Source organism: Geodermatophilus sp. SYSU D00525 (assembly GCF_054050475.1).
The window spans coordinates 1-56,698 of the sequence record NZ_JBJGZK010000028.1 but is presented as its reverse complement, the minus strand read 5'-3'; the positions used below and the strand labels follow the sequence as shown (position 1 = coordinate 56,698).

The window sequence follows — 56,698 nt, the reverse complement described above, 5'->3', positions numbered from 1 at the left end:
CGGGCGCTGGTCCGCGAGCGCGACCGGACGTCGGCCGCGCTGGCCCGCATCCAGGAGCTGGCCTACACCGACCCGCTGACCGGGCTGCCCAACCGGCGCCGCCTGGAGGAGCAGGTGGAGGCCGCCATCTGGGAGGCCCGCGCCCGCGGCGACGCGCTCGGCCTGCTGTTCGTCGACCTCGACGGGTTCAAGGCGGTCAACGACCGGCTCGGCCACGCCGCCGGCGACGAGCTGCTGCAGGTGGTCGCCCGCCGCCTGCGCGAGCGGGTCCGCCGCCGCGACCTGCTGGCCCGGCTGGGCGGCGACGAGTTCCTCGTCGCGCTGCCGGACCTGCGGCCGGAGACGGCGCGGGAGGAGGCGCGGCGGGTCGCCGACGAGCTCGCCGCCTCGATCCGCCGCCCGGTGCCGCTGCGCGGCACGGAGGTGCACGTGGGCGCGAGCATCGGGGTCAGCGTCTGCCCCGCGGACGGCGTCGTGTTCGCCGACCTGCTGCACCGCGCCGACCTGAGCATGTACGACCGCAAGGCGGTCACCCGCGACGCCGCCGCCCGGGCCGCCACCGCGCGGGTCGCCGCGGGGGCCGCGCCGGTGCCGCCGCGGGAGCCGGTCCTGCCGTAGGGGTGCGCCCCGGCGCGGGGCGGGTAGGGGCGGGCGACGGCGCACCGGCGTCGTCCCCCGCCCGTGCCCCGGAGGTCCGCCCGTGCCCGACTCCCGCCGCCGGCCGCCCACCCCCCTGGGCCTGGCGACGCTCGTGACGCTGCCCGGCGCGTGGCTCGGGGCCGCCGCCTACCTGGGCCTGCCCGCTCCCGACCTGTCCGCGCCGCTGCAGGCACTGCTGTTCGGGACGGCGATCGTCGGCGCGGCGTTCCTGCTGTCGTGGGCCGCCGAGGCCGCCCAGGTGGACATCTCGGCCGGCCTCGCGCTGGCGCTGCTCGCGCTGCTGGCGGTGCTGCCCGAGTACGCCGTCGACTTCGTCTTCACCTGGACCGCCGGCACCACCTACGGCGACACCGGCTCCTGCACGCCCCCGGACGGCGGCGAGGACGCCTGCTCGCTGGCGCTGGCCAACATGACCGGCGCCAACCGGGTGCTGGTCGGCGTCGGCTGGCCGCTGGTCGTGGTGGTGGCGGCGCTGGCGGTCGCGCGCCGCCGCCGCGCCGGGGACGACGCCGCGCAGCGGGCGCCCCGCCGGGAGGTGCGGCTGGCGGCCACGATGTCGCCGGAGGTCGTCTTCCTCGGCGTCGCCACCCTCTACTCGCTGCACCTGCCGCTGCGCTCGAGCCTCACCCTGGTCGACGCCGTCGTGCTCGTGACCGTGTTCGTGCTCTACGCCCGCCGGCTGGCCCAGGCGCCGGCCGAGGACCCCGACCTCATCGGCACCTCGCGCTGGCTCGGCGAGCAGCCGCGGCGCCGCCGGCGCACCTGGGTGGCCGCGGTGTTCGCCGTCGCCGCGCTGGTCATCCTGGCCTGCGCCGAGCACTTCGCCGAGTCGCTGGTGGAGACCGGCGCGGCGCTCGGCGTCGACGAGTTCCTGCTCGTGCAGTGGGTGGCGCCGCTGGCCAGCGAGTCGCCGGAGCTGATCGTCGCCTGCCTGTACGCCTGGCGGCTGCGCGCCTCGGACTCCCTGGGCACGCTGCTGTCGAGCAAGGTCAACCAGTGGACGCTGCTGGTCGGCACGATCCCGCTGGCGTTCGCCCTGTCCTCGACGGGCCTGCACGGCCTGCCGCTGGACACCCAGCAGCGCACCGAGCTGCTGCTCACCGCCGCGCAGTCGCTGTTCGCCGTCTCGCTGCTGGTCGGCCTGCGGCTGACGACGACGGGGGCGGCCACCCTGTTCGTGCTGTTCGCGGTGCAGTTCGCCGGCAGCATCGTGCTGCCCGCCGACGCCGACCGGGTGCTGGTGCTCGTGCTCTCCGGCGTCTACGTCGCGCTGGCGCTGGCCCGGCTGGCGACGCGCGCCCGGCGGGCCCGCGACCTCGCCCGCGACGGCACGCTGACGCCCTTCGACCGGCTCGAGGAGCGCGAGACCGCGGCCGCCTGAGCGTGGGGCCCAGGGGAACTCAGGCCGGGGGCAGCAGGCCGACCAGTCCCCCGGCGGCCAGCGCGGTCAGCTGCTCGACCAGCTCGGCGGCGGGCACCTCGCGGGTGCCCGACCACCAGTGCGCGGCCAGCTGCACCATGCCGACGACGCCGTAGGCCCACGTCGTCGCGGCACCGGTCGGCCGGCCCGCGGCGGCCAGCCGCTCGCCGAGCAGCGCCGCGAGCGCGCTGGCGACCTCCCGCTCGGTGGCGGCCACCAGGTCCGGGCGCCCGGTGCGGCCGGCCGAGGCGTAGGCGAAGCGGTAGAGCTCCGGCTCGTCCTCGACCAGCCGCACGAACGCGGCGATGACGGCGCGCAGCCGCTCGACGTCGTCGCGCCGCCCGGTGGCCAGCTCGCCGAGCAGCCGCGGCAGCAGGATCGCCGAGGAGATGCGCTCGAGGACGGCGTCGACCAGCTCGTCCTTGTCGGCGAAGTAGCGGTAGATGACCGTCTTCGACACCCCGGCGGCGCGGGCGACGTCGTCCACGGCGAAGCCCGGGCCGGCCGCGCGGACCGCCTCGACGGCGGCACCGGTCAGCTCCGCCCGGCGGGCGCGCCGGTGCTCGGTCCAGCGGGCGCGCCGTCCGTCCGCGGCCGGCCGCGGGTCGTCGTCGAGGCCCTGCGCGGATCTCGCGATGGCAGCTGCCCTCCGTCCCGGGGACGTCGGCCGCCCCGGGGGGCGGCTCGAGACCTGCACCCTGCCGTTCCCGATCCGCGGCGGGAAGGCGTCGGCGGCGCGCCGTCCTCACCGGAACGCGGCCGCGGCCTCCTCCACCCGTGCGACGTAGGCGGCGCGGTCGGCGTCGCCGTCGCGGGTGAGGTTGTCGTTGTCCCGCCGCAGGCCGGCCGCGCCGTCGAGGCCCTCGCGCAGCACGTCGGCGTGCCCGGCGTGCCGGGCCACCTCGGCGAGCACGTGCACCAGCAGCGTGTGCAGCGTGGGGTGCCGCCGGTCCTCGGGCCACCACGGCACCTCGCCGGTCGCGTCGAGCGGCAGTGCGGCCACGGCGGCGTCGGCGTGCGCGGTGGCCCGGGCGTACAGCGCCAGGACGTCCGCGCGCGACTCGTCCGCGCGCACCCAGAGGTCGTCGTCGTCCCCGGCGTCCGGGTCGTCCCACACCATCGGCTCGGGGAACGGCCGGCCCACGACGTTGCCGAGGTAGCCGGCCTCCACGCAGGCCAGGTGCTTGACCAGGCCGAGCAGGTTGGTGCCGGTGGCCGTCAGCGGCCGGCGGACGTCGTACTCGGACAGCCCCTCGAGCTTCCACAGCAGCGCCTCGCGGGCGGTGGTCAGGTAGCGCAGCAGGGTGGTCTTGGCGGCGTCGTCCACCCGCGCAGCCTCTCAGCCCTGGGCGAGCTGGGTGGCGTAGAGGCAGATGGCCGCGGCGGCGGCCAGGTTGAGGCTCTCGGCGCGGCCGCGCATCGGGATCCGCACCCGGGCGTCGGAGGCCGCGGCCAGCTCCGGCGGGACGCCGCGCGCCTCGTTGCCGAACAGCCACAGGACCGGCCCGGCGAGGGTGTCCTCCAGCTCGTCGAGGGCGGCCTCGCCCCCGCCGTCGGCGGCCAGCACGGTGACCCCGCGGGCCCGCAGGCCGGCGACCAGCGGTTCCAGCGGCGCGCCCCGGACGACGTCGACGTGGAACAGGCTGCCCGCGCTGGACCGGACCGCCTTGCCGCCGTACGGGTCGGCGGACCCGGCGCCGAACACCACCGCGCCGGCACCGCAGGCGTCGGCGGTGCGCAGCACGGTGCCGGCGTTGCCGGGGTCGGCCAGGCCGGCCAGGCCGACGGCGAGCGCGGGCGGGTCGGCGGCCAGCCGCTCGGCGGGCAGGTCGCGCAGGGCGCACACGGCGACCAGGCCCTGTGGCGTGACGGTCTCGGACAGGCCCGCCGCCGCCTTCTCGGTGACCAGCCGGACGGGGACGGTCGTGCCGGCGAGCAGGTCGCGGTGCGCGGCGGCCGCGGCCTCGGTGGCGAACACCTCGCGGACGTCGTCCGGTGCGGTGGCCAGCGCCTCGGACACCGCCTGGCGGCCCTCGGCGAGGAAGGCGCCCGCGGCGTCGCGGCCGGCGCGGCGGGTCAGCTTGCGCGCGGCGGCGACCCGCCCCGACCGCTCGGTCAGCAGCTCGCTCACGTCGTCCTCCCGTCTCGGTCGAGATCGCGCGATCTCGGCGTTACCGGCGCCGCCCCGCGGCGAGATCGCGCGATCTCGGCGTTCCCCGCGCGTCCCGGCGGCGAGATCGCGTGATCTCGACCAGGAACACCCGCCCCCACACGCACCGACGCCGCCGGCGCCGGCCCTGGGGCCGGGCACCGACGGCGCCGGGAGGGGTGGTTCTAGGCGGCCTGCTCGCCGCCGGCCGGGGTCGCGGCGACGGCGGCCCGGGCGGTCTCCACCAGGGCGGCGAAGGCGGCCGGCTCGTTGACCGCGAGCTCGGCGAGCACGCGGCGGTCGAGCTCGATGCCGGCCAGCTTCAGGCCCTGCATGAACCGGTTGTAGGTCATGTCGTTCTGCCGCGCGGCGGCGTTGATGCGGGTGATCCACAGCTTGCGGAAGTCACCCTTGCGCACCTTGCGGTCGCGGTAGTTGTAGGTGGCCGAGTGGAGGATCTGCTCCTTGGCCTTGCGGTACAGGCGCGAACGCTGACCGCGGTACCCGCTGGCGGCCTCGAGGGTCGTCCGGCGCTTCTTCTGGGCGTTGACCGCCCGCTTCACGCGTGCCACGTGAGAACTCCTTGCTGGTTACGGGAGGCGGGGGCTCAGATGCCCAGCAGCTTCTTGATGGTCTTCGTGTCGGCCGGGGACATGACCTGGTCCTTCTCCAGCCGGCGCTTGCGCCGCGAGCTCTTGTGCTCGAACTTGTGCTGGTTGTTGGCCTGCTCGCGCATGATCTTGCCGGTGCCCGTGACGCGCACCCGCTTCGCGGTGCCCTTGTGGGTCTTCTGCTTCGGCATGTCCTCGTCGTCCTGTTCGTGGGTGTCGGCGCCGCCCGGCAGCACGGGGCTGCCGAGACGACGCCGGCCGTCTCGGTGGTGCGGTCCTGCTGTGCGACCGGGTCAGGCCGTCGGGGTCTGCCCCTCGGCGGCCCGGTCGGCCTTGGCCTGACGGCGCGCGCCGTCGGTCGCGGCCTGGTTCCGGTGCGGGGCGATCACCATGACCATGTTCCGGCCGTCCTGCTTGGGGTTGGACTCGACCACGCCGAGCTCGGCGACGTCGGCGGCCAGCCGCTGCAGCAGGCGGTAGCCCATCTCGGGCCGCGACTGCTCGCGACCGCGGAACATGACGGTGATCTTGACCTTGTCGCCGCTCCTGAGGAAGCGCTCGACGTGGCCCTTCTTGGTCTCGTAGTCGTGCGGGTCGATCTTCAGGCGCAGCCGCATCTCCTTGATCACGGTGAGCGCCTGGTTCCGCCGGGCCTCGCGGGCCTTCTGCGCGGACTCGTACTTGAACTTCCCGTAGTCCATCAGCTTGACGACCGGCGGCCGGGCCATCGGCGCGACCTCGACGAGGTCGAGCTCGGAGTCCTGCGCCAGGCGCAGCGCCTCGCCGATCGGCACGATGCCGACCTGCTCGCCCTCCGGGCCCACCAGGCGGACCTCGGGGACGCGGATACGGTCGTTGATACGGGGCTCGGTGATGGCCTCTCCTCTGCTCTGTCACACGGGAGGAGGTCGCGCCCACCCGGGCACCGGAGACGGCGAGGGCCCCGTGAGCGGTGCTCACAGGGCCCGTCTCGCCGGTGCGGCACCGGCCCGTCGCCGGGCCGGGCACGTCGCGGGGTCCCGGCCGGGGCAGGCCGGACTCCCGCGAACCGGGGACCTGGGCGCCTCGACGGCGCCAGGTGGGAGCGGGCTCCTCTTGGTCAGCGGCCCGGGGCGGGGCCGCTGGGGTGGTTCACGCGCCTCGTGTAGCGGGGAGGCACGCCCATGCTACAGCGTCGCGGTCGGGCCGGGTATTCCGGTGGCCGGGACGGCGCTCACTCGTGCAGCAGCGGGCCGTGCGCCGGCGCGGGGCGGGCGGCGACGTCGGCGGCCAGCAGCGCCCGCAGCCCCTCGACGGCGGTGACCGCGCGCTCGCCGTCGACCGCCTGCAGCGCCGTGATCGCCATCGCGTCGCCGTTGGTGAGCTCCAGGGTGGCCACCCACGCCCGGCGGTCGAACCGGACGCCGCGCACCGCCGCCCAGGGCAGCGTCCGCTGCCCCAGCAGGTTGCGCACCCGGATGCCCGAGGCGTCGGCGTCGACCCGGGGCCGGCCCAGCAGCAGGATCCCCGCGCCGACGAACAGGCCGATCCCGGCGATGGCCACGCGGTCGGCGGCGTCGAACGGGTTGAGCTCGTCCGAGGGCCGGGTGACGAGCGCGGTGACGACCATGACGACGACGACCGTGACGGCGAGCAGCGTGCAGACCACCCGCATGAGGAGGGGGACGGCGGAGATCCGGGTGGGGGTGGCGGGCGGCGTCGGCACGCCCCCATGGTCCCAGCCCGGCGCGCCCGGCCGGGGCTGGCAGAGTGCCGGGGCGTGGACGCAGGCGGCGTGGAGGTGACCGGCGAGGCGCAGCGCGCCGCGTGGCGCGAGCGGTCGGTGCCCGCCGTCGAGCGGGTGCGGCCGGGCCTGTGGTCGGTGCCGGTACCGATGGGCGGCCCGCTGCGCTGGGTGAACGCGTACGTGCTCGAGCTGGCCGGCGGCGGGCTGGGCCTGGTCGACACCGGCTGGGACGCCGACGACAGCTGGGCGGCGCTGTGCGCCGGGCTGGCCGGGATCGGCGCCGGCGTCACCGAGGTCCGCGGGGTGCTGGTCACCCACATGCACATGGACCACGTGGGCCTGGCCGGCCGGGTGCGGGAGGCGTCGGGCGCGTGGGTGGCGATGCACCCGGCCGACGCCCGCGACCTGACCACCTTCACCGCCCGCTCCCCCGAGGAGTCCACCGAGGTGGAGGTCGCCTTCCTCGTCGGGCTCGGCGCTCCCGAGGCGGACGCCCGCGCGGACGCCGGGACGCCGGAGGAGCGCGCGCGGTGGCGGCGGCTGGCGCTGCCCGACCGGCTGCTCGAGGACGGCGACCGCGCGGACCTGCCCGGCTGGGCGCTGCGCGCCGTCCACACGCCCGGGCACACCGCCGGGCACCTGTGCTTCGCCGACGAGGCCACCGGCCTGTTCTTCGCCGGCGACCACGTCCTCCCCCGCATCAGCCCGAACGTCTCGACGCACGCCGGCGGCGCCGCCGACCCGCTGCGCGACTACCTGACCTCGCTGGAGCGGGTCGCCGGGGAGGAGGCCGACGAGGTGCTGCCCGGCCACGAGTGGCGCTTCCGCGGCCTCACCGGGCGGGTCCGCGAGCTGCGCGCGCACCACGAGCGCCGGCTGGCCGAGCTGCTGGCCGCGGTCCGGGCGCACCCCGGGAGCACCCCGTGGGACCTGGCCGCGCACCTGACGTGGTCGCGGCCGTGGTCGCAGTACGAGCGGCGGATGCGGATCTTCGCCGTCACCGAGACCGACGCGCACCTGCGGCTGCTGGTCAGCCGCGGGCTGGTCGTCCGCGACGGCGCGCGGGTGCCGCGCCACACGGCGGCACCACTGCGCTGATCCGGCACTAACCTGGGTGCCTGCAGGCCGCGGCACCTCGAACACCCGGGTGGCCACGGCCGGTCCCCGCGAGGTGCCCGTGTCCCAGGACGCCACTCGTTCGCTCCCCCTGGCCGACGAGCTGTCGGTCGTCTCCGCCCGCGTGGCGGGGCTCCTGCTGTCCGAGGAGACCGTCTCCACCGCACTGGGCCTCGTCAGCGCCCTGGTGCTGCAGACCGTCCCGGCGGCGGCCGGCGCGGGCGTCTCGATCGTCGACCGCAGCGGCCGGCGGTCGTCGGGCTCGACCGACCCGCTGGTCGAGCGCGCCGACGCGCTGCAGTACGAGCTCGACGAGGGGCCGTGCCTGGCCGCGGCCTCCGAGCGGACGCTGGTGCGCGCCGACGACCTGTGCACCGACCCCCGCTGGCCGCGCTGGGCCGCGGCGGCCACCGACCTGGGCCTGCTGTCCACGATCAGCGCCCCGCTGGTGGCCGGGGACCGCACCGTCGGCGCGCTGAAGGTCTACGGCACCGACCCCGGCGCCTTCACCGACCACGACGCGCAGGTGCTCACCCTGTCCGCGGCGCAGGCGGCGCTGCTGGTCGTGCACGTCACCGCGCGGGACCAGGCGCGCCGGGCCAGCGAGGACCTGCGGCTGGCGGTGACCACCCGCGACGTCGTCAGCACCGCGAAGGGCGTGCTCATGGCCCGGCACGGCGTCGGGGAGGAGACCGCGCTGGCCATGCTCCTGTCCCGCTCCGGGGGCGACGCCGGGACGCTGCGCCAGGCGGCCCGGGCCATCGTCGACTCCGCCGTCCGCCGGCTGCGCTGATGCTCCCGACCGACGGCCCCGCCGAGGACCCGCGGACGCCGCTGCGGGCCGCGCTGCACCACGCCGACCTCACCCTCGAGCAGCTGTGGCTGCGGTACTTCGAGCTCGGCGGCAACGCGGACATGTTCGACGTCGAGGCGTACCTGGACGGGCTGGCGTGCCTGTCCGACATCGACGGCGACCTGCTGGCGGTCGCGGTCAACGAGCGCCTCGACGAGCTGTCCGCGGCCCGCCGGGTGCCCTACTCCCGGGCGCTGCGGCCGCCGCGGCCGACCACCGGCCCGCTGGCGGCGCTGCTGCAGCTGCTCGAGGCCGCCCGCACCGCCCCGCCGGACCGGCTGCCGCAGCTCGCCGCGCAGGCCGGCCGGGTGCTCGGCGTCGACGTCGCCGTGCACGTCGTCGACCACGAGCAGCGCCGGCTGGTGCAGCTGTCCGGCGGCGGCCGGCCGGTGGGCGAGCCGATCGCCGTCGACGGCACGCTGGCCGGGCGGGTGTTCCAGCACGGGCAGCCGCTGCCGTCGGAGGCCGGCGGCGTGCCGCGCCTGTGGGTGCCGCTGCTCGACGGCGCGGACCGGGTCGGCGTCCTGGAGGTGCGGGTGGAGGCGGCCCGGGACCTCGAGGACCCCGGCCTGCGCGAGCAGTGCTGGTGGCTGGCCTCGATGGTCGCCCACCTGGCCACCTCGATGGGCGTCTACGGCGACGTGCTGGAGCGCAGCCGGCGCGGCCGGCCGCGGACGCCGTCGGCCGAGCTGGTGTGGCAGCAGCTGCCGCCGCTGACCGCCGCCACCGACGCCTTCGTCCTGGCCGGCCTGCTCGAGCCGAGCGACGACGTCGGCGGCGACGCCTTCGACTACGCCCTCGCCGAGGACGAGGTGTGGATGACCGTCCTCGACGCCATGGGTCACGGCCTCGGCGCGGGGCTGATGAGCGCCGCCACGCTGGCCACCGCCCGCAGCGTGCGGCGGGACGGGCGCGGCCTGCACGACCAGGTCCGCGCGGTCGACGAGGTGGTCGCGACGACCTTCACCGGCAGCGCCTTCGTCACGGGGGTGCTCGCCCAGCTCGACGTCACCACAGGGCGGCTGCGCTACGTCCGCGCGGGGCACCCGCCGCCGCTGCTGCTGCGGCGCGGGCGGGTGGTCAAGGAGCTCACCGCGGGCGGGCGGGTGCCCTTCGGCCTCGGGACGGCGGCGTTCGAGGTGGCCGAGGAGGTGCTCGAGCCCGGGGACTGGCTGGTGCTCTACACCGACGGCGTCACCGAGGCGCGCGACGCCGCGGGGCGGTGGTTCGGCGAGCAGCGGCTGGTCGAGTTCCTGACCCGCGCGGCCGCGGCCGGGCAGCCGCCGCCGGAGACGGTCCGCCGGCTGGTGCGCGCGGTCCTCGACCACCAGGGCGGGGTGCTGCAGGACGACGCCAGCATCCTGATCGCGTCCTGGGCCGTGCGCTGACCGGTCGCACCACCGCGGCCGGCCGGCGGTGCAGGGGCCGTCACACGACCGCAACGCCCACGGGCCACCATGGACCGGTGACCTCCTCCCCCGACGCCCCGGCGCTCGCGACCGGCCCGGAGCAGCCCGGCCCGGAGCAGGCCGGCCCGGAGCAGGCCGCCGGCCCCGCGCCGCTGGCCGGGTACACCGTGGCGGTCACTGCCGCGCGGCGGCGGGAGGAGCTCGGCGCGCTGCTGGACCGCCGCGGCGCCCGGGTGGTCTACGCCCCGGCGATCCGGATCGTGCCGCTGGCTGACGACGCCGAGCTGGTCGCCGCCACCGAGGCGGTGCTCGCCGCGCCGGTGGACCTGGTGGTCGCGACGACGGGCGTGGGGTTCCGCGGCTGGCTGGAGGCCGCCGAGGCGTGGGACCTGCCGCTCGTCGGGCACCTGCGCGGCGCCCGGGTGCTCGCCCGCGGCCCCAAGGCGCGCGGCGCCATCCGCGGCGGCGGGCTGGTCGACGCGTGGTCGCCGGCGTCGGAGTCCTCGGCCGAGGTGCTCGAGCACCTGCTGTCCGGCGCCGAGGGCCCGCTGGCCGGGCGCCGGGTCGCCGTCCAGCTGCACGGGGACCCGCTGCCGGAGTTCGTCGACGCGCTGCGGGCCACCGGCGCCGAGGTGCTGACCGTGCCGGTGTACCGGTGGGTGCTGCCCGAGGACGTCGCGCCGCTGCGCCGGCTGGTCGGGATGGTCGCGGCCCGCGCGGTCGACGCGGTGACGTTCACGAGCGCGCCGGCCGCGGCCAGCCTGCTGTCGGTGGCCACGGAGCTCGGCCGGCGGGAGGAGCTGGTGGCCGCGCTGACCGGCGGGGTGCTGCCGGTCGCCGTCGGCCCGGTCACCGCCGGCCCGCTGACCGCCGCCGGGGTGCCGACGCTGCAGCCCGAGCGCTCCCGGCTGGGCGCCCTGGCCCGCGAGGTCGTCGCCCGGCTGCCCGAGCGCGACCCGGTGCTGCGGGTCGGGGACGCCGCGCTGCAGGTCCGCGGGCACGCCGCCGTGCTCGACGGCCGCCTGGTGGAGCTGCCGCCGGGGCCGATGGCGGTGCTGCGGGCGCTGGCCGCCCGTCCCGGCGCCGTCGTCGCCAAGCCCGACCTGGTGCGCGGGCTGCCCGGCGGCGGGGACGGGCACGCCGTGGAGATGGCGGTGACCCGGCTGCGCGCCGCGCTCGGGCCGGGCGTCGTCGAGACCGTCGTCAAGCGCGGCTACCGCCTGGCGGTCTGAGCGCCTGGCGGTCTGAGCGGGTCCCCCTGTGCACCTCCGCGGACGTGCACAGGGGGACGGGCGCTCAGACGCCCGCCGTGCGGGCGGTCGGCCGCAGGTAGACCGCCCAGGTGACCGCGACGCAGACGGCGTAGAAGGCGATGAACACGAGGTAGGCGGCGTCGCCGCTGCCGGTGGTGAGGAACGACTGGCGGAACGCCAGGTTGACCAGCACGCCGCCGAACGCGCCGACGGCGCCGGCGATGCCGATCAGCGCCCCGGACGTCCGCAGCGCCTGCCGGTCGGCGGCGGCGGGGTCGGCGCCCGCGGCGACCTGCTGCAGCGCCCGGGTGCGGAAGACCGCCGGGATCATCTTGTAGGTCGAGCCGTTGCCGACGCCGCTGAGCACGAACAGCAGCACGAACCCGACGACGAACAGCGGCAGCGACCCCACCTGGCCGGCGGTGAACACGACCGCGGCACCGGCCGCCATCGCGACGAAGGTCCAGAAGGTGATCCGCGCGCCGCCGTAGCGGTCGGCCAGCGAGCCGCCGAGCGGGCGGACCAGGCTGCCCAGCAGCGGGCCCAGCCAGGTCAGCGACGCGGCCGCCAGCGGGGTGGCGAAGTCGGCGCCGAACTGGTTCTGCAGCACCTGCCCGAAGGCGAACCCGAAGCCGATGAACGAGCCGAAGGTGCCGATGTAGAGGAAGGACACGACGTAGGTGTGCGGCTCGCGGGTCGCCTCGCGCATGGCCCGCGGCTGGTTGCGCGCCGTCGTCAGGTTGTCCATGAGCAGCGCCGCGCCGACGGCGGCGACGACGACCAGCGGGACGTAGACGAGCAGCACGATCCGCGGGTGCTCGACGCCGGCCGTGGCGAGCACGAGCAGGCCGACGAGCTGGATCACCGGGACCCCGAGGTTGCCGCCGCCGGCGTTGAGGCCCAGCGCCCAGCCCTTGAGCCGGTCGGGGTAGAAGGCGTTGATGTTGGCCATGGAGCTGGCGAAGTTGCCGCCGCCGACGCCGGCCAGGCAGGAGACGACCAGCAGCGTCGTGTAGGAGACGCCGGGCTCGAGGACGACCGCGGTGGCGACCGTGGGGACCAGCAGCAGGGCGGCGCTGACGATCGTCCAGTTGCGGCCGCCGAACTTCGCGACGGCGAAGGTGTAGGGCAGCCGCACGACGGCGCCGAGCGCGGTCGGCAGCGTGGTGAGCAGGAACTTGCCGGCCGGGTCGATGCCGAACACCGGCTCGGGCAGGAACAGCACGACGACCGACCACAGGCTCCAGACCGAGAAGCCGACGTGCTCGGAGAACACCGAGAAGAACAGGTTGCGGCGGGCGACCCGCCGGCCGGTGGTCTCCCAGAACAGCGGGTCCTCGGGACGCCAGTCGTCGATCCAGCGCCCGCCGCGCGGCGGGCTCGGCGGCGCGGGGGCGGTGGGTGGCGCGGTGCGCGTGGGGGCGGCCATGGCCCGGAAGCGTCGCGGGCCGCGATTTCCCCGCCGTCGCCGTCGGGCTGACCGTGTGTTCCGTTGTGCTCACCGGCCCTGCCCCGCTGTGGTGAGGGTCCGGCCGCCGGGCCGACACGGAGCGGCCGGCTCGGCCATGATCGACGGCGTGGCGGAGTACACGGAGGCGGCACCGGGACGCGCGCTCGTGGAGTCCGGGGAACTGGTCGCCGGGACGATGGCGCGCACGGCCGCGGGGCTGGTGTTCGACGACGGCTCGGCGAAGGTGCGCCTGGACGGCGGGCTGGCCGCGTGGCTCCGGCGCACCGCGACCGCGGCCGACGCCGACCCGCCCGCGCCGGTGTCCTCCCGCGCCCGGTGCCGCGCCGGCGCCGCGCTGGCCTTCGCCGCCGAGCTGTCGGTGACCCGCGCCGCCCAGGGCCGCGCGGTGCGCACCGACGGCTTCCTCGCCTCCGGCCCCGGCGACCGGGCGCCCGCCGACGAGGTGGCCGAGGCCGCCGTGCTCGCCGCCCGCGCGGTCACCGAGGAGTGGCGGGTGCGCCACCTCGGCTACCTGCTCGCCGAGGCCGCCGTCTCCCCCGACCTCGACGCCGCCGTCGTGTTCCGCGGGCTGCGGTTGGCCACGGAGCTCACGGGGCGGCAGTGGGTGCTGCTGGCCGCGGTCGGCCGGCGCGAGCGCACCCCGCTGCCGATGGCGCCGGTCCCGCAGGACCCCCGCGGCTGGACGGCGTGGGGCGCGCTCGAGGACCTCACCGACCTGCAGCGCCGCGGCCTGCTCGACCCGCCGCCCGCGACCCCGCGCCCCGGCGGCGCGGCGCTCCCCCGGCTGCGCCCGGCCGACCTGCGGCTGACCCGCCGCGGCGTGCTCGTGCACCGGCTGCTGGCGCTGGACTTCGTGCGCGACCAGGCGGTCGCCGCCGCCCTCGCCGACCTGGCCTGACCCTCCCTCGCGGATCGTGATCGACCCGTGACCTGCCGCTGTGGGTCTGCCGGGGGCCCCGCCGCGTGTAGAGGGTGACGGCGACCGGCGGGAGGCACGGGGTGGACCAGCGGGGCTTCGAGGACTTCGTGTCCCGCGAGCAGGCGGGGCTGCTGCGCCTGGCCGTGCTGCTGGCCGGGGACCGCGGGCACGCCGAGGACCTGGTCCAGACCGCGCTGCTGAAGACCTACCGGCACTGGGACCGGGTCGCCCGCGGCGGCGACCCGGCCGCCTACGTCCGCCGCGTCGTCGTCACCACCCACACCAGCTGGCGGCGCCGGCTCGCGAGCACCGAGCAGGTGGTCGAGGCGCTGCCCGACCGGGCCGACCCGGCGGTGCCGCGCCAGGACGACGAGGAGCTGCGCGCCGCGCTGCGCTCGCTGCCGCCGCGGATGCGCGCCGCCGTCGTCCTGCGCTACTACGCCGACCTCTCCGAGCAGCAGGCGGCCGAGGCGATGGGCTGCTCGACCAGCGCGGTGAACACCCACACCACCCGGGGGCTGGCCCGCCTGCGCGCGCTGCTGGTGCCGCCGGTCCTCGTGAGCGGGGAGGACTCCTGATGGACGACCTGACCGACCGGCTGACCCGGCTGGCCGAGCGCACCGCTCCCCCGCCGCGGGAGGACCTCGCCCGGGCCGTGGTGACCCGGCACCGCGCGCGGCGCCGGCAGACGCTCGGGCTGACCGCGGTGGCCGCGGCGGTGGCGGCCGTGGTGGTCGCCGTCCCGGTCGCGCTCCGGGACCCCGGCGACGGGGACGTGCCCGCGGTCGGCGTGGCCGCGCCCGGGCCGGCCGCCGCCTCCGCCGACGTCCTCACCGGGCCGACCCGCGGCTCGCTGGCCGGGGACGCCGCCTTCGTCGAGGGCGTGCGGCAGCTGCCGTGGACCGACAGCCCGGGCGACCACGCCCCCGACTCCCCGCCGGAGGCCCGCCGCGTCGTGTACGCCGGGGACGCCGCCGGCCGGCGGTGGGTGCTGGTCGCCGGCGAGGACCCGGCGATGGCCGCGAACCGGCCCGTCGACCCCGCCGACCCCACGGCCGCCGGCACCCTGGCCGCCGTCTGGTTCACCGGCCCGGAGGGCGCGGCCCCGGAGCAGCTGCAGCGGGCCGGGTCGATGTCGGGGCTCGCGGCGGGGCGGCCGGTGGCGCTGTCGGACGCGAGCACCGGCGCCCTGCTCGTGGTCGCCGCGCCGGGGGACGTCGTCGAGGTGTCCCGCCGTCCGGAGGTGGCCGCCGACGGCACGGTGGGCCGCGACTTCGTCCCGGTCGACGCGCCCGACGGCGTCGCGGCACTGGCGCTGGACCCGGCGACCGGGTCCTACGACGAGGCGCTGCGCTACCGCGTGGTCCGCGACGGCGCGACGGTGGTGACCGCGATGCCGATGACCTGGCGACCGGAGGACTCCACCCCGCCGAGCCCGGCGCTCGCGGTGGGCACGGACCCCGTCCTGGACGCGGCGGTCGACCACGTCTTCGTCGTCACGGGCCTGCGGCCGGAGGAGGTCACCCTCGACCTCGTGTGGTCCGGGAGCGTGCCGGGCGGGGACGGTCCGGGGACGCTGCGGCTGCTCGCGGCGACGCTGCCCTCGGGCGCGGCCTACCTGGAGGCGACGCTCACCGGGAGCGCGGGCACCGGCGCCGCGTCCGGCACCTGGTGCGCCACCGACCTCCTGCCGGCCGGCGCACCGGTGACCGCACGGGGGTTCGTGCTGCGGTGCCCGGAGGCCGACGGCGCCGTGCTGATCGGCCCGCCGGGTGCCGTGACCGCCCGGGTGGACGGCACGGACGTGCCGCTGCGGGACCGGGTCGCCGCGGTTCCGGGCGACGGCGCCGAGGTCCTGTTCCTGGCCGCCGACGGCACCGTGCTCGCCCCCGCCGAGGAGCTCGGCTTCGACGGCCTCGAGCGGCTCGCCGCGACCCACGGCTGGGACTGACGTGCCCGCCGAGCCCGCCTCCGTCGTCGCCGCCCGGCAGCCGGCCGAGGAGGCGCGGGACCGCCGGACCGCCCCGCGCCGGCGGCGGCCGGTGCCGCTGCCCGCCGGACGGGTGCTGCTCGCGGCGGGGCTGGCGACCGGCTGCGCGGGCGGGTCCGGCGGCCCGGGCGAGGTCGTCTGCCCGGCGATCGGCTGGGTCAACGCGGTGCGGGTGGAGCTCACCGGCGACTGGACCGGGCAGGCGCCGTCGTCGGTGCGGGTGGTCTGCGAGCCCTCGTGCGGGCAGGCCGTCCGCCTCGACCGGGACCCCGAGCCGGTCACCGAGGTCACCGCGCCGCTGACCGGGGCCACGGCCGGCGTGCCGACGGACATGCAGACACCGGACGCCGCGACCGTCACCGTGCTCGCGGCCGGCGGCGGCGCGCTCACCGAGGTCGGCGTCGACCTGGACTGGGTGCGGGTCGGCGGCAGCGAGGAGTGCGGCGGCCCGATGGCGGCCACCGTCGCCGTCCCGGCACCCTGAGCGGTCAGGCCGAGCGGGCGTAGGCGGCGGGCGTCGTCGCCAGCATCCGGCGGAAGTGCCGGGTGAGGTGCGCCTGGTCGAAGAAGCCGACCGCCGTCGCCACCTCCGCGGCGGGCAGCCCGTCGAGCAGCAGCCGCCGCGCGCGGTCGACCCGCCGGCCGGTGAGGTACCGGTGCGGCGGCAGCCCGTGCCGGCGGGTGAACGCGCGGACCAGGTGGGTCGGGTGCACGCCCCACCCGGCCGCCGTCGCCTCCAGGGACACCCCGTCCGCGAGCCGGGCGTCGAGCAGGTCGCGCAGCCGGTCGGCGAGCGGGTCGTCCCGCACGGGCGGGGCCGCGACGACGGCGCGGTCGAGGTGCCGGCCCAGCCGCTCGAGCACGAACGCCAGCCGGCTCTCCGCCTCCAGCGCCTCGGTGTGCGGCGCGAGCGCGGCGTGCAGCCGGGAGACGCGGTCGCGCAGCACGGGGTCGGCGTACGCGGGGTGGTCGACGGCGGTGCCGATCCGCCGCTCGCCCAGGGTCGCCGGCTCCAGGTACAGCACCCGCTTGCGGAAGCCGCCGGGGAACTGGGACCGCCCGTCGTGCGGCACGCCGGGCGGCAGCAGGGTGACCCCGGCCGGGGACGCGCCGTGGGCGTGCCGGTCGAGGTCGTAGCGGACGGCGCCGTCGTCGACGAGCAGCAGCGTCCAGGCGTCGTGGGTGTGCGGCGGGTGGACGTGGTCGGTGAACCGGGCGTGGAACACCTCGATCAGGCCCGGGACCGGAGGCCGCCAGGCCACCACCTCGGCCGTCACGTCAGGAACGTACGAGAACGGGACCGCCGCCCGGCCCGACGCTGCAGGGCGTGGAGACGCTGCCCCTCGAGGAGACCGTGGACGTCGGCCCGCCGTGGCCCACGAAGATCGCCGTCCTGCTGCGGGAGGGCCTGCTGCCGTGGCAGGAGCTCAACGTGACCGCGTTCCTGGCCGGCGCGGTCGCCGCCGCGGTGCCGGAGCTGGTCGGCCGGCCCTACGAGGACGCCGACGGCACGCGGTACCTCGCGATTTTCCGCCAGCCGGTGCTGGTCCTCACCGGTCCCGGGGAGCTGCTCGCCCGGGCGCGGACGCGGGCGCTCGAGCGGGGGCTGCCGACGTCGCTGTCCACCGCGGACCTGTTCGCCACCGGCGGCGACGCCGAGAACCGGGCCGCCGTGCGCGCGGTCGCCGGCGCCGACTTCGACCTGGTCGGGATCGCCGTGCACGGACCGCGGAACGCCGTCGACAAGGTCACCAGGGGCGCCCGCATGCACCCGTGAGGGCAGGATCGCCGGGATGGAGGAGTCGCCGCACGTCCCCGTCACCCACACCGACTGCGCGGACGTCCCCGGGCCCTCCTTCCACGGGACGCGGGCGACGCTCGCCGTCGGCGACGAGCTGGTCCCCGGCCGCGGCCCCGACGTCCGGGCGGGCCGGGTGATGGACCACGTGTACTCCACGTCGCTGGTCGACACCGCCGCCTGCGGGCGCGGAGCCGGCGACGGCGCCGGCCGGGGACGGGCACCGGGGACACGTCCACGTCGTGGCGCCGCTGGGCCCGTTCGAGGACGACCCGAACGTCACCGACGAGCGGTTCCCCGGCAACCCCACGCGGTCCTACCGGACCCGCTCCCCCGCTGCGCGTCGTCGGCGAGGTGGAGGGCCGGGAGGGGCACGCTCCGGAGGTCGTGGCGGGGATGCTCGCGTCCCTCGCGCGGCTGCGCGAGCAGGGCCTCGACGTCATCGAGGACTGAGCGGTGTGGGCACGCAGCGCGATCCGGAGGACCCCGGGACCGCGCTGCGTGCACACCCTGCGCCTCAGACGTCGACGACGAGCATCCCGTCCACCTCGCGGACCGGGTACACGCGCACCGGGCCGACGTCGCCGGCGGTCGGGGCGCCGTCGGCCCACCGGAACCCGTAGAGGTGCAGCGGGCAGACGAGCACGTCCGGGTCGGTCTGCCCGTCGGCGAGCGGGCCGCCGGCGTGCGGGCAGGCGGCCTGGGTGGCGTGCAGCGACCCGTCGCGCAGCCGGAAGACGGCGACCTGCACGTCCCCGGCGACGAACGCCCGCCCCTCCCCCGGCGGCACGTCCCCGGCCCGGCCGACCGCGTACGCCCGGACGGCGGCGGGACTGGCCGGCCGGGTGTCGACGACGCTCATCGGACCGGCACCTGCGGCAGCGGGACCAGCGGCAGCGCGGGCCGGAACTGCCCCGGCGTGGCCGGCTCGGGGCCGTCCTGCCCCCACGGGTCGGTGTAGGCGTCGATCGAGCGCTGCAGGCCGGCGTCGAGGTCGGCGCAGGTGCCCTCGGCGTCGTCGACCACCACCGACCGGACCCGCTCCAGCCCGACCCGCGGCACGAAGTCGTAGGTCCGCTCCAGCCAGTTGGCGTGCTCCCGGTAGTACTGCACGAACCGGCCGACCAGCGTCGTCACCGCCTCCGGGGAGTCGACGGTGGCCAGCAGGTCGCCCTTGCGGACCGTGGCCCCGGCGGCACCGCCGACGTACACCTCCCACCGGCCGCTGCCGACGGCGACGACGCCGACGTCCTTGACGTAGGCCTCGGCGCAGTTCCGCGGGCAGCCGACGACGGCCATCTTGATCTTCGCGGGGCTCTCGATGCCCTGGAACCGCGTCTCCAGGTCGATGCCGAGCTGCGTGGAGTCGTCGAGGCCGAAGCGGCAGAAGTCGCTGCCCACGCAGGTCTTCACCGTGCGCATGCTCTTGCCGTAGGCGTGGCCCGAGGGCATCCCGAGGTCGGCCCACACCGCGGGCAGGTCCTCCTTGCGGACGCCGAGCAGGTCGATCCGCTGGCCGCCGGTGACCTTCACCATCGGCACCTCGTACGTCTCGGCGACGTCGGCGATGCGGCGCAGCTGGGCCGGCGTCGTCACCCCGCCCTTCATCTGCGGGACGACGGAGAAGGTGCCGTCGCGCTGGATGTTGGCGTGCACGCGGTCGTTGACGAACTCGGCGTCCTTCTCCCGCACGAAGTCGCTGCCCCACACCGTCTTGAGCAGCGAGGTGAGGCCCGTCTTCGAGCGGGCGTCCTCCTTGCCGCCGGGGGCGAGCGCGGCGAAGACGGCCGAGACGCTGCGCAGGTCCTGCTCGCGGATCGCGGCCATGAGCGCCGGCTTGGCCAGCGGGATGCCGGGGACGTACCAGGACGCGGCCGGGTCCTCGGCCACCTCTCCGCCGGCGGCCCACTCCACGATCTGCTCCACCAGGGACGTGCAGGACCCGCAGCCCTTGCCGGCGTGGGTGCGGTCCATGACCGCGCCGACGCTGCCGCAGCCGTCGGCCACGGCCCCGCAGATCGCGCCCTTGGTCACGCCGTTGCAGTTGCAGACCTGCGACTCGGCCGGCATGTCGGCGACACCGACCTCCTCCTTGCCGTCGGACAGGTCGACCAGCAGCCGGATGCGCTCCCCGGGCAGTGCGGTGCCGCGGTCGAAGGCCTGGGTCAGGTAGGCGACCTTGCGGGTGTCGCCGAGCAGCGTCGCGCCGACCAGCCGGTCGTCGCGGATCACCACCGACATGTGCACCCCGCGCCGCGGCTCGGAGATGACGAGGAACTCGTCGGAGTCCCGCTCGGGGGTGCTCACGCCCATCGTGGCGACGTCGACCCCGGCGACCTTGAGCTTGGTCGCCGTCCGGCTGCCGTGGTACTCCGCCGTCGGGTCGGTGCCGGTGAGGACGTCGGCCAGCACCCTCGCGTGCTCCCAGGCCGGCGCGACCAGGCCGTAGACCGAGCCGCGGTGCTGGGCGCACTCCCCGATGGCGTAGACGTCGGGGTCGTCGGTGCGCAGCTGGTCGTCGACGACGACGCCGCGCTCCACCTCCAGCCCCGAGCGGACGGCGACGTCGGTGTGCGGGCGGACCCCGGCGGCGACGACGAGCAGGTCGCAGTCGATCCGCCGCCCGTCCCTCAGCAGCACGCCCTCGACGGCGTCGTCGCCGAGCACCTCGGTGGCCAGCACGTCGAGGTGCACGGTGATGCCGAGCGCCGTGACGCTGCGCTCGAGGACGGCGCCGGCCTCCCGGGAGAGCTGGGCGTTCATCAGCCACGGCATCGCGTGCACGAGGTCGACCTCGAGGCCGTGGCCCTGCAGCGCGCGGGCGGCCTCCAGCCCCAGCAGCCCGCCGCCCATGACCACCGCCTTCCGGCAGCGGCCGGTGGCGGCGAGCATCTCGCGGGTCTCGTCGATGGTGCGGAAGCCGTACACGCCCGGCAGCAGGCTGCCGTCGTCGCGGCGGACGCCGGTCATCGGCGGGACGAAGCTGTAGCTGCCGGTGGCCAGCACCAGGTGGTCGTAGGCGGCGGTGGTCCCGTCGGCGGCGTGGACGACCTTGGCGGCGGTGTCGATCCGCTCCACCCGGACGCCCGCGCGCAGCGTGACGCCGTTGTCGGCGTACCAGTCGTGGCTGTTGAGGACGATGTCGTCCTCGTGCGTCTCCCCGGCCAGCACCGGGCTGAGCAGGATCCGGTTGTAGTTGCCGTGCGGCTCGTCGCCGAACACGGTGGTGCGGAACTGCTCGCCGCCGCCGCGCTCGAGCACCTCCTCGACGAACCGGGCGCCGGCCATGCCGTTGCCGACGACGACCAGCCGCGCGCGGGTGTCGAGGTCGGCGTCCATCGCGATCGTGGTCAGCCCCTCCGGGCGACCGCCCAGGACGGCGGTCATCACACCTCCACCAGGCCCAGGTCGACGACGAGCTCGCCGGTGACGCCCTCGGGCGCGGCGGCGTGCAGCTCGACGACGCAGCCGCCGGGCAGGTCCTCGACCACCCGCAGCGGCACGTGCACGTCGCCCTTCGCGCCGATCGGGAACCAGCGCACCGGCTCCCCGTCGCGCACCAGCAGGACGTAGACCAGCTCCGGGGTGGAGTTGCCGCCGCGGAAGTACAGCGCCTGCGCGGTGGCGCCGGCGGGCACCTGGTAGCGCAGCGCCGGGTCGATGGGCCCGGGCTCGGCCAGGCCCTCCCCGGTGACCGGGAAGACGCCTTGCAGGAATCTCGGGGTGCTCTTCACGGGATGGCTCCTCCTCGGGCTCCGGGCCGGGGGCCGGGGTGCGGGCGGGACGGTGCGGGTGTGCGGCTGCGGCACGGGCTGGGTCGCGGCGTCGGGGGCGGGCGGCCGCTCGGCCGGGCCGCCGACGCGGGTGACGGCGACCGCGCAGGCCTTGAAGGCGGGCATCCGGCTGACCGGGTCGAGCGCGGGGTCGGTGAGCGCGTTGGCGCTGGCCCCGCCGCCCCAGTGGAAGGGCACGAAGACGGTGTCGGGGCGGATGGCGTCGGTGACCGCGGCGTGGAAGCGGGCGCGGCCGCGGCGGGTGGCCAGCTCGACGACGTCGTCGTGCGCGATGCCGAGCCGGCGGGCGAGGTCGGGGTGCAGCTCCGCCCGCGGGACCGGGGCCACCAGCTGCAGGCTGCGCGTCCGCCGGGTCTGGGTGCCCGACTGGTACTGCGCGAGCACCCGGCCGGTGGTGAGCACGTACGGGTACTCGGCGTCGGGCTGCTCGCGCGCGCCGGTGTGGTGCACCGGCACGAAGCGGGCGCGGCCGTCGGGGGTGGCGAAGCGCTCGGTGAACAGCCGCGGCGTCCCGGGGTGGTCCGGGCCGGGGCAGGGCCAGAAGACGCCCTGCTCGGCGTCGATGCGGTCGTAGGTGATGCCCGAGTAGTCGGCCGCTCCCCCGGCGCTGGCCCGGCCGAGCTCGGCGAAGACGGTCTCGGGGTCGGCGGAGAAGCCCCGCGCGCCCAGCCGCTCCGCCAGCTCCGCGAGCAGTGCCAGGTCGTCGCGGACGCCCTCGGGCGGGTCGAGCGCGCGCCGCCGCCGGATGACCCGCCCCTCGAGGTTGGTCATCGTCCCGGACTCCTCGGCCCACATCGCGCTGGGCAGGACGACGTCGGCCAGCTCGGCGGTCTCGGAGAGGAAGAAGTCGCTGACGGCGAGGAAGTCCAGGTCGCCGAGCCGGCTGACCACCCGGCGGGCGTCGGGGGCGGAGACGGCGACGTTGGAGGCGAGCACCAGCAGGGTGCGCACGCCGCCGTCGCTGCCGAGCGCGTCGAGCAGCTCGAAGGCGCTGCGCCCGGGCACCGGCAGGTCGTCGGGGTCCACGCCCCAGACGGCGGCGACGTGCGCGCGGTCGGCCGGGTCGGCGAGCCGGCGGTAGCCGGGCAGCTGGTCGGCCTTCTGCCCGTGCTCGCGGCCGCCCTGCCCGTTGCCCTGGCCGGTGAGGGTGCCCCAGCCGCTGCCGGGCCGGCCGGGCAGGCCGAGGGCCAGCGCCAGGTTCAGCCACGCGGTCGCGGTGTCGGTGCCCGCGCTGTGCTGCTCGGCGCCGCGCGCGGTCAGCACCACGGCCCGCTCCGCCCGGGCGAGCGCGGACACCGTGCGCCGCTGCTGCTCCACGGGCACGCCGGTGATCCGCTCGACCCGGTCCGGCCAGTAGCTCCGCACCGCGGCGCGCACGGCGTCGGAGCCGGTGGTGCGCGCGGCCACGTACGCCTCGTCGACCAGTCCCTCGGCCACCGCGACGTGCAGCAGCCCGTTGGCCAGCGCGAGGTCGGTTCCGGGCAGCGGCTGCAGGTGCAGCCCGGCGCTGCGGGCGGTCGCCGTCCGGCGGGGGTCGACGACGACGTGCAGCGCCCCGCGCTCCCGGCCGGCGTCGAGGTGCTGCATCGCCGGCGGCATGGTGTCGGCCGGGTTGCTGCCCACCAGCACGACGACGTCGGCCTCGGCGACGTCGGCCAGCGGGAACGGCAGCCCGCGGTCCAGGCCGAACGCGCGGGTGGCCGCGGCGACCGCCGAGGACATGCAGAAGCGGCCGTTGTAGTCGATGGCGCTGGTGCCCAGCGCGACCCGGGCGAACTTGCCGAACTGGTAGGCCTGCTCGTTGGTCAGCGACCCGCCGCCGAAGCAGCCGACGGCGTCGCGGCCGTACCGGGCCTGGGTGCGCCCGACCGCGGCGACGACGCGGCCGAGCGCCTCCTCCCAGGAGGACTCGACCAGCGGGCTGGTGCGGTCGCCGGGCACCGCGCGGACCAGCGGGCGGGTCAGCCGCTCGGGGTGGTCGAGCAGCTCGGCCGCCGACCAGCCCTTGCTGCACAGCCCGCCCCGGTTGGTCGGGAAGTCGAGGGGTACGAGCGTCGCGGGACGGTCGCCGGCGGTGACCGCCGTGCCGCACTGCAGCGAGCAGTAGGGACAGTGCGTCGCGGTGGTCCGCGTGCGGGGACCGGCCGGTGCGGCGGCGCCGGACGGGAGGGGTGCGGACACGGCTCCGAGCGTCGGGTGCGGCGGTTTCCCCGCGGCCACGACGACGTCAAGGCTGCGTTCCGGAGACCTCACGGGCGGGCACGGGGCCCGGTGCGGCCGCCCGACGGTCAGGATGGGGGCGCCGGAGGACGGGAGGTGGTGCGCGGTGGCGTCGGACGACACGGTGCCCGTGCCCCGGCCCGACGCCGTCGCGCCGGCGTCCGCCCGGCCGGGGCTGGGCCGGCGGCGCATCCTCGCCGGCGCGGTCGAGTTCATCGACCGGTACGGCCTGGCCGCGCTCACCATGCGCCGGCTGGGCGCGCACCTCGGCGTCGAGGCGATGGCGCTCTACCGGTACGTGCCCGGGCGGGAGCAGCTGCTCGACGGCGTCGTGGAGACCGTCGTCGACGAGCTGTACGGCGACCCCGAGGTGCACCTGGAGCCCTCCGACGGCTGGCAGGACTACCTGCAGCGGCTGGCGCACGGCGTCCGGCGGATCGCGCTGGCCCACCCCGAGGTGTTCCCGCTGGTGGCCACCCGGCCGCCCGACGCGCCCTGGGTACGGCCGCCGCTGCGCAGCCTGCGCTGGGTGGAGTCCTTCCTCGCCGCGCTGACCGCCAGCGGCTTCTCGGCCGAGGCGGCGGTCAGCGCCTACCGCGCCTACTCGGGGTTCCTCCTCGGTCACCTGCTGCTGGAGGTGTCGCAGCGCGGCGTGCCGGTGACCGCCGAGGACCGAGCCGACGACGCCGGGCCGCGCACCTCGCTCGACCTGGGCCGCTACCCGCACGTGGTGGCCTACGAGGAGCTGCTGTCGCGCGACGAGTCGGCGGCGGAGTTCGAGCTGGCCCTGGAGGCGCTGCTGGAGCGGCTGGAGGGGGTCCGGCGGGAGCAGCGCGGCCCCTGACCCCGCGTGGTGTCATGGTGGGGTGAGCGAACCCGGGCCGACGGTCCACGTCGGCGTCCCGGTCGTCCGGGCGGCCGAGCCGCGCGACGTGCCGCGCATCGCCGCCACCCTCACCGTGGCGCTGGCCGAGTCGCGGTGGGTGCGCTGGGCGCTGCCGCTGGACGGGCGCACGCAGCGGCTCACCCGGCTCGCCGAGCTCGACGCCGGGCACCGCGGGGTCGCCACCGGCACCACCTGGGTCAGCGAGGACGTCGACGCGGTCGCCTCCTGGGACGCCCCCGCCGGGGCCGCGACGCCGGTGCCGGCCGACGTCCTCGCGGCCCTGGAGCGGGAGGTGCCGCGGCTGCACGCCGACCGCGCCGACGCCGTCGCGCGCACCGAGGCCGAGCTCGCCGCCGCGCTGCCCGAGGGCCCGCACTGGCGGCTGCGCGCGCTGGCCACCCGGCCGCGCTCCCGCCGGCGCGGGCTCGGCGGCGCGGTGCTCGCGCCGGTGCTGGCCCGCTGCGACGCCGACGGCGTGCCCGCCGCACTGGTCGCCCCCGCCTGGGCGGTGGTGCGCTTCGCCCGCGGCCTGGGCTTCGAGGTGACGCGGGCGACCCGCTCGGCCGACGGGCAGCTGCCGCTGTGGGTCGCGGTCCGGCCGCCCGGCGTGCCGATGCCGGAGTTCTAGTCCCAGCTCCCCCGGCGGCGCTTGAGCTCGCCACGGCGCTTCTTCTCCGCGATCCGCCGCTCCTGCGAGCCGCGGGTGGGCTTGGTGCGCCGGCGCGGCGGTGGCGGCGCGGCGAGGGCGGCACGCAGCACCGCGGCCAGCCGCTCGCGGGCGGCGGCCCGGTTCCGCAGCTGCTGCCGGTGCTCACTGGCCGCGATCGTCAGGACGCCGTCGACCAGCCGCGGGCCCAGCCGCTCGGCCAGCCGGTCCCGCTGCGCGTCGGTCAGCCCGCGCAGCTCCAGCGGCGCGACCGACAGCTCGACGCGCGAGTCGGCGGTGTTGACGCCCTGCCCGCCGGGCCCCGAGGACCGGGAGAAGCGCCACGCCAGCGCCGCGGCGGGGACGACGAGGGAGCGGGTGACCGGGAGGTCGCCGCTGGTGTCGTCGCTGCCGGGCACGCGCCCAGTCTCGCCGACGCCCCCGCCCGCCGCGATCACGGCCTTCCGGTGAGGACACGCCGACGGCACCCGGCGTGTCGCCCGGCGGAGTCCGGGATCGCGGGGTCAGGCCGGCAGCGGCGGGACGAGGGCGCCCAGCAGCCGGCGCACGACCGCCTCGTCGCCGTCGACGCGCAGCTCCCCGGCGGCCAGGGCGTCGTCGAGGGAGCGGCGGCCGAAGGCGACCGGGCGCAGCACCGCCGGCGCGCCGGACAGGACGGCGTCGGGTGCCTCGGAGCCACTCCGGACGGCGGACAGCCGGCCCCCGCCGACGGTCAGGGTGACCCGGTCGGGTGCCGCGGGGTCGTCGACGACCAGCTCCACCCGCGCCGACCAGCCGGCCAGCCCGGCGGGGTCGGCGAGCGTGCGCAGCGCGAGGACGAACGCGTCGGTGCCCAGGTCCCCGGCGGCGGTCTGCGCGGTGCGCGAGCCCCACCGGCCGAGCGCGAGCAGCACGTCCTCGAGCTCGCGGCCGCGCGGGGTGAGGGCGTAGACCCGCCCGCCCACCGGCGGCCCGGCCACCGACCGCGTGACGATCCCGGCCGCCTCCAGGTCGCGCAGCCGCTGGCTGAGCACGGTCGGGCTGCTGCCGGGCAGCCCGCGGGCCAGGTCCGTGTACCGCTTCGGGCCGAGCAGCAGCTCGCGGACGACGAGCAGCGCCCACCGCTCCCCCACGACGTCGAGGGCGCGGGCGACGCCGCACGGGTCGTCGTAGCTGCGTCGGTCCGGCACGCCGCCGAGGCTACCCCTTGCACTATGTCGCACCTAGTCGCTACTACTGATTCCGTAGCAACCGATCCGAGGAGGAGCCGTGGGCACGCTCAGCATCGTCGAGAACACGAGCCTGGACGGCGTCGTGCAGGCGCCGGGGTCGCCGGACGAGGACACCCGCGGCGGGTTCACCCACGGCGGCTGGTTCGCGCCCTACCCCGACGGCGTCCTCGGCGAGGTCATGGGCCGCGGGATGGCCGCCGAGGGCGCGATGCTGTTCGGCCGCCGCACGTTCGAGTCGATGCAGGCCGCGTGGGCCGGCACCACCGACAACCCGTTCGGCCCGGTGCTCGACGCCAAGCGGAAGTACGTCGTCACCCGGGACCCGGGCTACGCGCCGACGTGGGCGAACACCACGGTCCTCGCCGGCGACGCGGCCGCGACCGTCGCCGAGCTGAAGGCCACCGTCGACGCGGACCTCACCGTGCTCGGCAGCCCCGACCTGCTGGCCACCCTCCTCCCGGCGGGCCTGGTCGACGAGGCGTGGCTCGCCGTCGCGCCGGTCGCCCTGGGCTGCGGCCGCACCCTGTTCCCGGCCGGCGCGCACCTGCGCTGGGAGCTGGTCGAGTCGGTGCCGACGACGACCGGCGTCGTCCTGTCCCACTACCGCCTCGCGCGCTGAGCCCTTCCCCGCCCGCCGGGGCCGTGGTGCGCTGGCCGGCGTGCCACCCACGCTCTACGAGTGGGCCGGCGGTGCCCCGGCCTTCCGGCGCCTGATCGACGCGTTCTACGACCGGGTCGAGCGGGACGACCTGCTCGGCCCGCTGTTCCCCGGCGGCGTGTCCGAGGCGCACCGCGCGCACGTCACCGCCTGGTGGTGCGAGGTGTTCGGCGGCCCGCCGCTCTACACCGAGCAGCTCGGCGGCTACGAGCGGATGCTCGCCCACCACCGCCGGCTGGGGCTGGTGCGCGAGCAGCGGTTCCGGTTCGCCACCCTGATGAGCCGCGCCGCCGACGACGCCGGCCTGCCCGACGACCCGGAGTTCCGCGCGGCCTTCGTCGGCTACGTCGAGTGGGGCACCCGGCTGGCGCTGGCCAACTCGCAGGACGGCGCCGCCGTCGTCGAGCACGCCCCGGTGCCGCGCTGGGGCTGGGGCGTGGCGCCGCCGTACCAGCCCTCCTGAGGACGATGGGGTGGTGACCTCCCTGCCCGCCGCGCTCGCCGCCGGCCCGGTCCTGCTCGACGGCGGCCTGTCCACCGAGCTCGAGGCCCGCGGGCACGACGTCGCCTCGGTGCTGTGGTCGGCGCGGCTGCTGCGCGACGACCCGGGCGCCGTCGTCGCCGCGCACGCCGCGTTCGCCGCCGCCGGGGCACAGGTGGCGACGACGGCGAGCTACCAGGCGACCGTCGAGGGGTTCGCCGCGGTGGGGGTGGACCGGGACGAGGCGCTGGCGCTGGTCGCCCGCTCGGTGGCGCTGGCCCGCGAGGGCGCGCCGGGCGCGTGGGTGGCCGGGTCGGTCGGGCCGTACGGCGCGGCGCTGGCCGACGGCTCGGAGTACACCGGCGCCTACGTGACCGGGGTCGGCGTCGACCGGCTGCGCGCCTTCCACCGGCCGCGGATGGCCACCCTCGCCGACGCCGGCGCCGACGTGCTCGCCTGCGAGACGCTGCCGGCCGCCGCCGAGGCGGAGGCGGTGCTGGCCGAGGCGACGGCGCTGGGCGTGCCGGTGTGGCTGTCGCTGACCACCGTCGTCGACGCCGACGGCGTGGCGCGCACCCGCCGCGGCGAGCGCGCGGCCGACGTGTTCGCGATGGCGCGCGGCGTGCCCGAGGTGGTCGCCGTCGGCGTCAACTGCACCGACCCGGCCGGGGTGCTCCCGGCCCTGGCAGCCGCGGCCGCCGCCGGGGTCCCGCTGGTCGCGTACCCGAACAGCGGCGAGGGGTGGGACGCCGCGGCCCGGCGCTGGACGGGCACCGGCGGCATCGACCCCGGCGACGCCGCGGCGTGGGTGGCCGCCGGCGCGCGCCTGGTCGGCGGCTGCTGCCGGGTGGGGCCGGCCGGCGTCGCCGCGCTCGCCGGCGCGATCGGAGCTCTCTGACCGCACCGCGGAGCGCGGTCCGGCGCTACAGGATCGGGTTGCCGCCGGTCACCGCGACGCGCGCGCCCGACACGTAGGACGCCTCGTCGCTGGCCAGCAGCACGTACACCGGCGCGAGCTCGGCCGGCTGACCGGCGCGGCCCATCGGCACCTGCTGGCCGAAGCTGGCCACCTTCTCCTCGGGCATGGTCGCGGGGATCAGCGGCGTCCAGACCGGCCCGGGCGCGACGCTGTTGGCCCGGATGCCCTTCTCGGCGTACATCTGCGCGAGGCTCGCGGTGAAGTTCGCGATGCCGGCCTTGGTCATGGCGTAGGGCGCGAGGCTCGGGCTCGGCATGTCGGAGTTCACCGACGACGAGTTGATGATCGACCCGCCCGCCGGCATGTGCGGGACGGCGTCCTTGCAGAGGGTGAACATCGCCGTGAGGTTGGTGGCCACCGTGTGGTCCCACTCCTCGTCGGAGACCTCCTCCAGGCTGTCGTGCGACATCTGGAAGGCGGCGTTGTTCACCAGGACGTCGACCTTGCCGAACTCCTCGACGGCCTTCGGGATGATCGTCTTGGCGTGCGCCCGGTCGGAGATGTCACCGGGCACCAGCACGCACCGGCGGCCGGCCTCCTCGACGTACTTCTTGGTGTCCTCGGCGTCCTCGTGCTCGGAGAGGTACGAGATGAGCACGTCGGCGCCCTCGCGGGCGAAGGCGATCGCGACGGCGCGGCCGATGCCGCTGTCGCCGCCGGTGATGACCGCGGCCTTGCCGGCCAGCCGGCCCGATCCGCGGTAGGTCTCCTCACCGTGGTCGGGCTTCGGCTCCATCTCGCCGAGCGTGCCCGGCGGGGTCTGCTGCTGCTCGGGCTGGGACTCGGGGCGGGGTGACGACACGGGGGCTCCTCCTGCTCGCGGCGGGACCGGCGGGCCGGGTCTGCTCCCCGTCCCGCCCTCGCCGAGCGCCTACCCGTGCGATCCCGTGCGGAACCCGGGTGACGTCCTCAGGCCGCGCGCCGCGGCCGCGCCTGCGCGGCCGGCTGCGGGGAGCCCCACCGCATCTCGATCCGGCGACGCCCGTCGGCGTCGGTCACCGTCACCCAGTGGCACTCGGGGCAGTTCTTCTCCAGCATGCGTCTCATCCACCTTCCGTTCACCTTCTGTTCACCTTGATAGACGACAGCGACCGGCGCCACACTCCATCAGGGGAGTCGTGACCGTTTCGTTATGCCGCCCCGGCGTCCGGGAAGGCGGGGACCGTCGGGCACGCTGTCCCTCACGATGACCGCGACCGCGCCCCTCCCCCTGCTCGACGACCCCGGCGACCTCACCGCCCTCCGGGCGCGCGGCAGCGACCCCGACGAGCTGTTCACCTCCTTCGCGGCCTGGGCCGAGGACGGCGGCACGCCGCTGTACCCGCACCAGGAGGAGGCGCTGATCGAGCTGGTCAGCGGCGCGAACGTGGTCCTCGCGACGCCGACCGGCTCGGGCAAGTCCCTGGTCGCCACCGGGGCGCAGTACGCGGCGATGGCGGCCGGGCGGCGCAGCTTCTACACCGCGCCGATCAAGGCGCTGGTCAGCGAGAAGTTCTTCGCGCTGTGCGGGGTGTTCGGCGCGGCCAACGTCGGGATGCTGACCGGGGACGCCGCGGTGAACCGGGACGCCCCGGTCATCGCCTGTACCGCCGAGGTGCTCGCCAACGTGGCGCTGCGCGAGGGCGCCGACGCCGACATCGGCCTCGTCGTCATGGACGAGTTCCACTTCTACGGCGACCCCGACCGCGGGTGGGCCTGGCAGGTGCCGCTCCTGGAGCTGCCGCGGGCCCAGTTCCTGCTGATGAGCGCCACGCTCGGCAACACCGACGCGCTGCGCGAGGACCTCACCCGCCGCACCGGCCGGCCCACCGCACTGGTCGCCGGCGCCGAGCGCCCGGTCCCGCTGCACCACTACTACGCGACGACGCCCGCGCACGAGACCATCCAGGAACTGCTGGACACCAGGCAGGCGCCGGTCTACGTCGTGCACTTCACCCAGGCCCAGGCGCTGGAGCGGGCGCAGGCGCTGATGAGCGTCAACGTGTGCACGAAGGAGGAGAAGGCCGCGATCGCCGACGCGATCGGCGGGTTCCGGTTCACCTCGGCCTTCGGGACGACGCTGTCGCGGCTGGTGCGCCACGGCATCGGCGTCCACCACGCCGGGATGCTGCCCAGGTACCGGCGGCTGGTGGAGCAGCTGGCCCAGGCCGGGCTGCTCAAGGTCATCTGCGGCACCGACACCCTCGGCGTCGGCATCAACGTGCCGATCCGCACCGTCGTGTTCTCCGCGCTGAGCAAGTACGACGGCAGCCGCACCCGGCTGCTCAACGCCCGCGAGTTCCACCAGATCGCCGGGCGCGCCGGGCGCGCGGGCTACGACACCGCGGGCACCGTCGTCGTCCAGGCACCGGAGCACGAGGTGGAGAACCTCCGGCAGTTCGCCAAGGTCGCCGACGACCCGAAGAAGCGCCGCAAGCTGGTCCGGAAGAAGGCGCCCGAGGGGATGGTGCCGTGGTCGAAGGCGACCATGGAGCGCCTGGTCGCCGCCGAGCCCGAGCCGCTGACCAGCCACATGCGGGTGACGACGGCGATGCTGCTCGACGTCGTCGACCGGCCCGGCGACCCGGTCGCGGCGCTGCGCCGGCTGCTCACCGACAACCACGAGCCCCGCAAGCGGCAGCTCAGGCTCATCCGCGAGGCGGTCGGCGTCGCCCGCTCGCTGCTGCAGGCCGGCGTCCTCGAGCGGCTGCCCGAGCCGGAGCCCGACGGTCGCCGGTACCGGCTGACGGTCGACCTGCCGCCGGACTTCGCGCTCAACCAGCCGCTGTCGACGTTCGCGCTGGCCGCGATCGAGCTGCTCGACCCCGCCTCGGACACCTTCGCCCTCGACGTCGTCAGCGTCGTCGAGGCCACCCTCGACGACCCGCGGCAGATCCTGGCCGCGCAGCTGAACAAGGCGCGCGGCGAGGCGGTCGCGCAGATGAAGGCCGAGGGCATCGAGTACGACGAGCGGATCGAGCTGCTCGAGGACGTCACCTACCCCAAGCCGCTCGAGGAGCTGCTCGAGCACGCCTTCGCCGTCTACGTGCGCAGCAACCCGTGGGCCGCCGACGCGCACCCCTCGCCGAAGTCCGTCGTCCGCGAGACGTGGGAGCGGGCGATGACGTTCAAGGAGCTGGTCTCCACCTACGGGCTGACCCGCTCCGAGGGTGCGGTGCTGCGCTACCTCTCCGACGCGGTGAAGGCGCTGCGGTCCGGGGTGCCGGCGGCCGCGCGCACCGAGGAGGTCACCGACGTCGTCGAGTGGCTCGGCGAGCTGGTGCGGCAGGTGGACTCCTCGCTGCTCGACGAGTGGGAGCAGCTGACCAGTCCCGACCAGCCGCTGGACGAACCGGTCGCCGTCCCGGCGCGGGCCCGGCCGCTCACCGGCAACGAGCGGGCGTTCACCGCGATGGTCCGCAACGCGCTGTTCGCCCGGGTGCAGCTGTGGGCGCGGCGCCGCTGGTACGACCTCGGCGAGCTCGACGCCGGCTCCGGCTGGGACGCCGAGCGGTGGGGCGAGGTGGTCCGCGGCTACTTCGCCGAGCACGCCGAGGTCGGCACCGGCGCCGACGCCCGCGGCCCGGCGCTGCTGGTGTGGGACCGGAGCGAGCCCGGCGTCTGGCGGGTGCGGCAGATCGTCGACGACCCGGCCGGCGACCACGACTGGGGCATCGACGCCGAGGTCGACCTCACCGCCTCCGACGAGGCCGGCGAGCTGGTGCTGCGCGTCGTCGACGCCGGCCGCAAGGACGCCTGACCTCAGGACGGCAGCGGCGTGGCGCGGGCGCAGACCTCCTCCAGCAGGGCCAGCGCCGTCGCCCGCAGCCGCCCCGCCGGGTCGAGGGCGGGGTCGTAGGACGCCAGCGTCAGCGAGACGACCGGCAGCCGGGACGCCGCCCTGGCCACCAGGTCGAGCACCTCACCGGCGCCGAGCCCGTCCGGCGCGGCGTAGCCGTTGGCCGGGGCGATCGACGGGTCGTACACGTCGAGGTCGACGTGCGGGTGGACGGCGTCCACGCGGGCGGCCAGGGCGGGCCAGGGCGGCGTCGAGCGCCGCGCCGTCGCGCACCCGCGCCGGCGGGAGCCAGGCGACGCCCGACGCCCGCAGGACGGCCTGCTGCGCCGGGGAGAGGTCGCGGGCGCCGGCCAGGACGACGTCGCTCTCGGCCAGGGGCGTGAACCCCGGGACGCGCGCGGCGAGCGCGCGCCAGCAGCGGCCGACCACGACCGCCAGGCCCTGCCCGTCGAGGAAGCCGCCGGGGGTCCTCCTCGGGGGGTGTCGAAGTCGCCGTGGGCGTCGAGCCAGACCAGCCCGAGCCGCCGGCCGGTCGCGGTCAGCCCGGCGAGGACGCCGAGGGTCGTGCCGCAGTTGCCCGACAGCAGCACCGGGACCGCTCCCGACACCCAGGCGGCGGCCACGGCGCCGGCGACGACGCGGGACAGCTCGAAGGCCGTGGCCACCTCGGCCCGCCACCCACCGTCCGGCCGGACCACCCGCTCGGTGACGACGTGCCCGCGCCCGCGCAACCGGTCGGCGGCCCCGCCCCGGGCCAGCGCGGTCGGTCCCGCCCCCATCCGGAGCTCCTCGTGGCCGGAGTCGAACGGGACACGGAGCAGGTGGACCGGCGGACGTGCTGGGGACCCCGTCACGGGCCGATCCCACCACGGTCCGGGAGCCCCGGCCGAGCCGTGCGGACGGACGTGCCACGCTCGACGGCGATGTGCGCATGACCGTCGCCGAGGTGCTCGCCGTGCTCGCCGCCGGGTGCGCGGCGGGGGCGATCAACGCCGTCGTCGGGTCCGGGACGCTGGTGACCTTCCCGGTCCTGCTGGCCACCGGGCTGCCGCCGGTCACCGCGAGCGTGTCCAACACGCTGGGGCTCGTGCCCGGCAACGTCAGCGGCGCGGTCGGCTACCGCCGCGAGCTGGCCGGGCAGCGCGGGCTGGTGCTGCGGCTCCTGCCGGCGTCGGCGCTGGGCGCGCTGACCGGGGCGGTCCTGCTGCTGCACCTGCCGGCGGCGGCGTTCGAGGCGGTGGTGCCGGTGCTGGTGGGGCTGGCCGTCGTGCTGGTCGCCGTCCAGCCGCTGCTCACCCGCCGGCTGGCCGCCCGCCGCACGGACGAGGGCGCGACGCCCCACGGGTGGCGGCTGGCCGGCCTGGTCGCCGGCGCGTACGCGACCGGCAGCTACGGCGGCTACTTCGCCGCCAGCCAGGGCGTGCTGCAGATGGGCGTGTTCGGGCTGCTGCTGGCCGAGCCGCTGCAGCGCCTCAACGCGCTGAAGAACGTCCTCAGCGCCGCGGTGAACGCCGTCGCGGCGACGGCCTACGTCGTCGTCGCGACCGACCGGGTCGACTGGGCGGCGGCCGGGCTGGTCGCCGGCGGCTCGGTGGTGGGCGGCGCGCTGGGGTCCCGCTACGGCCGCCGGCTGCCCGCGGCGGTCCTGCGGACGGCGATCGTCGTCCTCGGCTGCGTGGCCATCGGTGTGCTGGTGGCCCGGTGAACGCCGTCGAGTGGCTGCTGCTGGTCCTCGCCGGGGTCGGCGCCGGGCTGGCGGGCAGCATCGCCGGGCTGGCCTCGCTGGTGAGCTACCCGGCGCTGCTGGCCGCCGGGCTGCCGCCGGTGACCGCCAACGTCACCAACACCGTCGCGCTGGTGCTGACCAGCGTGGGGTCGGTGAGCGCGTCCCGGCCGGAGCTGGCCGGGCAGGGCCGGCGGCTGGTGCCGCTGGCCGCCGCCGGGGTGGCCGGCGGGGCGGCGGGCGCGGCGCTTCTGCTGCTCACCCCGGCCGAGGCGTTCGAGCGGCTGGTCCCCCTGCTCATCGGCGGTGCGGCGCTGGCCATCCTGCTGCAGCGGCCGCCGGCGGAGCTGGCCGAGGAGGGCCGCCGGTTGCACGGCGCCCGGGACCCGTGGTGGCTGGTCGCCGGCACCGGCGTCATCGGGGTCTACGGCGGCTACTTCGGCGCCGCCGCCGGGGTGCTGCTGCTCGCGCTGATGCTGCTGGGCACCGGCGAGGGCCTGCCACGCAGCAACGCGCTGAAGAACGTCCTCCTGGGGGTGGCCAACGCGGTGGCCGCCGTCGGGTTCGTGGTGCTCGCGCCGGTGGCCTGGAGCGCCGCCCTGCCGCTGGCGCTGGGCTGCCTGGCCGGGGGGCGGCTCGGGCCGCGCCTGGTGCGGCGGGCGCCGCAGGCCCTGCTGCGCCGGCTGATCGCGCTGGCCGGGCTGGGCCTGGCCGTCGTCCTCGCCGTGCAGACGTTCCGATGAGTCACGGGGGGCCCGGTGTGGTGCGGGCGGCTCCGCTGGACCAAGGTGACCACGGGTGGCGGCACGACGAGGTCCGGTGAGCAGCCACCCGGAGGACCGGCGACCGCGACGACGGGAGTGGACGGGTGACGGCGAGTGACGCGGCGACGCGGTTCCTGGACGCACTGCAGGAGCCGGCCGGGACCGGGGAGGACGGCCCGGAGATGGTGCCCTCCCGGCTGGCCCGGGCGGCGGCGCAGGCGGTGCGGGTGGACGGCGTGGCGCTGAGCATCCACGAGGGCGCCGGGCTGCGGACGCCTATCGGCGCGAGCGACCGCACCACCTCACGGGCCGAGCAGCTGCAGTTCACCGCCGGCGACGGCCCGTGCCTGCGCGCGCACGACACCGGCAGCGCCATCGTCTTCGACATCGAGGACATCCACCGCAACTGGCCCGAGCTGCACGAGGCGCTGCTCGGCGAGACGCCCTTCCGCGCGGTGTTCTCGGTGCCGCTGGCCCCGCCGCTGGGCCCCACCGTGATCGTCGACCTCTACGCGCGGGAGCTGGCCACCCTCACCGGCGTCCCGCGCGACGACGTCGAGACGGTCGTCGTGTGCCTGACCGAGGAGCTGGTGCGGTCCTCCGGCGGGGTGGCCGACGAGGGCGGGACCCGGTGGTGGGACTCCCCCGACGCCCGCCGCCGCAGCCGCGTGTGGCAGGCGACCGGCGTGGCCACGGTGGCGCTCGGCCTCGACGTGGTGGACACCCTCACCGTGCTGCGCGCGCACGCCTTCGCCACGGGGCGGGTGGTCGACGACGTCGCCGACGACATCGTCGAGGGCCGGCTGGACCCCACCGCGCTGCGCGACCCCGACGCGGTGGGCTGAGCCCCTACCGGGCCGTGTAGGCGGCGAGGAAGAGCACGAAGGCGCCGGTGGCGAGCAGCAGGCGGGCCGGGGTCAGCCCGTTGACCAGCCCCGCGGTCGCCTCCACCCAGGCCGGCCGCACCCCGGCCTCCCGGGTGCCGCGGCGGACCAGCCGCACCTCGTCGGCCAGCAGCGCGCCGGCCACGCCGAGCACCACCAGCCCGACGACGAGGAACACCAGCGCCAGGCGCTCGGCGAACGCCTCGGCGCGCCCGCCGAGCAGCAGGACGGCGACCACCCCGGCCACCAGGCCGAGGACCGCGCCGGCGGCCGGCGCCCACGGGCCCATCCGGGTCAGCGGGTCCCCCTGGCGGGCGCGGACCACCGGCGGCGGCCCGGCGACCGGCCCGCCCGGGGATCCGCCGCGCACCGGCCCGCCCGGAGGGCCGCCGGGGGCAGGGGCGGCGGTTCCGGGGGACGCCTGACCGGCGGCGGCCGCCCCGCCCGGGCCCGGCTCGGCGGCCGGGTACTGCACGGGGGCGGTCTGGGGCGCGGTCGGCGGGGCGGGGTGCGCGGGGACGGCGGGCTCGGTCATCGGCGGGGACGCTAGGACGCCCCTCCGACAGGCCCGCGCAGGTCCACCGCGCGCGGCGGGACGCGCCGGTCCCGGGATGGGATGACACGGCGCGCGACCACGCGGTGTCATCCCGAGGCTACGCGGCGTCAGAGCAGCCGGCGGCTGTCCTCGGCGACCACCCGCAGCCAGCGGTACCCGTAGCCCTCGAGCGCCAGCTCCACCGCGCCGTCGTCGCCCAGGGGCGTCGTCTGGGTGACGAGCAGGTCCTCCAGCCGGTGCGAGGCGTCGCAGCCGTCGAGCACGAGCGGCACCACCCGCGGCTCGGGACCGAGGTTGTGGACCGCGACCAGCGTGCCGTCGTCCCACTCGCAGACGTGCGCGAGCACCTCGCGGTGCGGCTGCTCGAGCACCCGGAACGAGCCCCAGCCCAGCTCGGGCGACTCGCGGTAGCGCCGGATGAGCAGCTTCGTGAACGACAGGAGCGAGTCCGGGTCGCGGCGCTGGTCGGCCACGTTGACGAACTCGGGCGCGAAGCCGCCGGTGACCACCGGCCCGGGCAGCCGGTCGGGGTCGGCGGTGGAGAACCCGCCGTTGCGCCCGGCGGTCCACTGCATCGGCGTCCGGACGGCGAGCCGGCCCTCGGCGTCGAGGTCCTCGCCCATGCCGATCTCCTCGCCGTAGAAGAGCACCGGGGTGCCGGGCAGCGAGAACAGCAGGCTGTAGACCATGCGCACCCGCCGCGGGTCGCCGTCGAGCATGGGCGGCAGCCGGCGGCGCAGGCCGCGGCCGTAGACCTGCATCCGCTCCTCGGGGCCGAAGGCGGCGAACACCTCCTCGCGCTCGTCCTCGGAGAGCTTGTCCAGGGTGAGCTCGTCGTGGTTGCGCACGAAGGTGGCCCACTGGCTGTCGGGGTCCACCTCGGGCCGGCCGGTCAGCGCCTGCACCAGCGGGCCCGCGTCGGCGCGGGCCAGCGACAGGTACATCGCCTGCATGCCGACGAAGTCGAACAGCATGGTCAGCTCGTCGCCGTCGTCGCCGCCGAAGAACTCCTTCTGCTGCTCGTGCGGCAGGTTCACCTCGCCGAGCAGCACGCCGCTGCCGGTGCGCCGGCCGACCAGCGAACGCAGCGCGCGCAGGTACTCGTGCGGGTCGGGGAAGTGCTCGTCGTCGGCGCCGTCCTGGGTCTCGAGGAAGAACGGGACGGCGTCCACGCGGAAGCCCGACAGCCCCAGCTGCAGCCAGAAGCCCATGACCTTGGCGACCTCGTCGCGCACCCGCGGGTTGGTGACGTCGAGGTCGGGCTGCTCCTTGTAGAAGCGGTGCAGGTACCACTCCCCCGTCGGCTCGTTGCGCGTCCAGACCGAGTCCTCCTGGTCGGGGAAGACGACCTGGTCGGAGGTGTCCGGCGGCTCGTCGTCGCGCCACACGTAGTAGTCGTGGAAGGGCGCGTCGCGGCCCTGCCGGCCCTGCTGGAACCAGGGGTGCTGGATCGAGGTGTGGTTGACGACGAGGTCGGCGATCACCCGGATGCCGCGGTCGGTGGCCGTGCGGACGACCTCGACCAGGTCGCCGTGCGTGCCCAGCCGCGGGTCGACGCCGTAGAAGTCGGTGATGTCGTAGCCGTCGTCGCGCTCGGCGGTCGGGTAGAAGGGCATCAGCCACAGGCAGGTGACGCCGAGGTCGGCGAGGTGGTCGATCCGCTGGGCCAGGCCCGCGAGGTCGCCGCACCCGTCGCCGTTCCAGTCCATGAACGTCTCGACGTCGAGGCAGTACACGACCGCCGTCTTCCACCAGAGGTCCGCCGTGTCCGTGATCCGCACCCGGCGAGCCTGTCGATCACGGCCCCGCGCGGCAACCGGACGGCGCGGGGCCGCTTCGGCATCCGGGCTGATCACCGGCTGCGTGCACGGGACACGCGCGGACACGCCGGGGCATCGTGCACGCAGCCGGTGATCGACCGGCGGGCGCCTACTTCAGGACGGCGGGCTGGGGCTCCTGGTGCGGCCGCAGCGGGTGGACCGCGACGGCCGGCGCCGGCCGGGTGACGTCGAGCCGCGGCAGCACGTGCTCACCGAAGGCGTCGAGGAACGGCTTCTGCTCCTTGCCCACGTGGTGCAGGTGGACCTGGTCGAAGCCGAGGTCCACGTACTCGGCGATCCACGCGGCGTGCTGCCCCAGGTCCGAGGACACCCGCACCGCCGTCGTCACGTCCTCGGGGCGCACGTGCGCGCTGGCCTGGTCGAAGGCCGTCGTCGTGTCGAGGTCCCAGCACAGTGGCGGGGCGAACACGTTGCTGCGCCACTGGTCGTGCGCGATCGCCAGCGCGCGGTCCTCGTCGGGGTCCCAGGAGACGTGCACCTGGATGGTCAGCGTCCCCTGCCCCCCGGCGTCCCGGTAGGAGGAGACGACGTCGCGCAGCACGTCGTGCGGCTGGTTGATGGTGACCAGCCCGTCGGCCCACTCGGCGTGCCGCGCGGCGGTGCGGGCGGTGACGGCGGGGGCGATGAGCGCGGGCTGCTGCTCGGGCAGGGTCCAGATCTGCGCGCGGTCGACGACGACCAGCCCGTCGTGGCTGACCTCCTCGCCGGCCAGCAGCGCGCGGATGACGTCGACGCACTCGCGCAGCCGCGCGTCGCGGATGTCCTTGTTCGGCCACACGTGCCCGGTGACGTGCTCGTTCATCGCCTCGCCCGACCCCAGCGCGGCCCAGAACCGGCCGGGGAACATCGCACCGAGGGTCGCGATCGCCTGCGCCACGACCACCGGGTGGTAGCGCTGCCCCGGGGCGTTGACCACGCCGAAGGGCAGCCCGGTGGTGGCCAGCGCCGCGCCGAGCCAGGACCACGCGAAGCCCGACTCGCCCTGCCGCGGGTTCCACGGCGTCAGGTGGTCGGAGCACATCGCGGCGGTGAACCCGACCTCCTCGGCGTGCTGGACGGCGGCCAGGAGCTCGGCCGGGTGGACCTGCTCGTGCGAGTTGTGGAAGCCGATCACGGTCACCGGTCGTGCCTACCCCAGGACCTGGTCGGCGGCCACGGGACCGCCCCGTGCCGGAACCGCGGACGGGCGGACGGGAGGAGAGCGGCACCACGCCGCGTCCTGCGCTGCGATCCGCCCGGCCCGCCGTGAGGATCGGGGGGTGACACGCACCAGCAGCACCGACCGCTGGGGCATCGACGCCACCTGGCTCGACGCCCTCGACGAGGAGCACGAGGTCGCCCAGGCCACCATCGACCGCCTGCGGGAGGTGATCGGCGAACCCCCGGAGGACCTCGAGCACCGGGCGCCCATCGTCGCCCGTCCCGGCGACGTCCTGGAGGTCGACGAGGCCGAGGTCACCCTCGAGGACGGGTCGACCCGGCACGTCGACGGCGAGCTGCCGGCCGACTTCCCGCTGGGCTACCACTGGCTCCAGGAGCCCGGCGGCCCGCGGCGCCGGCTGGTGGTGTCCCCCGGCCGGTGCTGGCTGCCCGAGGACCGCGCGTGGGGGTGGGCGGTGCAGCTCTACGCCACCCGCAGCCGCGGCAGCTGGGGCATCGGCGACCTCGCCGACCTGCGTGCCGTCCGCGAGATGGCCGCCGGGCAGGGCGCGGGCTTCGTGCTGATCAACCCGCTGCACGCCGTCGCCCCGACGCCCCAGCAGGAGGCCAGCCCCTACCTGCCGGCCACCCGCCGCTTCCGCAACCCCGTGTACCTGCGCGTCGAGGAGGTGCCCGGCGCCGACCGCGTCGACCTCGGCGGCGACGCCGGCCGCGCCCTGTCCGAGGGCGACCTCATCGACCGCGACGCGATCTGGGCCCGCAAGCGCGAGGTGCTGCGCCGGGTGTTCGACGCCACCGGCCGCGACGACCCCGCCTTCCCCGACTGGTGGTGGCACCAGGGACAGAAGCTGCAGGACTGGGCCACCTGGTGCGCGCTGGCCGACGTCCACGGCCCCGACTGGCACACCTGGCCCGAGGAGCTGCGCGACCCGCGCAGCGGCGCGGTCGGCTCCTTCGTGGCCGGGCACGAGCGCGACGTCGCCTTCCACGCCTGGCTGCAGTGGTGCCTGTCGCTGCAGCTCGAGCGCGCCACCGAGGGCATGACCGTCATCCAGGACCTGCCGATCGGCGTGGCCGGCGGCGGCGCCGACGCCTGGACCTGGCAGGGGGTGCTCGCGCAGGGCGCGACCGTGGGGGCGCCGCCGGACGAGTTCAACGCGCAGGGCCAGGACTGGGGCTCCCCGCCGCTGGTGCCGTGGCGCCTGCAGGAGTGGGACTACGAGCCGTTCGTCGAGTCGATCCGCGCGACGATGGCCGGCGCCGGCGGCCTGCGCATCGACCACGTCATGGGCCTGTTCCGGCTGTGGTGGGTGCCCTCGGGCGGCAGCGCGGCCGACGGCGCCTACGTCCGGTACCCCGCCGAGGACCTGCTCGACATCGTCGCGCTGGAGAGCCACCGGGCGCAGGCGGTCGTCGTCGGCGAGGACCTCGGCACGGTCGAGGACGGCGTCCGGGAGGCCCTGGCCGAGCACGGCATCCTCAGCTACCGACTGCTGTGGTTCGAGGACGACGACCCCGCCGAGTGGCCCGAGGAGGCGATGGCCGCCGTCACCACGCACGACCTGCCGACGGTGGCGGGGCTGTGGACCGGGGCCGACGTCGAGGAGCAGCGCGAGCACGGCACCGGCAGCGACGAGGAGCTCGAGCGCGGCCGGCGGTCGCTGCTGGAACGGCTGCCGGGGCTGCGCGAGGACGCGAGGCCGGAGACGGCGGTGACGCGGGCGCACGAGCTGCTCGGCCGGGCGCCGTCGCTGCTGCTGTCGGCCACCCTCGACGACGCGCTCGCCGTGCGGCGCCGGCCCAACATGCCCGGCACCACCGACCGGCCCAACTGGTCGCTGCCGCTACCGGTGCCCGTCGAGGACCTGGCGGGCCACCCGCTGCTGCAGGAGGTCGCGCGGACCCTCGCCGCGGGCGTGCTCGCGACGACCGACCCCGAGGAGGACGCGATCGGCGAGCAGGCCGGCGGGGAGGCCCGCGAGGGCGTCTGATCCGGCCCCGGGGACACGTCCGGCGCGGCACCCGCTCGGGGTGCCGCGCCGGACGCGCGTCCAGGGACCGGTCGTCAGGACTCGGCGCCCTCCTGCTCGGTGCTCCCGGCGCCGCGGTCCTGGTTCAGCCCGTCGGTGCCCGGCCCGCCGACGAGCGTGTCGTCGCCGTTGCCGCCGTCGAGCCGGTCGTCGCCGAAGCCACCCGAGAGCCGGTCGTTCCCGTTCTCCCCGGACAGCCGGTCGTCGCCGGCACCGCCGCAGACGACGTCGTCGCCGTTGCCGCCGGTGATGACGTCGTCGCCGCCGAGGCCCATGATCACGTCCACGCCGTTGGTGCCCTGGAGGACATCGGGACCGTCGTCCCCCTTGATCGTCGGGAGCAGGCCGTTGCAGCGCTCCTGCAGGTCGATCCCGATGACCAGCGGGTCGTGGTCGCTGGAGCGGTAGGCGTCCGGCGCGTACAGGGCCGGGTCACCGGTGTACTGGTACGCGAACGACTCGACCGAGTTGATGTTCCAGTGCGCCACGTCGGTGACCTTGTCCGCCAGGGAGCGGCTGGCCAGCGCGTGGTCGAGCGAGCCGGAGAGCTCGTCGAACACGTAGCTGTAGCGACCGGGGTCGAACTCCTCGCCGAGGTCGGTGAACCCGGCCTCGCGCAGGGCCTCGATCGGGTCCTCCTGCGAGTAGGCGTTGAGGTCGCCCTGGAGGACGACGTCGGTGTCGCCGGTCGACTCCGCCAGCTGGGCGGCGAACGCCGCCACCGACTGCGCCTGGCGGACGCGGTCGCCGTTCCACTGGCCCTGGCCGTCACCGTCGTCGACGTTGTCGCCGGTCGCGTCGCCGGTGCTCTTGGACTTGAAGTGGTTGGCGATGACGGTGAACGCGTCGCCGTCCTTGACGAAGGTCTGCGCCTGCGGCTCGCGGGCGTTGGACCACACGGCCTCGTCGACCAGCCCGACCGGGGCGCCGACCGTCTGGACAACGTCGTTGCGGTAGATGATCGCGTTGCGGATGACGTCGCGGTCGACGGCGTACAGCTCCTCCGGCATCGGCACATAGCTCCAGACCGGCGAGCCCTCGGCCTCGTTCAGCCGGCGGACCAGGTCGGTCAGCGCCGTGTCGGCGTTGCCCGGGGTCAGACCGGTGGAGTCGGTGTCCTCCATCTCGAGCAGGGTGACGACGTCGGCGCCGAGACCGCGGATGGCCGCGACCTCCTTGGCCGCCTGCTCCTCGAGCTCGGCCTGGCTGGTGGCGCCGCGGCCACCCCTGTCCTCGTCGAAGGTCAGGAAGTAGTTGAGCACGTTGAAGGTGCCCAGCTGGACGTCGCCGCCGACGGGCTGCGGCGCCGCCGGGCGGGTGTTCTGCGGTGTGAGGACGCCGGCGGCGCTGCCGTCGGCCGGCTGCAGGCGGTAGGTGCCGAAGCCCTCGCCGAGGACGAGCGGCTCCTGGAAGTCGAGGACGTCACCGACCCGCACCGGGGTGGTGGGCGACAGATACGGGCGGGTGGTCACCGAGACGCGGGCGCTGACGCCGTCGTCCAGGGTGATCTTGCGGAGGGCGTTGGACTCCGCCACGGCCTCGGCCTCGTCGGTGCCCGGGCGGGCGAGCTCGGTGGGCTGCACGAGCAGGCCGCCCTCGGAGAGGGTCAGCTCGCCGTAGCTGGTGAGGTCGTAGACCTCGCTGACCGTGAGCTCGTCGGCCGGGGCGACGAGCATGCCCTCGAGCCGCTCGCGGGCGGCGGCGTCGGCGGGGAGTTCCAGCGGCGTGGCCGCCGGGAGGTTCTCGGCGGTGCCGTCGGCGCAGACCGCGGCGGTCGTGCGCGCACTGATCTGCGTCTGGCCGCTGTACTCCTGCACCTGGCCGGTCACGGCGACGGTGTCGCCGAGGTCGACCGCGACGGAGCTGAACACGAACACGCCGTCGGAGGTGGCGGCGTTCCCGTCGCCGTCGGTGTCCTGGAGGTAGAAGCCCGACAGGCCCGGGACGTCGCCCACGACGACGCCACGAACGGTGACCTGTGCGTTGGCCAGCGGGGTGGCGGCGCCGGTGCCCTGGACGGCGCCGATCTCGTGCGTGGGCGTCGTCTCGCAGGAGCCGCTCGTCGTGGGCGGTGGCGTCGTGCTGCCACTGCCGTTCACGGCACCCTTGGTCGCGGTCGCCGGACGAGCCCACACGGAGACGCCAGAAGCGTCGAAGGTGCGCGACAGCGACTGCCCGACGAGGGTCGAGCTGGACTCACTGACACCGATGTTGGTGCTGGTCACCCCGGCCGCAGGTCCGTCGGCAGCCGTGAGGACACCCTCGTAGGAGATGAACTCGACGAGTTCGTCCCCCCGGACGAGCGCGATGCCGTCGGGGGCGCCGTTCTGGAGGCCGTCCCTTGGGTAGTCGATCACGGCCACGGCCGGCGCACCGGCGGGAGCGGTCACCGCAGGCAGGGCGTCGGTGTCGTAGACCTTGCCGTCGTTGCCGTTGTAGAGGACGACGGCCAGCCCTGCGGACGTGGCGCCGGCGGGGATCTGCACCTCGACGAACTCGCCGGTGTCGTCACCGGCGTTGTCGTAGTGGATCTCGGAGATGAACGGCGTGGTGGGTGCGGCCGACGCGGCGGTCGGGAGACCCGTGACGGCGACGGCCACGGCAGCGGCGCCGAGTGCCGCCCGGCGCGCGAGCAGGCGCCGGGAGCCGGTTGATGAGAGCACTGAGGACCCTTCGGACAGGTGCCAGGACGTGAGCGACGCTAAGCAGCCGCCGTGCACACTCCAACAACGGTTCGTAACGAGTAGGTGACCACCCGCACACACTGTGACCGGGATCACCGACATGTCGGCGTGTCCCCGAGTCGACACGCCGACACGGCGACATGACGCCGGAGCCGGCCGTTCGAACGCGTGTTCGATCACCGTGGCAGACTGCCGGGGTGGCAGGCGGGATGCAGCGGGGCAGGTCGCGGCCGTCGCTCGGTGAACGGGCCGCGGACTCCGGCGTCGCGGCGGCCCCGCCTCCCGAGCCCCCGCCCGCCCGGGAGCCGGCAGCGGGCCGGCACTGCTGGGTGCGCACCCCGCCCGGCGCCGACGGGACCGTCCCCGGCCTGCTCGTGGAGTGGCGCCAGTCCGCCGGCGGCTGGCAGGGCCGGGTCGCCTACGCCGTCCCCGGGCCGCACGGTCCGGTGCTCGTCGAGGCGTGGCTGCCGGCGGGCTCGCTGGAGCAGCGCTAGGGGTTTCCCGCCCTCTGCGACGGCTATGGCCTCCGGGACCGATCGACGACGCAGCGGAGGTACCGCGATGACCGAGCCCGACCGCCCGACCCTCGACGACGTGATGGACACCGAGGAGTCGGCACCCCGCGACCGCCAGGAGCACGGCAAGGCCGACCCCCGGCCCAACGACGACGCGCTGCAGTTCCGCACCGAGCAGGAGCGGCAGGCTGTCGGCTCCGACGACGCCGACCCGGCCGGCGCGGAGTTCCACTCCGCCACCGATTGACGCAGGACACTCCTGCCCCCACCCCTCGCTCCGCTCGGGGCGGGCCCCTGCCCGAGGGCCGGACAGCAGGAGGGCCGGACAGCAGGAGGGCCGGACAGCACGTCCCCTGTTCGGGGCGGGCGCCGACCGGCGCCCGCCCCTCAGCCCCGGCCCAGCGCGGTGCTGCGCCCCAGCAGCAGGGCCAGCACCAGCGCACCGCCGATGCCGGTGCCCGCGACCGCCACCGCGCCCGGCCACCCCGCCGTCGCCCAGGCCCGGCCGGCCAGCGTGCCGCCCACGGACGAGCCGACGTAGTACCAGAACGAGTACAGCGACGCGGCCTGCCCGACCGGCCGCTCCCCCAGCGCCGCCCGCGCGGCCACCCAGCCGCTGGCCACGCCGTGCGCGGCGAAGAAGCCGACCGTCAGGACAGCCAGCCCCGCGACGAACAGCGCCAGCGGCGCGGCGAGGGTCAGCGCGAGGCCCGCCACGGTCACCGCGAGCGCCACCGGGACCACCACCCGCCGCCCGGCCCGCTCGGCCAGGCCGCCGGCGACCGGCGAGGCCACCGACCCCAGCAGGTAGGTCAGGAACACCAGGCCGGCCAGCGCGGGCGACAGCCCGTACGGCTGTGCCTCCAGCCGGAACGTGCCCGCGTTGTAGACCGCGACGAACCCGCCCATCAGCAGCGCCGCCAGCCCGTAGAGACCCAGCAGCACCGGGTCGCCGAGGCCGCGGGCGAGCTGGTGCAGCACCGGCGTCTCCCGCGGCACCGCGACGAACCGGCGCGAGGCCGGCAGCAGCACCCGGACGGCGACCGTGCACGCCACCGCGAGCCCGGCGATGCCGCCGACCGCCGCCCGCCAGCCGCCGAGGTCGGCCAGGGCCCCGGCGACCACCCGGCCGCTGAGCCCGCCGATCGCCGTGCCGCCGACGAACAGCCCGATCGCCCGGGAGCTCACCGAGGCGTCCAGCTCCTCGCGCAGGTAGGCGACGCCGACGGCGGGCAGCCCGGCCAGCGCGAACCCCTGCAGGCCGCGCAGGACGAGCAGCACCTCCCACGCCGGCGCCACCGCCGTCAGCACCGCCAGGCCACTCGCGGCGGCCAGCGCCACGAGCAGCACCGGCCGGCGGCCGATCCGGTCCGACAGCGGGCCGAGCACGAGCAGCCCCAGCGCCAGCCCCGCCGTCGCCACCGAGACCGACAGCGTGGCCGCGGCCGGCGAGACGGCGAACGCGCGGGTGAGCTCGGGCAGCAGCGCCTGCGGGGCGTACAGGACGGCGAACACCGCGACGCCGGCCAGGAACACCGCTCCCGACGCGCGGCGCAGCGCCGGGTCGCCGGCCCGGTGCCCCCGCGGCAGCGGCTCCTCCCCGCCCGGTGCGGTGGCGGGCGGGGACGGCACGCGCCCATCGTGCCCGGGTGCTGGGATGGTCCCGTGCCCCGCCTCCGGCCCGATGACGTCGCCTGCTGGGTGGTGAAGACCGCCCTGCCCCCCGGCGCCGTCGTCCCCGGCTGGCGCCCCGGGGAGCCGGCGACGTTCTCCCGCTGCCTGCGCCGCTCCTACCGGCTCGGGCTCATGCGCCCCGGCGACGCGTGCCTGCTCTGGCTCAGCGGCCCCGACCGCCCGGGGGTGCACGCGACCGGGGAGCTCGCCGGGGAGGTCGGCGAGGACGCGGGCGGGCCGCTCGTCGTCGTCCGGCTCACCCTGCTCGCGGCCCCGGTGCCGCGCGCCGACCTGCTGGCCGACCCGGCCGCCCGCGACGCCGAGGTGCTGCGCATGCCGGCCGGCAGCAACCCCTCCTACCTGACCCGCGTGCAGCACGCCGCCGTCCTCGCCCACCTCGGCTGACCTCCCCGCACCGGCTGGGACCATGGGGTGCATGCCCGGCAAGCGGATCACCTGGGGCGCGGTCGCCTGGCTGCTGACCCTCCAGTTCTTCGTCGTCGAGACGATCGTGCAGGTGCAGTCGGTGCTGCCGTACTCGCGCTCGGCCGATCCCATCAGCGCCCTCGGTGACCCGACCCAGCCGGCGCACGCGCTGATGAACGCCTCGTTCGTGGTGCAGGCCGGGCTCATCGGCGCCGGGGCGGTGGCGGTGCTGCCGGTGCTGCGCGGTCGGGCGGCGCGCCCGGCGGTGGCGCTGCTCGGCGCGGCCGCGCTCGGGGTGCTGCTGGTCGGTGTCTTCCCCCGGCTGACCTCGCCGAGCCTGCACACCGCCGGCACGGTGCTGTACCTGGTCGGCGGCGGGCTCGGGCTCATCGCGCTGGCCTACGCGGTGCGGCCGTGGTCGGAGGCGCTGGGCACCACCGTCGTGCTGCTCGGCCTGTTCGCCACCGCGCTGACGGTCTTCTACGGCGCCGGGGTGGTCGAGCTGCTCGGCGAGGGCGGCACCGAGCGGGCCGCCGCGTACCCGCTGCCGATCGGGCTGGCCCTGGCCGGCGCGGGACTGTGGTGGCTCAGCCGGACCCGCGCCGAGCCCGACACCAGCCGCCCGACCCGGCGGCAGCTGCGGGCACGGGAGCGCGAGCGGGAGCGGCTGGAGCGGGCGCGGCGCGCGGCCGAGCGGGACGACGCGCTCGAGGCCGCCGCCCGCCGCGCCGACACCACCCGCGCGACCCCGGACACGGCCGCCGCCACCGACTCCCCCGCCGACCTCGACGACGACCTGGACCCCGACGACCCGTGGGCCGGCCCGCGCCGGCGCCGGGAGCGCTGACCCGCTCGCGTGCGTCCCGGGGCACGGCCACGATGGGGCCATGACCGCCGAGGAGACCGCTCCCACGCTGCAGGAGATCCCCGTCGAGGAGTGCCACCGGCTGCTGGCCACGCAGGAGATCGGCCGGCTCGGGGTGAACGCCGAGCACCACCCGCTGATCTTCCCGGTCAACTACGCGATGGACGGCACCACGATCGTCATCCGCACCGCCCCCGGCACGAAGCTGGCCGCCGCGGAACACGCCAACGTGAGCTTCGAGGTCGACGAGATCGACCGGCGCACCCGCAGCGGCTGGAGCGTGCTCGTGCGCGGCGTCGCCGAGGAGGTGGGCCCCGGGCACCGGGCCGACCTGGTCGCGCGCACGCGGGCCACGGGCCTCCGGCCGTGGGCGCCCGGTGAGCACGGGCACTGGGTGCGGCTGATCCCCACGGCGGTCACCGGCCGGCGGATCGTGCCCGGCGAACTGCCGCCCGCGGTGGACCCCCGCGCCTACCTCTGAGCGGCCGCCTCCAGCACCGGTTCCGGCTGCCGCACCCGGCCGCGGCGGCGGGACAGCGCCACCCCGGCCAGGCACACCGCACCCCCGGCGACGGCGAGCGCCGGGGGCACCTCGTCCAGCAGCGCCCACCCGAGGACGACGACCAGCGGCGGCACCAGGTACGTCGTGACGCCGAGCCGGCCGGCCTCGGTGCGGGCCAGCGCGTAGGCCCAGGTGCTGAAGGCCAGCGCCGTCGGCACCGCGCCCAGGTAGACCATCCCGAGCACCGACGACGCCGGCGCGGCGGCCAGGTCGGACACGAGCGCCCCGGTCCAGGGCAGGCAGCACACGGCCCCGATCGCGCAGGCGGTCGCGGTCACCTGCAGCGGCGGCAGCCGGCGCAGCACCGGCTTCTGCGCCACCACGCCGACGGCGTAGGTCACCGCCGCGACCAGGCACAGCAGCACGCCGAGCAGGTCGCCGCCGCTCCCCCGCCCGGCCACCCCGATGAGCAGCACGCCGGCGAAGGCGACGGCGAGCCCGGCGACCAGCCGGCGCGGGAAGCCCTCGTGCAGCCACACCCCGGCGAGGACCGCGATCAGGATCGGGCCGATGTTGACCAGCATCGCCGTCGTCCCGGCGTCCAGGTGCCGCTCGGCGGCGTTGAGGGCGACGTTGTAGACGGCGAACCAGCCCACCCCGCAGACCGCCAGCAGCCCCCACTCGCGGCGGGTGGGGGCGACCCAGCCGCGGCCGAGCGACAGCAGCGCGAGCACCGCCGTCCCGACCAGGAGCCGCCCCAGTGCCAGCGCGCCCGGGGACAGGTCGGCGCCGACGGCGCGGATGCCGATGAAGGCCGAGGCCCAGGCGAGGACGGTGACGGAGACGGCGGCGAGGACGGGCAGGGACACCGGACGGGGGGGCACCAGCCGACCGTAGGGGCCGCGCCCGCCCGCGCACCGGCGGTTTCCGGACCTGGCGCTGTCCCTGCGCAGATCGGCAGGGACGGCGCGTTCAGCCGCGGAGGTGCTCGGCGTAGGTCCGTCGCCCGCGCGCCGCCTGCGGCCCGGGGAGCACGCCGCCCTCCCGGAAGGCGGCCGACAGCCGGCCCGGCAGCGGGGTGGACACCACCCGCACCGAGGGGTCGCGGGCCGCCACCCACGTTTGGGCGAGGTCGGCGGCCGAGAGGTCCTCGGGCCCGGCGAACTCGACGACCTCCCCGCCGGACGGGGGCCCGGCGACGACCCCGGTGAGGAACCCGGCCGCCTCCCCGACGTCGACCGGCGCCGCGCTCCAGCCCATCGGCACGATCAGCACCGGCCCGCGGCGGGCGGTGCCGAGCATGTCGTCGACGAAGTCGTGCCACTGGGTGATCCGCACGATGGTCACCGGGAGGCCGGAGGCCAGGGCCACCTGCTCGGCGGCGAACTTGGCCCGGTAGTAGTTCCACGGCACCCGGTCGACGCCGACGATCGAGACGTGCACCAGGTGCTGCAGCCGGTCGCGGTCCAGCGCCTGCACCAGCCGCCGGGTGCCGGCGACGTCGACCTGCCACGGGTTGCCCCGCGGGTCGGTGGCGGCGTGCACGACCACCTCGGCGCCGCGCACCGCCGTCGCGAGGTCCCGGCCGGTGGCCAGGTCGGCGCGGACCCCTCCCGGGCCGGTCCCCCGCCTCGACACCTGCCGCACCTGGTGCCCCGCCGCCTGCAGCGACGGGACCAGGACCCGGCCCAGCCTCCCCGTACCTCCGGTGACCACGACGTCCATGGGTGCAGTCTGACCGGACCGGTCCTTATCGATCCACCGGCGTGCCGCGCGCCCCGTATCTCACGTGCGAGATACCGTCGTCGACCGTGACGGCGACCGAGCTCCCGGCCGAGACCACGACCACCCCTCTCTCCCCCTCCCCCGCGACGAGCGCCACCCAGCGCATCGGCCTGCTGGTCCGCGACGCGCGGCGGCACCGCGGGCTGACCCAGCAGCAGCTGGCCGAGCGCCTGGGCACCAGCCAGAGCGCGATCGCCCGGATCGAGCAGGGCGGGCAGAACCTCACCCTCGACCTGCTCGGCCGGCTGTCCGAGGCGCTCGAGAGCGAGCTGATCAGCGTCGGCCCGGCCGGCCCGACCCACCTGCGGGTCACCGGCGGCACGCCGCTGCGCGGCAGCGTGACGGTGAAGTCGTCGAAGAACGCCGCCGTCGCGCTGCTGTGCGCCGCGCTGCTCAACCGCGGCCGGACGACGCTGCGCAACGTGGCCCGCATCGTCGAGGTGGACCGGATCCTCGACGTGCTCCGCTCGATCGGCGTCTCGGCCACCTGGGACGGCGCCGGCCGCGACCTCACCCTCGTCGTCCCCGACGAGCTCGACCTGGCCGGCATCGACGCCGACGCCGCCCGCCGGACCCGCAGCATCATCATGTTCCTCGGCCCGCTGCTGCACCGGGCCCGCTCCTTCCGACTGCCCTACGCCGGCGGCTGCGACCTCGGCACCCGCACCGTCGAGCCGCACATGATCGCGCTGCGCCCCTTCGGCCTGGAGGTCGAGGCGCACGCCGGCGAGTACCACGCCACCGTCGACCCGCGGGCCACCGGGCGGCGCACCATCGTGCTGACCGAGCGCGGGGACACCGTCACCGAGAACGCGCTGTTGGCCGCCGCCCGCACCGAGGGCACCACGGTCATCCGCAACGCCAGCTCGAACTACATGGTCCAGGACCTGTGCCTGTACCTGCAGCTGCTCGGCGTCGGCGTGGAGGGCCTCGGGACGACGACGCTCACCGTGACCGGGCGGGCGGTGCTCGACGCCGACGTCGACTACACGATCAGCGAGGACCCGGTCGAGGCGATGAGCCTGCTGACCGCCGGCATCGTCACCGGGTCCGAGCTCACCGTCCGCCGCGCGCCGATCGAGTTCCTCGAGATCGAGCTGGCGGTGCTGGCCGAGATGGGCCTGCGGTACGAGCTGTCGCCGGAGTACCTGGCCGCCAACGGCCACACCCGCCTCGCCGACGTCACCATCCGCCCGTCGCAGCTCAAGGCCCCGATCGACAAGATCCACCCGATGCCGTTCCCGGGGCTGAACATCGACAACCTGCCGTTCTTCGCCGTCATCGCCGCCTCGGCCACCGGCTCGACGCTCATCCACGACTGGGTCTACGACAACCGCGCGATCCACCTGTCGGACCTGACCCGCCTGGGCGCCGACGTCCGGCTCATGGACCCGCACCGGGTGCTCGTCACCGGCCCGACCCGCTGGCGCAGCGCCGAGGTCGTCTGCCCGCCGGCGCTGCGGCCCGCGGTGTGCATCCTGCTGGCGATGCTGGCCGCGCGCGGCACGTCGGTGCTGCGCAACGTCGACATCATCGCCCGCGGCTACGAGCACCTCTACGAGCGACTGGTCGAGATGGGCGCCTCGATCGAGGTCTTCTCCGACTGATCCCGGCTCGGGGAGCGACACGCACGTCCCCCGGCCGGACGTGCGTGTCGCTCCCGTGCCTGAGCGCTCCTGGGCGGCGGGGCGGCTCAGTCCTCCGCCAGCACGACGCCGAAGCCGCGCACGGCCAGCCGCAGCAGCACCGGCCCGCCGCGCTGCAGGTCGGTGACCCGCGCGGCGGCCGCGGCCTCGAGCTGGGCCACCCGGCGGGCCAGCGCCCCGGGCCCCTCCAGGCGCGCCCGGTGCAGGACGGTCGTGTTGGCCCACACCCGGCGCCGCGACTCGCGCAGCAGCACCCGGGCCGCCGTCCGGTTGAGCCCCGCCATGACCCGGTCCACCGGCGTGCGGCGGCTGCCCGACGCCTGCAGGGCGAGGTCCTCGGCGGCCACCCGGCCGGCGAGCACCTCGTCGATGCGCTCGTGGTCGCGACCGCGGGAGTCCAGCAGCGGCGGGTCGGCGAAGTCGGCCGGGCCGATGACCCGCACCAGCGACTGCGGCAGGTCGAAGTTGATGTGCGCGTTCATGCCGAGCAGCACGTGCGCCTCCGGCCGGGCGGCCGGGTCGGTGCCGAACGCGGCCCGCCATGGCGCCGGCGGAGTGGCCGGGTCCCGGCGGTGCGCCTCGAGGGCGTCGAGGTAGAGCCCGGCGAAGTCGACGTCCCACGCGGTCACCCAGTCCGGGTCCTCGAACCGGCCGGCGTCGATCGCCGCGTTCACCGCCTCGGTGGTGCGCAGGTAGGTGCCGAGGAAGTGGCGGGCGGGGTCGCCGGCGGCGACGAGGGCGTCGAGCAGGTCCTGCATGCGGGCGACGAGCTCGTCCACCGGTGCGGTCACACCCGCGATCGTCCCCGCGGCGGCCGCCGCGCGCCCGTCACGCCTCCAGCAGGCCGGGCAGCCGGTCGAGGGCCGCGGTGAGCAGGTCCGGCAGGTCCCCGGCCTCGCCGGCCAGCCAGCCGGCCTGGGCGACCTCGAAGCAGGCGACGACGAGCTTGGCCAGCAGCAGCGCGTCCCCGGGCGGGACCTCGCGGGCGGCCAGCCCGTCGGCGAGGGCGGCCTCCCAGCGGCGCAGCTTGGCCGCCGCCCGCGACCGCAGCGCCGGCACCCCGGCCACCACCTGCTCGCGGGCGAGCAGCAGGTCGCGCAGCGGGGCCACCTGCCCGGCGATCGCGACGGCGGCCGCGCGCAGCGCCGCCCACGGGGACAGGCCGGGCGGGGCGTCGGCCACCGCCGTCGCGGCGGCGGCCAGCAGGTCGTCCTCGAGGCCGAAGAGCAGGTCCTCCTTGTCGGCGAACAGCCGGAACAGCGTGCTGCGCGAGACGTCGGCCGCCGCCGCCACCTGCCCGGTGCTCGTGGCGGCGTAGCCCTGCGTGGCGAACAGCGCCACCGCGCGGCGGGTCATCTCGGCACGCAGCCGCCGGCGCCGTCGCTGCGCGGCCGTCTCGGTCACCGCCACCTCCTGTTGACACGGCATCCCGTTCTGGCACAGAGTCTCACATCGGGACGACGTCCCGCGAGCCCCGGGAGGGACGATGGGCGACACCCGCACGGCACTGGTCACCGGGGCGACGTCGGGGCTCGGGCGGGCCGCCGCCGGGCACCTCGCCGCCACCGGGGAGTGGCGCCTGCTGCTCGGCGCCCGCGACGCCGCCCGCGGCGCCGCGGTGGCCGCCCGGATGGGGCCGCCGGCCGAGGTGGTCGACCTGGACCTGGCCTCCCTCGACGCCGTCCGGGCGGCCGCGGCCCGGGTCGCCGCCGGGGAGCCGCTGGACGCGCTGGTGCTCAACGCCGGCGTCCAGCTGCCGGTGGCCGACCGCGCCGGCGCCGACGGGTACGAGCTGACCTTCGCGGTCAACCACCTCGCGCACTTCCTGCTCACCGTCGAGCTCCTGCCGCACCTGGCGCCGGGCGCGCGCGTGGTCGTGGTCAGCAGCGGCACCCACTGGGGCACCTGGCGGAAGTCCGGCCCCTTCCCGGCGCCGCGCTGGGCCGACCCGCGCGAGCTGGCCCGCCCGCGCCGGGAGTCCGGGCAGCGCGCCTACGCGACGTCCAAGCTCGCCAACGTCCTCTTCGGCGCCGAGCTCGCCCGCCGGCACCCGGAGGTCGACGTCGCCGTGTTCGACCCCGGGCTGGTCCCCGGCACCGGGCTGCACCACCGGTACCCCGCCCCGGCGCGCGCGCTCTACACCGGCCTGGCGCCCCTGCTGGCCCGGCTGCCGTTCGCGTCGGGCGTCGACGAGGCCGCCGCCCGGCTCGCCGCCGCGGTCACCGGGCCGCACGGCACCAGCGGGCGCTACCTGGAGCGCGGCGTCGAGGCGCCGTCGTCCCCGGACAGCCGCGACCCCGGCCGCGCCCGCGAGCTGTGGGAGGCCAGCCTGGAGCTGACCCGCCCTCAGATCAGCGCGTCGTAGCCGTCGTCGGGGGGCAGCAGCCCGGAGTCGACCGGCGGGCGGTGCGGCTGGTCCAGCCCGCGCATGCGCGCGGCGTGCAGCGCCAGCAGCAGGTTCAGCCGCAGCGTGGGATCGGTGGTGAAGGGCCCGAGCAGCCGCTCGAGCTTGCCGATCCGGTAGCGCATCGTGTTGTAGTGGAAGTGCAGCCGGCGGGCGGACTCGGCGACGTTGAGGTTGGTCTCCAGGAGCACCCGCAGCGTCTCGCGCAGGTCGGCCGAGTCCGGGTCGGCGGCGTCGGCCAGCGAGCCGAGCACCTCGTCCACGTAGGAGCGCAGCTCCGTGCTGTCCGGGATGAGCGACAGCAGCCGGAACACCCCGAGCTGGTCGAAGTGGGTGACCGCGGCCGTCCCGTGGATCTCCTGCCCGACCCCGAGAGCCCGCTGCGCCTGCTGGTGCGCCTCGCCCAGCGCCGAGATCGACCCGGCGGGGCGCCCGATGCCGGTGCCGAGCACCCGGCCCACCCGGCGCACCCGCGCATTGACCCGCGAGGTCACCGCGGTCACCAGCGAGGTGATCTCCTCCGGCGTCCGGCCGTCCAGCGGCAGCACGGTGACGATCTCGGTGGACAACCCCGCGACGGCGGCGCCGCTGACCTCCGTCTCCAGCGCCGCCCGCCAGCCGTCGGCCAGCCGGTCCAGGACGTCGAGGGCGCGGGTGGGGTCGGCCGCCGGGTCGGCGGCGGTCTCGGTGGCGGTGACCAGGACGACGACGGGGCCGTCGAGCCGCCAGCCGAACGAGCGGGTCTGGGCCAGCGCCCGCTCGGTGTGCCGCAGTGAGCCGCCGACCAGCCGGCGGACCAGGTCGCCCTGGAAGCGCAGCTCCACCGAGTGCACCGCCTGCTGGCGGATCACCGACAGCGCCGAGACGACGGCGGCCCGCTCCAGCACGCCGCCGGCACCGACCACCATCTGGCCGCTGCGGTGCACCGCGACCAGCCAGCCGTGCCGCTGGTCGCCGGCCATGATCGGCGCGACCGCGTACTCCCCCACCCCGCCGGGCAGCTCGTGGTGGCCGGGGACGAGCAGGATGCCGTCGGCCGGGGACAGGTCGGCGTCGGCGAGGACGTCGGCGGGCGTGACGACGGTCTGGTCGGCGCGCACCCCGGACAGCCGGTGGGCCGGCGCCATCATGGCCAGCTCGTCCTCGGCCTCGGCGTCGAGCAGCCACAGCCAGTCGCTGATCTCGGCGACGTCGGCGGGCGGGCCGGCGCTGGTGACGATCTCCCGGTCGGGGCCGAGCCCGAGGACGGCGGCGCCCTCGAGGTAGGTGGCCAGCTGCTCGGTGACCTCGGCCAGGCCGCCGCCGCTCAGGGCGACGTCGATGAACTGGTCGTGCATGCGGGCGGAGACGGCCAGCGCCTCCCCCTGCCGGCGGACGACCGCGCCGAGCACCTCGGAGACCGCCTCGTCCATGCGGACGGCGGCCGGCAGCGCCACCACCGGGAAGCCGTGGCGCTCGGCCTCGGCGAGCACCTCGGCCGGCACCGGGGGCGGTCCCTCCGTGCGGCGGAAGGCCAGCGCGGCGGCGCCGACCTGCAGCAGCCGGTCCACCAGGGCGCGGGCCGCGGCGGCGTCGGCCGGGGGCAGCCGGGCGCCGAGGACGACGAGGACGTCGGGGCCGGCGGTGGCCAGCGGGGCGGCCGGGTCGTCGACGACCATGTGCCGGACGACGCGGCCGGTCCCGGCGCGGCCGGCGACCACCTCGGCCCCCACCAGGCGGGGCAGGCGCAGCGCCTCGTCCAGCCGCAGGCCGACGCGGTCGCGCCACCCGGCGCGCTCGTCGCGGGGCGGCACGGCGCGGGAGGGGAAGGAGCTCTGCCACCCGTGCGGCAGTTGCAGCGGCGCGGTCGGGTACATCGCCGAGGTCATCGGCGTCTCACTGTGAGTCACGACTCGCCCTCCTCCTCACCCGTCGTCCATCCTGAGTTGCGGGAATCTGGCAGGTGTGCCTGGACGGGCACCCCCATTCTTGGCCACATTCGCCATAAGAGGACGTGCGACGCGCCGCTTAGCTTCGAGCCAGTCGGTCCGTCCGCTGGATGGTAGGCGCTCCCCTGAGGTGGTGCGTCTCACCCTCCGGCGGCCGGTCCGAGGGGTGGAGGGGCCGAGGGGAAGGTCGCTCCGCTGTCCGACGGGGAAGGGCTGCCCAGATGCGCACCATCGACCACACGACCACCGGTTCTCCGAACGGCGTGCCGGGGCGCGCCGCCCGGGCCGGGGTCCCGACGATCCCCCTGCCCCGCTCGTCGGTGCAGGAGACCCTGCGGACCGCGTCGCCGGCACGCGCCGCCTCGGCCGTCCCGGCCTCGGCCAGCACGGGCGTGGCCGACCTGCTGCGCGGTCCCGTGCGCCCGGCCCGGGTGCTGATGAGCATGCCCGCCGCGGTGTACCTCCAGGTGCCCACCGAGCGCGGCAGCGACGTCGTCGGCGTCCTCACCAGTGACGCCGCCCGGCTGCCCCTGGGCTGCGTCCTCTTCCGGCCCAGCAACGGCCGTCCCCTCGTCGCGCTGCCCAGCGGTGCGCCCGCCGAGGTCGGCGGCGGCCGGATCGTCGTCGGCGACCTGGTCGTGCGCGCCGCGGCCTGGTGGGACCCGCGGCCGCGGCTGCCCAGCCCGCGCCCGGCGCTGCTGCCCGAGGGCGTGCGCCAGCTGCGCACCACCCTCTACGGCGAGGGCGTCCCGCACAGCGCGTTCACGCTGCCGGGCCTGCCCGCCGGCCCCGGCGGCCCGCTGGCCGCGCTGCGGGGCGCGGTGCGCCGGGCCGACCTCGACGCCGCGCTGCGCACCGCCGCCCGGCTGATCGGCCTGGGCCCGGGGCTCACCCCGGCCGGTGACGACGTCATGGCCGGCACGATGGCCGGCCTGGTGCTGCTGCGGCACCCGGCCGCCGAGCGGTTCGCCGCCGGCGTCTACTCGCTGGCCGCCGGCCGCACCACCGAGCTGTCCCGGGCGCTGCTCCGGCACGCCGCGGCCGGCCGGGTCAGCGGCGAGTACGCCGCGGTGCTGCAGGGCCTGGTCGGCGAGCGCCCGCTCGGCCCGGCCATCGAGGGCCTGCTGGCCACCGGCTCCACCAGCGGCCGGGCGATGGCGCTGGGCCTGTGCACCGCGATCGACCTGGTCGACCGCACCACCCGCGTGCGCTGACCGCCCGAGCAACGGCAGCGGCCCCCTCCCCGGCCGGGGAGGGGGCC

General features: G+C 76.6%; 56 protein-coding genes and 1 pseudogene (1 of these 57 cut by a window edge). 30 read left to right on the top strand and 27 right to left on the bottom strand.

Features of this window, described 5'->3' with window-relative positions; genetic code table 11:
• Both ACI796_RS19400 and ACI796_RS19395 read left to right on the top strand, forming a co-directional pair.
• Positions 1–618 carry the 3' portion of a diguanylate cyclase domain-containing protein gene (locus ACI796_RS19400; RefSeq protein WP_456942855.1) on the top strand. 1,731 nt of this gene lie to the left of the window's left edge, so the window shows 618 of its 2,349 coding nt (coding positions 1,732–2,349); its start codon lies off the left edge, out of view; its stop codon occupies positions 616–618.
• A gap of 82 nt (positions 619–700) precedes the next feature.
• Positions 701–2,041 carry a sodium/calcium exchanger protein gene (locus tag ACI796_RS19395; protein WP_456942854.1) on the top strand — a complete coding sequence of 447 codons (1,341 nt, stop codon included), beginning with the start codon at positions 701–703 and terminating at the stop codon, positions 2,039–2,041.
• Positions 2,042–2,060: 19 nt separating this feature from the next.
• On the opposite strand, the gene ACI796_RS19390 is transcribed toward ACI796_RS19395, so the two are convergent.
• From ACI796_RS19390 to ACI796_RS19360, 7 genes are all read right to left on the bottom strand, one after another.
• Positions 2,061–2,777 (bottom strand): TetR/AcrR family transcriptional regulator, encoded by a 717-nt coding sequence (locus ACI796_RS19390; RefSeq protein WP_456942853.1) that lies wholly within the window; start codon positions 2,775–2,777, stop codon positions 2,061–2,063.
• A 48-nt stretch (positions 2,778–2,825) separates the two neighbouring features.
• Positions 2,826–3,407, bottom strand: a complete 582-nt coding sequence (locus ACI796_RS19385) for a DinB family protein (RefSeq protein WP_456942852.1) — start codon at positions 3,405–3,407, stop codon at positions 2,826–2,828.
• A 12-nt stretch (positions 3,408–3,419) separates the two neighbouring features.
• Positions 3,420–4,211 (bottom strand): TrmH family RNA methyltransferase, encoded by a 792-nt coding sequence (locus ACI796_RS19380; RefSeq protein ID WP_456942851.1) that lies wholly within the window; start codon positions 4,209–4,211, stop codon positions 3,420–3,422.
• A 203-nt stretch (positions 4,212–4,414) separates the two neighbouring features.
• Positions 4,415–4,801, bottom strand: coding sequence for a 50S ribosomal protein L20 (gene rplT, locus ACI796_RS19375; protein ID WP_456942850.1), 387 nt, complete (start codon positions 4,799–4,801; stop codon positions 4,415–4,417).
• A 35-nt stretch (positions 4,802–4,836) separates the two neighbouring features.
• Positions 4,837–5,031 (bottom strand): 50S ribosomal protein L35, encoded by a 195-nt coding sequence (gene rpmI, locus ACI796_RS19370; protein WP_456930242.1) that lies wholly within the window; start codon positions 5,029–5,031, stop codon positions 4,837–4,839.
• A 102-nt stretch (positions 5,032–5,133) separates the two neighbouring features.
• Complete coding sequence (infC, locus tag ACI796_RS19365; protein ID WP_456942849.1) at positions 5,134–5,664, bottom strand: translation initiation factor IF-3; 531 nt, start codon at positions 5,662–5,664, stop codon at positions 5,134–5,136.
• 389 nt (positions 5,665–6,053) lie between these two features.
• Positions 6,054–6,545 (bottom strand): PH domain-containing protein, encoded by a 492-nt coding sequence (locus ACI796_RS19360; protein WP_456942848.1) that lies wholly within the window; start codon positions 6,543–6,545, stop codon positions 6,054–6,056.
• Positions 6,546–6,599: 54 nt separating this feature from the next.
• Between ACI796_RS19360 and ACI796_RS19355 the strand changes: the two genes are divergently transcribed.
• The 4 genes from ACI796_RS19355 to ACI796_RS19340 all read left to right on the top strand — a co-directional run bounded on the left by ACI796_RS19355 (position 6,600) and on the right by ACI796_RS19340 (position 11,176).
• Positions 6,600–7,664, top strand: a complete 1,065-nt coding sequence (locus tag ACI796_RS19355; RefSeq protein ID WP_456942847.1) for an MBL fold metallo-hydrolase — start codon at positions 6,600–6,602, stop codon at positions 7,662–7,664.
• A gap of 79 nt (positions 7,665–7,743) precedes the next feature.
• Entirely contained in the window at positions 7,744–8,475 is a 732-nt protein-coding gene (locus tag ACI796_RS19350; protein WP_456942846.1) for a GAF and ANTAR domain-containing protein, read from the top strand.
• Positions 8,475–9,923 carry a PP2C family protein-serine/threonine phosphatase gene (locus ACI796_RS19345; protein ID WP_456942845.1) on the top strand — a complete coding sequence of 483 codons (1,449 nt, stop codon included), beginning with the start codon at positions 8,475–8,477 and terminating at the stop codon, positions 9,921–9,923. The genes ACI796_RS19350 and ACI796_RS19345 overlap by 1 nt, the downstream gene beginning before the upstream one ends.
• Positions 9,924–10,000: 77 nt before the next feature.
• Positions 10,001–11,176, top strand: coding sequence for a uroporphyrinogen-III synthase (locus ACI796_RS19340; RefSeq protein WP_456942844.1), 1,176 nt, complete (start codon positions 10,001–10,003; stop codon positions 11,174–11,176).
• Between the two features lie 64 nt (positions 11,177–11,240).
• Here ACI796_RS19340 and ACI796_RS19335 read toward each other — a convergent pair whose 3' ends face one another.
• Positions 11,241–12,626, bottom strand: a complete 1,386-nt coding sequence (locus ACI796_RS19335; protein WP_456942843.1) for an MFS transporter — start codon at positions 12,624–12,626, stop codon at positions 11,241–11,243.
• Between the two features lie 148 nt (positions 12,627–12,774).
• On the opposite strand from ACI796_RS19335, the gene ACI796_RS19330 reads away from it, so the two are divergent.
• From ACI796_RS19330 to ACI796_RS19315, 4 genes are all read left to right on the top strand, one after another.
• Positions 12,775–13,566: a hypothetical protein gene (locus tag ACI796_RS19330; RefSeq protein ID WP_456942842.1), complete on the top strand. Its 792-nt coding sequence runs from the start codon at positions 12,775–12,777 to the stop codon at positions 13,564–13,566.
• Positions 13,567–13,667: 101 nt separating this feature from the next.
• Positions 13,668–14,165: a SigE family RNA polymerase sigma factor gene (locus tag ACI796_RS19325; RefSeq protein ID WP_456942841.1), complete on the top strand. Its 498-nt coding sequence runs from the start codon at positions 13,668–13,670 to the stop codon at positions 14,163–14,165.
• Positions 14,165–15,538: a hypothetical protein gene (locus ACI796_RS19320; protein WP_456942840.1), complete on the top strand. Its 1,374-nt coding sequence runs from the start codon at positions 14,165–14,167 to the stop codon at positions 15,536–15,538. Before ACI796_RS19325 ends, ACI796_RS19320 begins: the two co-directional genes overlap by 1 nt.
• A gap of 1 nt (position 15,539) precedes the next feature.
• On the top strand, positions 15,540–16,061 hold the full coding sequence (locus ACI796_RS19315) for a hypothetical protein (protein WP_456942839.1): 522 nt from the start codon (positions 15,540–15,542) through the stop codon (positions 16,059–16,061).
• Between the two features lie 4 nt (positions 16,062–16,065).
• Here the strand turns inward: ACI796_RS19315 and ACI796_RS19310 are convergent, their stop codons facing one another.
• On the bottom strand, positions 16,066–16,854 hold the full coding sequence (locus ACI796_RS19310) for an AraC family transcriptional regulator (RefSeq protein ID WP_456942838.1): 789 nt from the start codon (positions 16,852–16,854) through the stop codon (positions 16,066–16,068).
• 50 nt (positions 16,855–16,904) lie between these two features.
• Between ACI796_RS19310 and ACI796_RS19305 the strand changes: the two genes are divergently transcribed.
• Both ACI796_RS19305 and arr read left to right on the top strand, forming a co-directional pair.
• A complete protein-coding gene (locus ACI796_RS19305) occupies positions 16,905–17,354 on the top strand; it encodes a DUF2000 family protein (protein WP_456942837.1) in 450 nt (149 codons plus the stop codon).
• A gap of 16 nt (positions 17,355–17,370) precedes the next feature.
• A pseudogene (arr, locus tag ACI796_RS19300) lies at positions 17,371–17,828 on the top strand (NAD(+)--rifampin ADP-ribosyltransferase).
• Positions 17,829–17,892: 64 nt separating this feature from the next.
• On the opposite strand, the gene ACI796_RS19295 reads toward arr, so the two are convergent.
• Genes ACI796_RS19295 through ACI796_RS19285 form a run of 3 tightly spaced genes read right to left on the bottom strand, consistent with a single transcriptional unit; the run spans position 17,893 to position 23,350 of the window.
• Positions 17,893–18,237, bottom strand: a complete 345-nt coding sequence (locus tag ACI796_RS19295; protein ID WP_456942836.1) for a Rieske (2Fe-2S) protein — start codon at positions 18,235–18,237, stop codon at positions 17,893–17,895.
• Positions 18,234–20,762, bottom strand: coding sequence for a nitrite reductase large subunit NirB (gene nirB, locus ACI796_RS19290; protein WP_456942835.1), 2,529 nt, complete (start codon positions 20,760–20,762; stop codon positions 18,234–18,236). Before nirB ends, ACI796_RS19295 begins: the two co-directional genes overlap by 4 nt.
• Positions 20,762–23,350: a molybdopterin oxidoreductase family protein gene (locus ACI796_RS19285; protein WP_456942834.1), complete on the bottom strand. Its 2,589-nt coding sequence runs from the start codon at positions 23,348–23,350 to the stop codon at positions 20,762–20,764. Before ACI796_RS19285 ends, nirB begins: the two co-directional genes overlap by 1 nt.
• A gap of 145 nt (positions 23,351–23,495) precedes the next feature.
• Between ACI796_RS19285 and ACI796_RS19280 the strand changes: the two genes are divergently transcribed.
• Both ACI796_RS19280 and ACI796_RS19275 read left to right on the top strand, forming a co-directional pair.
• On the top strand, positions 23,496–24,233 hold the full coding sequence (locus ACI796_RS19280) for a TetR/AcrR family transcriptional regulator C-terminal domain-containing protein (protein ID WP_456942833.1): 738 nt from the start codon (positions 23,496–23,498) through the stop codon (positions 24,231–24,233).
• A gap of 22 nt (positions 24,234–24,255) precedes the next feature.
• Positions 24,256–24,903, top strand: coding sequence for an N-acetyltransferase (locus ACI796_RS19275; RefSeq protein ID WP_456942832.1), 648 nt, complete (start codon positions 24,256–24,258; stop codon positions 24,901–24,903).
• Here the strand turns inward: ACI796_RS19275 and arfB are convergent.
• Together arfB and ACI796_RS19265 are read right to left on the bottom strand one after the other, a co-directional pair.
• Positions 24,900–25,340, bottom strand: coding sequence for an alternative ribosome rescue aminoacyl-tRNA hydrolase ArfB (arfB, locus tag ACI796_RS19270; protein WP_456942831.1), 441 nt, complete (start codon positions 25,338–25,340; stop codon positions 24,900–24,902). The genes ACI796_RS19275 and arfB overlap by 4 nt on opposite strands.
• Positions 25,341–25,445: 105 nt before the next feature.
• The gene (locus ACI796_RS19265) at positions 25,446–26,111 is read right to left on the bottom strand and encodes a winged helix-turn-helix transcriptional regulator (protein WP_456942830.1); all 666 of its coding nucleotides are present in this window, start codon (positions 26,109–26,111) and stop codon (positions 25,446–25,448) included.
• A 79-nt stretch (positions 26,112–26,190) separates the two neighbouring features.
• Here ACI796_RS19265 and ACI796_RS19260 point away from each other — a divergent pair, with 79 nt between their 5' ends.
• The 3 genes from ACI796_RS19260 to mmuM are packed head-to-tail and all read left to right on the top strand — an operon-like array spanning position 26,191 to position 28,190.
• A complete protein-coding gene (locus ACI796_RS19260; RefSeq protein ID WP_456942829.1) occupies positions 26,191–26,772 on the top strand; it encodes a dihydrofolate reductase family protein in 582 nt (193 codons plus the stop codon).
• 40 nt (positions 26,773–26,812) lie between these two features.
• On the top strand, positions 26,813–27,274 hold the full coding sequence (locus ACI796_RS19255; protein ID WP_456942828.1) for a group II truncated hemoglobin: 462 nt from the start codon (positions 26,813–26,815) through the stop codon (positions 27,272–27,274).
• Between the two features lie 13 nt (positions 27,275–27,287).
• Positions 27,288–28,190, top strand: a complete 903-nt coding sequence (mmuM, locus tag ACI796_RS19250) for a homocysteine S-methyltransferase (protein ID WP_456942827.1) — start codon at positions 27,288–27,290, stop codon at positions 28,188–28,190.
• A gap of 25 nt (positions 28,191–28,215) precedes the next feature.
• On the opposite strand, the gene ACI796_RS19245 is transcribed toward mmuM, so the two are convergent.
• Positions 28,216–29,073, bottom strand: coding sequence for an SDR family oxidoreductase (locus tag ACI796_RS19245; RefSeq protein WP_456942826.1), 858 nt, complete (start codon positions 29,071–29,073; stop codon positions 28,216–28,218).
• 107 nt (positions 29,074–29,180) lie between these two features.
• Positions 29,181–29,318, bottom strand: coding sequence for a hypothetical protein (locus tag ACI796_RS19240; protein WP_456926827.1), 138 nt, complete (start codon positions 29,316–29,318; stop codon positions 29,181–29,183).
• Positions 29,319–29,457: 139 nt separating this feature from the next.
• Between ACI796_RS19240 and ACI796_RS19235 the strand changes: the two genes are divergently transcribed.
• On the top strand, positions 29,458–32,010 hold the full coding sequence (locus ACI796_RS19235; protein WP_456942825.1) for a DEAD/DEAH box helicase: 2,553 nt from the start codon (positions 29,458–29,460) through the stop codon (positions 32,008–32,010).
• A gap of 2 nt (positions 32,011–32,012) precedes the next feature.
• On the opposite strand, the gene ACI796_RS19230 is transcribed toward ACI796_RS19235, so the two are convergent.
• Positions 32,013–32,903 carry an arginase family protein gene (locus tag ACI796_RS19230; RefSeq protein ID WP_456942824.1) on the bottom strand — a complete coding sequence of 297 codons (891 nt, stop codon included), beginning with the start codon at positions 32,901–32,903 and terminating at the stop codon, positions 32,013–32,015.
• A 77-nt stretch (positions 32,904–32,980) separates the two neighbouring features.
• Between ACI796_RS19230 and ACI796_RS19225 the strand changes: the two genes are divergently transcribed.
• The 3 genes from ACI796_RS19225 to ACI796_RS19215 all read left to right on the top strand — a co-directional run bounded on the left by ACI796_RS19225 (position 32,981) and on the right by ACI796_RS19215 (position 35,381).
• Positions 32,981–33,754: a sulfite exporter TauE/SafE family protein gene (locus ACI796_RS19225; RefSeq protein WP_456942823.1), complete on the top strand. Its 774-nt coding sequence runs from the start codon at positions 32,981–32,983 to the stop codon at positions 33,752–33,754.
• Positions 33,751–34,515: a sulfite exporter TauE/SafE family protein gene (locus ACI796_RS19220; protein WP_456942822.1), complete on the top strand. Its 765-nt coding sequence runs from the start codon at positions 33,751–33,753 to the stop codon at positions 34,513–34,515. Before ACI796_RS19225 ends, ACI796_RS19220 begins: the two co-directional genes overlap by 4 nt.
• Before the next feature lie 125 nt (positions 34,516–34,640).
• Entirely contained in the window at positions 34,641–35,381 is a 741-nt protein-coding gene (locus tag ACI796_RS19215; protein ID WP_456942821.1) for a hypothetical protein, read from the top strand.
• 4 nt (positions 35,382–35,385) lie between these two features.
• On the opposite strand, the gene ACI796_RS19210 is transcribed toward ACI796_RS19215, so the two are convergent.
• From ACI796_RS19210 to ACI796_RS19200, 3 genes are all read right to left on the bottom strand, one after another.
• Positions 35,386–35,955 (bottom strand): hypothetical protein, encoded by a 570-nt coding sequence (locus ACI796_RS19210; RefSeq protein ID WP_456942820.1) that lies wholly within the window; start codon positions 35,953–35,955, stop codon positions 35,386–35,388.
• 128 nt (positions 35,956–36,083) lie between these two features.
• A complete protein-coding gene (locus ACI796_RS19205; RefSeq protein WP_456942819.1) occupies positions 36,084–37,757 on the bottom strand; it encodes an alpha-amylase family protein in 1,674 nt (557 codons plus the stop codon).
• A 148-nt stretch (positions 37,758–37,905) separates the two neighbouring features.
• On the bottom strand, positions 37,906–38,937 hold the full coding sequence (locus ACI796_RS19200; RefSeq protein ID WP_456942818.1) for a TIGR03885 family FMN-dependent LLM class oxidoreductase: 1,032 nt from the start codon (positions 38,935–38,937) through the stop codon (positions 37,906–37,908).
• Between the two features lie 139 nt (positions 38,938–39,076).
• On the opposite strand from ACI796_RS19200, the gene malQ reads away from it, so the two are divergent.
• Positions 39,077–40,969 carry a 4-alpha-glucanotransferase gene (malQ, locus tag ACI796_RS19195; RefSeq protein ID WP_456942817.1) on the top strand — a complete coding sequence of 631 codons (1,893 nt, stop codon included), beginning with the start codon at positions 39,077–39,079 and terminating at the stop codon, positions 40,967–40,969.
• A gap of 74 nt (positions 40,970–41,043) precedes the next feature.
• Here malQ and ACI796_RS19190 read toward each other — a convergent pair whose 3' ends face one another.
• Entirely contained in the window at positions 41,044–43,671 is a 2,628-nt protein-coding gene (locus tag ACI796_RS19190) for an ExeM/NucH family extracellular endonuclease (RefSeq protein WP_456942816.1), read from the bottom strand.
• A gap of 350 nt (positions 43,672–44,021) precedes the next feature.
• Here ACI796_RS19190 and ACI796_RS19185 point away from each other — a divergent pair, with 350 nt between their 5' ends.
• The gene (locus tag ACI796_RS19185) at positions 44,022–44,186 is read left to right on the top strand and encodes a hypothetical protein (protein ID WP_456938974.1); all 165 of its coding nucleotides are present in this window, start codon (positions 44,022–44,024) and stop codon (positions 44,184–44,186) included.
• 67 nt (positions 44,187–44,253) lie between these two features.
• The gene (locus tag ACI796_RS19180) at positions 44,254–44,454 is read left to right on the top strand and encodes a hypothetical protein (RefSeq protein ID WP_456942815.1); all 201 of its coding nucleotides are present in this window, start codon (positions 44,254–44,256) and stop codon (positions 44,452–44,454) included.
• A gap of 140 nt (positions 44,455–44,594) precedes the next feature.
• On the opposite strand, the gene ACI796_RS19175 is transcribed toward ACI796_RS19180, so the two are convergent.
• The gene (locus tag ACI796_RS19175) at positions 44,595–45,839 is read right to left on the bottom strand and encodes an MFS transporter (RefSeq protein WP_456942814.1); all 1,245 of its coding nucleotides are present in this window, start codon (positions 45,837–45,839) and stop codon (positions 44,595–44,597) included.
• A 33-nt stretch (positions 45,840–45,872) separates the two neighbouring features.
• On the opposite strand from ACI796_RS19175, the gene ACI796_RS19170 reads away from it, so the two are divergent.
• Genes ACI796_RS19170 through ACI796_RS19160 form a run of 3 tightly spaced genes read left to right on the top strand, consistent with a single transcriptional unit; the run spans position 45,873 to position 47,653 of the window.
• Complete coding sequence (locus tag ACI796_RS19170; RefSeq protein WP_456942813.1) at positions 45,873–46,286, top strand: hypothetical protein; 414 nt, start codon at positions 45,873–45,875, stop codon at positions 46,284–46,286.
• Between the two features lie 31 nt (positions 46,287–46,317).
• Positions 46,318–47,154 carry a DUF998 domain-containing protein gene (locus ACI796_RS19165; RefSeq protein WP_456942812.1) on the top strand — a complete coding sequence of 279 codons (837 nt, stop codon included), beginning with the start codon at positions 46,318–46,320 and terminating at the stop codon, positions 47,152–47,154.
• A 40-nt stretch (positions 47,155–47,194) separates the two neighbouring features.
• Positions 47,195–47,653: a pyridoxamine 5'-phosphate oxidase family protein gene (locus ACI796_RS19160; protein ID WP_456942811.1), complete on the top strand. Its 459-nt coding sequence runs from the start codon at positions 47,195–47,197 to the stop codon at positions 47,651–47,653.
• Here ACI796_RS19160 and ACI796_RS19155 read toward each other — a convergent pair.
• Both ACI796_RS19155 and ACI796_RS19150 read right to left on the bottom strand, forming a co-directional pair.
• The gene (locus ACI796_RS19155; RefSeq protein ID WP_456942810.1) at positions 47,644–48,558 is read right to left on the bottom strand and encodes a DMT family transporter; all 915 of its coding nucleotides are present in this window, start codon (positions 48,556–48,558) and stop codon (positions 47,644–47,646) included. The genes ACI796_RS19160 and ACI796_RS19155 overlap by 10 nt on opposite strands.
• 88 nt (positions 48,559–48,646) lie before the next feature.
• Positions 48,647–49,399 (bottom strand): SDR family oxidoreductase, encoded by a 753-nt coding sequence (locus ACI796_RS19150; protein ID WP_456942809.1) that lies wholly within the window; start codon positions 49,397–49,399, stop codon positions 48,647–48,649.
• Between the two features lie 86 nt (positions 49,400–49,485).
• Here ACI796_RS19150 and ACI796_RS19145 point away from each other — a divergent pair, with 86 nt between their 5' ends.
• Positions 49,486–51,066 (top strand): helix-turn-helix domain-containing protein, encoded by a 1,581-nt coding sequence (locus ACI796_RS19145; RefSeq protein WP_456942808.1) that lies wholly within the window; start codon positions 49,486–49,488, stop codon positions 51,064–51,066.
• Between the two features lie 86 nt (positions 51,067–51,152).
• Here ACI796_RS19145 and ACI796_RS19140 read toward each other — a convergent pair whose 3' ends face one another.
• Positions 51,153–51,896 (bottom strand): DUF5995 family protein, encoded by a 744-nt coding sequence (locus tag ACI796_RS19140; protein ID WP_456942807.1) that lies wholly within the window; start codon positions 51,894–51,896, stop codon positions 51,153–51,155.
• 37 nt (positions 51,897–51,933) lie between these two features.
• Positions 51,934–52,509, bottom strand: coding sequence for a TetR/AcrR family transcriptional regulator (locus ACI796_RS19135; protein ID WP_456942806.1), 576 nt, complete (start codon positions 52,507–52,509; stop codon positions 51,934–51,936).
• 82 nt (positions 52,510–52,591) lie between these two features.
• On the opposite strand from ACI796_RS19135, the gene ACI796_RS19130 reads away from it, so the two are divergent.
• Positions 52,592–53,470 carry an SDR family NAD(P)-dependent oxidoreductase gene (locus ACI796_RS19130; protein ID WP_456942805.1) on the top strand — a complete coding sequence of 293 codons (879 nt, stop codon included), beginning with the start codon at positions 52,592–52,594 and terminating at the stop codon, positions 53,468–53,470.
• Here ACI796_RS19130 and ACI796_RS19125 read toward each other — a convergent pair.
• A complete protein-coding gene (locus ACI796_RS19125; protein WP_456942804.1) occupies positions 53,452–55,398 on the bottom strand; it encodes a PucR family transcriptional regulator in 1,947 nt (648 codons plus the stop codon). The genes ACI796_RS19130 and ACI796_RS19125 overlap by 19 nt on opposite strands.
• A gap of 260 nt (positions 55,399–55,658) precedes the next feature.
• On the opposite strand from ACI796_RS19125, the gene ACI796_RS19120 reads away from it, so the two are divergent.
• Positions 55,659–56,651 carry a DUF2877 domain-containing protein gene (locus ACI796_RS19120; RefSeq protein ID WP_456942803.1) on the top strand — a complete coding sequence of 331 codons (993 nt, stop codon included), beginning with the start codon at positions 55,659–55,661 and terminating at the stop codon, positions 56,649–56,651.
• Positions 56,652–56,698: the final 47 nt, after the last annotated feature.

Coding starts and splice junctions, on each gene's coding strand:
- ACI796_RS19320 (WP_456942840.1), top strand. CDS start 14,165: ATGGACGACCTGACCGACCGGCTGACCCGGCTGGCCGAGCGCACCGCT.
- ACI796_RS19130 (WP_456942805.1), top strand. CDS start 52,592: ATGGGCGACACCCGCACGGCACTGGTCACCGGGGCGACGTCGGGGCTC.
- ACI796_RS19160 (WP_456942811.1), top strand. CDS start 47,195: ATGACCGCCGAGGAGACCGCTCCCACGCTGCAGGAGATCCCCGTCGAG.
- ACI796_RS19240 (WP_456926827.1), bottom strand. CDS start 29,318: ATGAGACGCATGCTGGAGAAGAACTGCCCCGAGTGCCACTGGGTGACG.
- rpmI (WP_456930242.1), bottom strand. CDS start 5,031: ATGCCGAAGCAGAAGACCCACAAGGGCACCGCGAAGCGGGTGCGCGTC.
- nirB (WP_456942835.1), bottom strand. CDS start 20,762: ATGACCGCCGTCCTGGGCGGTCGCCCGGAGGGGCTGACCACGATCGCG.
- ACI796_RS19345 (WP_456942845.1), top strand. CDS start 8,475: ATGCTCCCGACCGACGGCCCCGCCGAGGACCCGCGGACGCCGCTGCGG.
- ACI796_RS19295 (WP_456942836.1), bottom strand. CDS start 18,237: ATGAGCGTCGTCGACACCCGGCCGGCCAGTCCCGCCGCCGTCCGGGCG.
- ACI796_RS19235 (WP_456942825.1), top strand. CDS start 29,458: ATGACCGCGACCGCGCCCCTCCCCCTGCTCGACGACCCCGGCGACCTC.
- ACI796_RS19210 (WP_456942820.1), bottom strand. CDS start 35,955: ATGACCGAGCCCGCCGTCCCCGCGCACCCCGCCCCGCCGACCGCGCCC.
- ACI796_RS19120 (WP_456942803.1), top strand. CDS start 55,659: ATGCGCACCATCGACCACACGACCACCGGTTCTCCGAACGGCGTGCCG.
- ACI796_RS19150 (WP_456942809.1), bottom strand. CDS start 49,399: ATGGACGTCGTGGTCACCGGAGGTACGGGGAGGCTGGGCCGGGTCCTG.
- ACI796_RS19225 (WP_456942823.1), top strand. CDS start 32,981: ATGACCGTCGCCGAGGTGCTCGCCGTGCTCGCCGCCGGGTGCGCGGCG.
- ACI796_RS19165 (WP_456942812.1), top strand. CDS start 46,318: ATGCCCGGCAAGCGGATCACCTGGGGCGCGGTCGCCTGGCTGCTGACC.
- ACI796_RS19180 (WP_456942815.1), top strand. CDS start 44,254: ATGACCGAGCCCGACCGCCCGACCCTCGACGACGTGATGGACACCGAG.
- ACI796_RS19335 (WP_456942843.1), bottom strand. CDS start 12,626: ATGGCCGCCCCCACGCGCACCGCGCCACCCACCGCCCCCGCGCCGCCG.